At 38.2% G+C, this 57,671-nt stretch carries 45 protein-coding genes, 2 tRNA genes and 4 pseudogenes (1 of these 51 running past the window's edge); 37 read left to right on the top strand and 14 right to left on the bottom strand.

Annotation, left to right across the window (positions count from 1 at the left end; genetic code table 11):
- From ispG to FERRO_RS09025, 13 genes are all read left to right on the top strand, one after another.
- Positions 1–836: the 3' portion of a flavodoxin-dependent (E)-4-hydroxy-3-methylbut-2-enyl-diphosphate synthase gene (gene ispG / locus FERRO_RS09085; RefSeq protein WP_056930529.1), read on the top strand. Its footprint begins 382 nt before the window's first position; only the last 836 of its 1,218 coding nucleotides appear in the window; its start codon lies off the left edge, out of view; the stop codon is at positions 834–836.
- Positions 837–854: 18 nt separating this feature from the next.
- The gene (gene hisS, locus FERRO_RS09080) at positions 855–2,123 is read left to right on the top strand and encodes a histidine--tRNA ligase (RefSeq protein WP_056930528.1); all 1,269 of its coding nucleotides are present in this window, start codon (positions 855–857) and stop codon (positions 2,121–2,123) included.
- Between the two features lie 2 nt (positions 2,124–2,125).
- Entirely contained in the window at positions 2,126–2,764 is a 639-nt protein-coding gene (locus FERRO_RS09075; RefSeq protein WP_056930527.1) for a YfgM family protein, read from the top strand.
- Positions 2,764–3,912: an outer membrane protein assembly factor BamB gene (gene bamB, locus FERRO_RS09070; protein ID WP_056930526.1), complete on the top strand. Its 1,149-nt coding sequence runs from the start codon at positions 2,764–2,766 to the stop codon at positions 3,910–3,912. The genes FERRO_RS09075 and bamB overlap by 1 nt, the downstream gene beginning before the upstream one ends.
- An 18-nt stretch (positions 3,913–3,930) precedes the next feature.
- Positions 3,931–5,346, top strand: coding sequence for a ribosome biogenesis GTPase Der (gene der / locus FERRO_RS09065; RefSeq protein ID WP_056930525.1), 1,416 nt, complete (start codon positions 3,931–3,933; stop codon positions 5,344–5,346).
- A 117-nt stretch (positions 5,347–5,463) separates the two neighbouring features.
- Positions 5,464–5,703, top strand: a complete 240-nt coding sequence (gene hfq, locus FERRO_RS09060) for an RNA chaperone Hfq (RefSeq protein ID WP_056930524.1) — start codon at positions 5,464–5,466, stop codon at positions 5,701–5,703.
- A 6-nt stretch (positions 5,704–5,709) separates the two neighbouring features.
- Positions 5,710–6,975 carry a GTPase HflX gene (hflX, locus tag FERRO_RS09055; RefSeq protein WP_082601268.1) on the top strand — a complete coding sequence of 422 codons (1,266 nt, stop codon included), beginning with the start codon at positions 5,710–5,712 and terminating at the stop codon, positions 6,973–6,975.
- Entirely contained in the window at positions 6,938–8,188 is a 1,251-nt protein-coding gene (gene hflK, locus FERRO_RS09050) for an FtsH protease activity modulator HflK (protein WP_056930523.1), read from the top strand. The genes hflX and hflK overlap by 38 nt, the downstream gene beginning before the upstream one ends.
- Entirely contained in the window at positions 8,188–9,069 is an 882-nt protein-coding gene (gene hflC, locus FERRO_RS09045; RefSeq protein ID WP_056930522.1) for a protease modulator HflC, read from the top strand. The genes hflK and hflC overlap by 1 nt, the downstream gene beginning before the upstream one ends.
- Positions 9,056–9,256: a DUF2065 domain-containing protein gene (locus FERRO_RS10755; protein WP_446718619.1), complete on the top strand. Its 201-nt coding sequence runs from the start codon at positions 9,056–9,058 to the stop codon at positions 9,254–9,256. Before hflC ends, FERRO_RS10755 begins: the two co-directional genes overlap by 14 nt.
- Positions 9,253–10,215, top strand: a complete 963-nt coding sequence (locus FERRO_RS09035; protein ID WP_056930520.1) for an ATP phosphoribosyltransferase regulatory subunit — start codon at positions 9,253–9,255, stop codon at positions 10,213–10,215. The genes FERRO_RS10755 and FERRO_RS09035 overlap by 4 nt, the downstream gene beginning before the upstream one ends.
- A gap of 23 nt (positions 10,216–10,238) precedes the next feature.
- Complete coding sequence (locus tag FERRO_RS09030) at positions 10,239–11,531, top strand: adenylosuccinate synthase (RefSeq protein ID WP_056930519.1); 1,293 nt, start codon at positions 10,239–10,241, stop codon at positions 11,529–11,531.
- Between the two features lie 73 nt (positions 11,532–11,604).
- Complete coding sequence (locus FERRO_RS09025) at positions 11,605–12,261, top strand: beta-class carbonic anhydrase (RefSeq protein WP_056930518.1); 657 nt, start codon at positions 11,605–11,607, stop codon at positions 12,259–12,261.
- Between the two features lie 37 nt (positions 12,262–12,298).
- On the opposite strand, the gene FERRO_RS09020 is transcribed toward FERRO_RS09025, so the two are convergent.
- Positions 12,299–13,078 (bottom strand): GGDEF domain-containing protein, encoded by a 780-nt coding sequence (locus tag FERRO_RS09020; RefSeq protein WP_160318135.1) that lies wholly within the window; start codon positions 13,076–13,078, stop codon positions 12,299–12,301.
- A gap of 599 nt (positions 13,079–13,677) precedes the next feature.
- On the opposite strand from FERRO_RS09020, the gene FERRO_RS09015 reads away from it, so the two are divergent.
- The 3 genes from FERRO_RS09015 (at position 13,678) to FERRO_RS09005 (ending at position 20,494) form a co-directional block, all read left to right on the top strand.
- Positions 13,678–15,924 carry an EAL domain-containing protein gene (locus FERRO_RS09015; protein WP_082601267.1) on the top strand — a complete coding sequence of 749 codons (2,247 nt, stop codon included), beginning with the start codon at positions 13,678–13,680 and terminating at the stop codon, positions 15,922–15,924.
- Positions 15,925–16,044: 120 nt separating this feature from the next.
- On the top strand, positions 16,045–17,379 hold the full coding sequence (locus FERRO_RS09010) for a tetratricopeptide repeat protein (RefSeq protein ID WP_152975736.1): 1,335 nt from the start codon (positions 16,045–16,047) through the stop codon (positions 17,377–17,379).
- Positions 17,380–17,500: 121 nt separating this feature from the next.
- Positions 17,501–20,494 (top strand): beta strand repeat-containing protein, encoded by a 2,994-nt coding sequence (locus FERRO_RS09005; protein WP_056930514.1) that lies wholly within the window; start codon positions 17,501–17,503, stop codon positions 20,492–20,494.
- Between the two features lie 5 nt (positions 20,495–20,499).
- Here the strand turns inward: FERRO_RS09005 and FERRO_RS09000 are convergent, their stop codons facing one another.
- From FERRO_RS09000 to FERRO_RS08960, 10 genes and pseudogenes are all read right to left on the bottom strand, one after another.
- On the bottom strand, positions 20,500–21,240 hold the full coding sequence (locus tag FERRO_RS09000; RefSeq protein WP_056930513.1) for an ATP-dependent Clp protease proteolytic subunit: 741 nt from the start codon (positions 21,238–21,240) through the stop codon (positions 20,500–20,502).
- On the bottom strand, positions 21,224–23,059 hold the full coding sequence (locus FERRO_RS08995; RefSeq protein WP_056930512.1) for a hypothetical protein: 1,836 nt from the start codon (positions 23,057–23,059) through the stop codon (positions 21,224–21,226). The genes FERRO_RS09000 and FERRO_RS08995 overlap by 17 nt, the downstream gene beginning before the upstream one ends.
- Positions 23,060–23,064: 5 nt before the next feature.
- On the bottom strand, positions 23,065–24,633 hold the full coding sequence (locus FERRO_RS08990; RefSeq protein ID WP_056930511.1) for a response regulator transcription factor: 1,569 nt from the start codon (positions 24,631–24,633) through the stop codon (positions 23,065–23,067).
- Between the two features lie 4 nt (positions 24,634–24,637).
- Complete coding sequence (locus FERRO_RS08985; RefSeq protein WP_056930510.1) at positions 24,638–25,636, bottom strand: HlyD family efflux transporter periplasmic adaptor subunit; 999 nt, start codon at positions 25,634–25,636, stop codon at positions 24,638–24,640.
- 4 nt (positions 25,637–25,640) lie between these two features.
- On the bottom strand, positions 25,641–29,495 hold the full coding sequence (locus FERRO_RS08980) for a peptidase domain-containing ABC transporter (RefSeq protein WP_056930509.1): 3,855 nt from the start codon (positions 29,493–29,495) through the stop codon (positions 25,641–25,643).
- A complete protein-coding gene (locus tag FERRO_RS08975; RefSeq protein ID WP_056930508.1) occupies positions 29,492–30,919 on the bottom strand; it encodes an efflux transporter outer membrane subunit in 1,428 nt (475 codons plus the stop codon). The genes FERRO_RS08980 and FERRO_RS08975 overlap by 4 nt, the downstream gene beginning before the upstream one ends.
- A gap of 283 nt (positions 30,920–31,202) precedes the next feature.
- On the bottom strand, positions 31,203–32,306 hold the full coding sequence (locus FERRO_RS08970; protein WP_056929312.1) for an IS5/IS1182 family transposase: 1,104 nt from the start codon (positions 32,304–32,306) through the stop codon (positions 31,203–31,205).
- 576 nt (positions 32,307–32,882) lie between these two features.
- Positions 32,883–33,080 (bottom strand): annotated as a pseudogene (locus tag FERRO_RS10750) (integrase core domain-containing protein); the annotation flags it as partial.
- A 457-nt stretch (positions 33,081–33,537) separates the two neighbouring features.
- The gene (locus FERRO_RS10745; RefSeq protein WP_160318134.1) at positions 33,538–33,783 is read right to left on the bottom strand and encodes a transposase; all 246 of its coding nucleotides are present in this window, start codon (positions 33,781–33,783) and stop codon (positions 33,538–33,540) included.
- A gap of 173 nt (positions 33,784–33,956) precedes the next feature.
- Positions 33,957–36,674 carry a diguanylate cyclase domain-containing protein gene (locus FERRO_RS08960; protein WP_056930507.1) on the bottom strand — a complete coding sequence of 906 codons (2,718 nt, stop codon included), beginning with the start codon at positions 36,672–36,674 and terminating at the stop codon, positions 33,957–33,959.
- Positions 36,675–37,161: 487 nt separating this feature from the next.
- Here FERRO_RS08960 and FERRO_RS08955 point away from each other — a divergent pair, with 487 nt between their 5' ends.
- The 3 genes from FERRO_RS08955 (at position 37,162) to FERRO_RS08950 (ending at position 38,671) form a co-directional block, all read left to right on the top strand.
- Entirely contained in the window at positions 37,162–37,530 is a 369-nt protein-coding gene (locus tag FERRO_RS08955; RefSeq protein WP_056930506.1) for a hypothetical protein, read from the top strand.
- Positions 37,531–37,681: 151 nt separating this feature from the next.
- Positions 37,682–37,774 (top strand): integrase core domain-containing protein, encoded by a 93-nt coding sequence (locus tag FERRO_RS10740; RefSeq protein ID WP_160318133.1) that lies wholly within the window; start codon positions 37,682–37,684, stop codon positions 37,772–37,774.
- Between the two features lie 516 nt (positions 37,775–38,290).
- Complete coding sequence (locus FERRO_RS08950) at positions 38,291–38,671, top strand: hypothetical protein (RefSeq protein ID WP_056930505.1); 381 nt, start codon at positions 38,291–38,293, stop codon at positions 38,669–38,671.
- A gap of 88 nt (positions 38,672–38,759) precedes the next feature.
- On the opposite strand, the gene FERRO_RS08945 is transcribed toward FERRO_RS08950, so the two are convergent.
- Positions 38,760–38,846: transfer RNA gene (locus tag FERRO_RS08945), tRNA-Leu, on the bottom strand.
- Between the two features lie 83 nt (positions 38,847–38,929).
- Between FERRO_RS08945 and rnr the strand changes: the two genes are divergently transcribed.
- Positions 38,930–41,128, top strand: a complete 2,199-nt coding sequence (gene rnr / locus FERRO_RS08940) for a ribonuclease R (protein ID WP_056930504.1) — start codon at positions 38,930–38,932, stop codon at positions 41,126–41,128.
- Positions 41,125–41,871 (top strand): 23S rRNA (guanosine(2251)-2'-O)-methyltransferase RlmB, encoded by a 747-nt coding sequence (rlmB, locus tag FERRO_RS08935; RefSeq protein WP_056930503.1) that lies wholly within the window; start codon positions 41,125–41,127, stop codon positions 41,869–41,871. The genes rnr and rlmB overlap by 4 nt, the downstream gene beginning before the upstream one ends.
- Positions 41,872–41,943: 72 nt before the next feature.
- Here the strand turns inward: rlmB and FERRO_RS08930 are convergent, their stop codons facing one another.
- Positions 41,944–43,230, bottom strand: coding sequence for an ISNCY family transposase (locus FERRO_RS08930; RefSeq protein ID WP_152975674.1), 1,287 nt, complete (start codon positions 43,228–43,230; stop codon positions 41,944–41,946).
- Positions 43,231–43,469: 239 nt separating this feature from the next.
- Here FERRO_RS08930 and rpsF point away from each other — a divergent pair, with 239 nt between their 5' ends.
- Genes rpsF through radA form a run of 6 tightly spaced genes read left to right on the top strand, consistent with a single transcriptional unit; the run spans position 43,470 to position 47,659 of the window.
- Positions 43,470–43,853 carry a 30S ribosomal protein S6 gene (rpsF, locus tag FERRO_RS08925; protein ID WP_056930502.1) on the top strand — a complete coding sequence of 128 codons (384 nt, stop codon included), beginning with the start codon at positions 43,470–43,472 and terminating at the stop codon, positions 43,851–43,853.
- A gap of 2 nt (positions 43,854–43,855) precedes the next feature.
- A complete protein-coding gene (locus FERRO_RS08920; RefSeq protein ID WP_056930501.1) occupies positions 43,856–44,155 on the top strand; it encodes a hypothetical protein in 300 nt (99 codons plus the stop codon).
- A gap of 1 nt (position 44,156) precedes the next feature.
- Positions 44,157–44,429, top strand: coding sequence for a 30S ribosomal protein S18 (gene rpsR, locus FERRO_RS08915; protein WP_239683504.1), 273 nt, complete (start codon positions 44,157–44,159; stop codon positions 44,427–44,429).
- Between the two features lie 10 nt (positions 44,430–44,439).
- Entirely contained in the window at positions 44,440–44,889 is a 450-nt protein-coding gene (gene rplI / locus FERRO_RS08910) for a 50S ribosomal protein L9 (RefSeq protein WP_056930499.1), read from the top strand.
- A gap of 11 nt (positions 44,890–44,900) precedes the next feature.
- Positions 44,901–46,283, top strand: a complete 1,383-nt coding sequence (dnaB, locus tag FERRO_RS08905; RefSeq protein ID WP_056930498.1) for a replicative DNA helicase — start codon at positions 44,901–44,903, stop codon at positions 46,281–46,283.
- Positions 46,284–46,288: 5 nt separating this feature from the next.
- Positions 46,289–47,659, top strand: a complete 1,371-nt coding sequence (radA, locus tag FERRO_RS08900; RefSeq protein WP_056930497.1) for a DNA repair protein RadA — start codon at positions 46,289–46,291, stop codon at positions 47,657–47,659.
- Here radA and FERRO_RS08895 read toward each other — a convergent pair.
- The gene (locus tag FERRO_RS08895) at positions 47,641–48,390 is read right to left on the bottom strand and encodes an SDR family NAD(P)-dependent oxidoreductase (protein WP_056930496.1); all 750 of its coding nucleotides are present in this window, start codon (positions 48,388–48,390) and stop codon (positions 47,641–47,643) included. The genes radA and FERRO_RS08895 overlap by 19 nt on opposite strands.
- 38 nt (positions 48,391–48,428) lie before the next feature.
- On the opposite strand from FERRO_RS08895, the gene FERRO_RS08890 reads away from it, so the two are divergent.
- From FERRO_RS08890 to FERRO_RS08855, 10 genes and pseudogenes are all read left to right on the top strand, one after another.
- Positions 48,429–48,513: transfer RNA gene (locus FERRO_RS08890), tRNA-Leu, on the top strand.
- A 353-nt stretch (positions 48,514–48,866) separates the two neighbouring features.
- Positions 48,867–49,959 (top strand): annotated as a pseudogene (locus tag FERRO_RS10035) (IS3 family transposase).
- A gap of 467 nt (positions 49,960–50,426) precedes the next feature.
- Positions 50,427–50,963 (top strand): PAS domain-containing protein, encoded by a 537-nt coding sequence (locus FERRO_RS08885; RefSeq protein ID WP_056930495.1) that lies wholly within the window; start codon positions 50,427–50,429, stop codon positions 50,961–50,963.
- 58 nt (positions 50,964–51,021) lie between these two features.
- Entirely contained in the window at positions 51,022–52,998 is a 1,977-nt protein-coding gene (locus tag FERRO_RS08880; RefSeq protein ID WP_056930494.1) for a bifunctional diguanylate cyclase/phosphodiesterase, read from the top strand.
- Between the two features lie 108 nt (positions 52,999–53,106).
- Positions 53,107–53,349 (top strand): annotated as a pseudogene (locus tag FERRO_RS10735) (transposase); the annotation flags it as partial.
- 307 nt (positions 53,350–53,656) lie between these two features.
- Positions 53,657–54,770: pseudogene (locus FERRO_RS08875) on the top strand (IS3 family transposase).
- 182 nt (positions 54,771–54,952) lie between these two features.
- Positions 54,953–55,279 (top strand): BufA1 family periplasmic bufferin-type metallophore, encoded by a 327-nt coding sequence (locus FERRO_RS08870; RefSeq protein WP_056930493.1) that lies wholly within the window; start codon positions 54,953–54,955, stop codon positions 55,277–55,279.
- A gap of 38 nt (positions 55,280–55,317) precedes the next feature.
- Positions 55,318–56,193 (top strand): DUF692 domain-containing protein, encoded by an 876-nt coding sequence (locus FERRO_RS08865; protein ID WP_160318131.1) that lies wholly within the window; start codon positions 55,318–55,320, stop codon positions 56,191–56,193.
- Entirely contained in the window at positions 56,186–56,944 is a 759-nt protein-coding gene (locus tag FERRO_RS08860; RefSeq protein ID WP_056930491.1) for an HvfC/BufC family peptide modification chaperone, read from the top strand. The genes FERRO_RS08865 and FERRO_RS08860 overlap by 8 nt, the downstream gene beginning before the upstream one ends.
- A gap of 2 nt (positions 56,945–56,946) precedes the next feature.
- Positions 56,947–57,399, top strand: coding sequence for a DoxX family protein (locus tag FERRO_RS08855; protein WP_056930490.1), 453 nt, complete (start codon positions 56,947–56,949; stop codon positions 57,397–57,399).
- Positions 57,400–57,671: the final 272 nt, after the last annotated feature.

Raw genomic sequence — 57,671 nt, 5'->3', positions numbered from 1 at the left:
TTGCTACGCTAATTGCCTTGGCTATTCAGTATGACAAGCCTATTCGTATCGGAGTGAATTGGGGTAGTTTAGATCAAGAAATGTTGGCACGTTTTATGGATGATAATGCTAAAAGTGTTAACCCATTACCCATCGAGGAGTTAACAAGGAAAGCCTTAATTGCATCAGCCCTTGAGAGCGCAAAAACAGCTCTTCAATTGGGTTTGGCGGAGGATAAAATTATCCTCTCTTGTAAGGTGAGCGGTGTTCAAGATTTGATTCACGTTTATCGAGATTTGGCTAAGCAGTGTGATTATCCGCTTCATTTGGGGTTGACGGAAGCTGGGATGGGCAGTAAAGGTATTGTAGCTTCCAGTGTTGCGATGGGGATTTTACTGCAGGAAGGGATTGGTGACACTATTCGAGTTTCTCTAACGCCTGAACCCAATGGTGACAGAACGCGGGAGGTGAGAGTCGCGCAAGAGTTACTGCAAACAATGGGACTACGAGCTTTTACCCCCATGGTGACAGCCTGTCCTGGTTGCGGCAGAACAACTAGTACTTATTTTCAAGAGCTTGCTGAGGATATTCAGTCTTTTTTAAGGGATTCCATGCCATTGTGGCGTACACAATATAAGGGTGTTGAAACCCTTCACGTGGCAGTAATGGGTTGTGTGGTGAACGGTCCTGGCGAGAGCAAGCTTGCTAACATTGGAATTAGTCTGCCAGGTTCAGGTGAGCGGCCCGTGGCCCCTGTTTATGTGGATGGTGAAAAAACCGTCACCTTGAAAGGGGATTTTATTGCCGAAGAGTTTAAATCCATTGTTATCGAATATATCCAAAAAAAGTATCAATAATTAAAGGGTCGTAGGGTTATGGGGCAACAGAAGCTTCAAGGTATTAGAGGAATGAATGATATCCTCCCACAAAATTCCGGTTTGTGGGCAGCCTTGGAAAAAGAACTAAGACAATGGTTGGTAGAGTATGGCTACCTTGAAATACGTACTCCAATTGTGGAGGATACAGCTCTTTTTGTGCGATCTATTGGGGAAGTGACCGATATTGTTGAAAAAGAAATGTATAGTTTCGAAGATCGTCTTAATCACGATAGTTTAACACTTCGCCCCGAGGGCACGGCCTCCTGTGTGCGCTCAGTCATTGAACATAATCTTCTTTATAACGGTGCGCAAAAGCTATGGTATCTAGGACCTATGTTTCGTCATGAGCGCCCCCAAAAAGGCCGTTATCGTCAGTTTCATCAGTGTGGAGTGGAGGCCTTGGGATTTACAGGTCCTGATACAGATGCTGAACTGATCATCATGACTCATCGCTTGTGGCAACGCTTAGGGTTAACACATGTGAATTTGGAAATAAATAGCATAGGGAGTCTTGAGACAAGGCATGCCTATCGCGCTCAATTAATCGATTATTTTAGTCAGCATCACGAAGTCTTAGATGAGGATTCGAAACGACGCTTACATACTAATCCCTTAAGAATTTTAGACAGTAAAAACCCTGATCTTCTCGAATTAATACAAGAGGCTCCCAAATTATTGGATGTGTTAGATGAGTATTCGCGCAATCATTTCACACGTTTACGAGAGCTATTAGATTCGGCAGGAATTAGCTATATCATTAATCCTAGGCTGGTACGGGGATTAGATTACTACAATGCAACAGTTTTTGAATGGACGACCACCCTGCTTGGTGCACAAAGTACTATTTGTGGCGGTGGGCGTTATGATAGATTGGTTGAGCAGTTGGGCGGTAAACCAACTCCAGCCTGTGGTTTTGCCATGGGTATTGAGCGTTTGTTGGTACTTATCGAAGAGGAAGGTAATTTAGTAAGTATCCCCACGGAACCACAGGTTTATATTATTCATCAAGGGACAGGAACACTTGAGGCAGCTTTTAAAATCGCAGAGACATTAAGAGACTATCAGATTCGTGTATTAGTGTATTCTGGGGAAGGCGGATTTAAGAATCAGATGAAGCGGGCAGATCAGTCACAAGCTCATTTTGCTTTGATTATTGGTGAAAATGAATTGTCTAGTGGCCAATTTGCGCTTAAACCGCTTCGCGGACAAGGAGCGCAGCAACTATTATCGCAGTCTCAATTAATTGACTTTTTTAACGAGAAATAAATATGTACGATCATCAAGAACAAGAGCAGATAGAGGACATTAAAGCCTGGTGGAAACTCTATGGAAAATACGTCATATTAGGAATGGGTCTGGTGGTAATCGGTTACATGCTATTTCAAGCCTACAGTTATTACCAAAGAACTCAAAATGAGAAGGCGGGAACAATGTTTAATGTGGTTCAAAATGCTTTCCGTCAACAGGATGAAAAACAGTTATTACAAGAAGCCAAACTGTTACAGGAAACTTTCTCCTCCAATCCTCTGGCCAGTCGATCTGCTTTTCTGTGTGCCTATTTAAGTCATAAAAATGGACATCTTAATGAGGCGATCAGCGAACTCACTTGGGTGGAGGCGCACACCCATGAAGCTATGTTATTGGATTTGGCTAGGCTACGACATGCGGGTATTTTAGCCGATGAAAAAAAATTCAACCAAGCCTTGGATTTACTGAATCAAAATAAAGACTCTGCGATGTTTGCCGCCACCATGGATTTAAAAGGGGATATCTACACTGTTATGGGAAAAACCAATGAGGCCCGTTTGAGTTATCAGCAAGTGGTGAATCAGCAGGGAAGTAAAAACAGTTTATTTAAACAATTGGATCAAGTGAAGCTTGATGCGTTGGGTGGGAGTGGCTCATAATGAAAAAAAAATGGTTAATCAATCCTCTCAAAACGTGGTTTTTGCTTGGCTTGATTGGTGTTTTGTCTGCATGCAGTTCAAGCTCTATTATTGTGTCAAAATTAAAACCTCTTAAAGCGAAACAAAACTTCACAATCAAGTGGTCTGATCACCCTGGCTCTAGTAAAAATCCTTTGCTGGAGCCCGTGGTAACCGAGGACATGATTTATGTGGCCACCAACCGAGGCAAAATAGTTGCCTATAAAATTGAAAATGGTAACGAAAATTGGAAAATTGATACGGATGTTCGTTTAACAAGTGGTATTGGTTATGGCGCTGGTGATATTTTTGTTGCGGATAATAAAGGTATCTTATATGCCTATGATCTTCAAGGGAAACTTCAATGGCATGTAAGTTTGGGTAGTGAAATGTCTTCTGCGCCGCAATCCTCTAATGACATAGTGGTGGTGACCACTGAAGAAGGCCACATCTATGGACTCTCCTCCGAGGATGGTTCACAAAAGTGGCTGCTTGCTAGAAATATGCCCTCTCTTGTACTTCGTAATGCTACCGGTATGACGGTAACCCGTGGAGCAGCCTTCGTGGGCGTTCCAGGCGGGCATTTACTTGCTATAGACGTTAACTCAGGAAATATTGGTTGGGAGGCTGCTGTTTCTATTCCAAGAGGCGCCACTGAACTGGAACGAATGAATGATGTGTTGGGGCATCCTAGTCTGGGTGAGGCAGATGTCTGCGCAGCCAGTTACCAAGGGAAGGTTGCCTGTCTTGATTTGCCAAGAGGAAATATTATTTGGTCTCATGATTTGAGTGCTGTGGGACCGATCACCGCATCCACTAATAAAGTTTATGCAGTGGATGAAAAGGGAATTCTCTATGCCTATTATCGTTCCAGCGGTGTTTTAGATTGGAAAAATGAAACCCTTAAAGATCGTTTTTTATCATCGCCTGTGGCAAGCTCTGACTATATTGTAGCGGGTGATATTAAAGGGGTTGTCCATATTTTTAGTCTTGTTGATGGCACTGAGATCTCAAGATTGGATACCGATGGGTCAGCGATTACCATGCAACCTGTCGCCATTAATAGCAATACTTTTTTCCTGCAAACCCAAGCGGGTCACGTTTACGTTATAACTGCTGAAAGCAAATAAAAGCAAAGGATGAATTCTATGATTCCAACGATTGTAATCGTTGGTCGACCCAACGTTGGTAAATCAACGTTATTTAACCGATTAACTAAAACACGGGATGCCCTCGTTGCAGACCTACCTGGACTGACGCGAGATCGTCATTATGGGCGAGCAAAATTTGAAGATTATCAATATTTTGTTGTAGATACAGGTGGCTTTGAGCCTGTGGCCAAGGATGGTATCTTATTAGAAATGGCGAAGCAGACTTTGCAGGCCATGGATGAGGCTGACCGTATTATCTTTCTTACCGATGGGCGTAATGGAGTAACCCCTGGTGACAGAAGAGTCGCTGAAGAATTACGCTTAAGAGGTAAGCATGTCACCCTTGCCGTCAATAAACTAGAGGGTATGCCAGTTGATATGGCTACTGCCGAGTTTTATGAGCTAGGCATGGGACACCCTTGGGCTATTTCTTCGGCTCATGGAGAGGGGATTCATGATTTGTTAGAGCAGGTATTTGATGGTTTGTCTGGTGAACCTGAATTGGTTGAAGAGTTAGACATTGATCATAGTATTCCCAGAATTGCCATTGTGGGTCGTCCAAATGTGGGCAAGTCAACCTTAATCAATCAACTACTCGGAGAAGAGAGAGTGATTGCCTTTGATCAGCCAGGCACGACTCGAGACACTATTGAAGTTGAATTTGAACGGCAAGGAAGAAAATACTTATTGATTGATACCGCAGGTTTAAGGCGTCGAGGTAAGGTATTTGAGGCCATAGAAAAGTTTTCAGTAATAAAAACTATGCAGGCTGTGGAAAGCGCTAATGTGGTTGTCATGACACTGGATGCTCAGCAAGATATCTCAGAACAAGATGCGCATATTGCAGGCTATGTAGTGAGTACTGGCAGGGCAGTTGTGGTGGCTGTTAATAAATGGGACGGCTTAGATAATTACCAAAAAGATAAAGTAAAAAACGAAGTGGCTAGGAAATTATTTTTCTTGGACTTTGCCCAGTACCACTTTATTTCAGCATTGAAAGGGAGCGGTGTAAATGGCCTTTTGCCCTCTATTGATAAAGCCTATGCGGCGGCCATGGTGAAACTTTCAACCCCTAAACTTACCCGTGTACTTCACGATGCAGTGACTCAGCATCAGCCCGCCAAGGCGGGTCCTTTTAGACCCAAGTTACGATATGCGCACCAAGGTGGACAAAATCCACCCATTGTGATTATTCATGGCAGTGCTGTGAATCACATTGCTGACTCTTATAAAAGATATTTGGAAAATACTTTTCAGCGGGCTTTTGACCTCAAGGGGACACCCCTAAGGGTTGAATTTAGGCAGGGACACAATCCCTTTGCTGACCGCAAACCCAAACCTCTCACCGAGTCTGAGGAAAATCGTTTAAGAAAGAAAAGAAGGCGCGGCCGAAAATTATTTGGAAAGTTTTGATTTACGATTATTTTCTCGAATAATTTTTTAGATTAGTAGTAAAAAGTCAGAAAATCAAGTACATTATTGAAAGGTGAGAGAGATAAAAAAACCAATCGATTTTCGGGAGATCACGAAATGAGTACTAAAGGGCAACTTTTACAGGACCCGTTTTTAAACGCTTTAAGAAAAGAACATATACCTGTATCCATTTATTTAGTGAATGGTATTAAGCTTCAAGGACAAGTTGAGTCATTTGATCAGTATGTTGTTTTATTGAAAAATACCACTACTCAAATGGTTTACAAACATGCGATTTCCACAGTTGTACCCGCTAGATCCATCACAATGCCTACAGAGCATTCTAACGAGGACTAACATCTGATGTCGGACAATGGTCCGCTAGTTGGTCGTGGTCGTAAATCTTCTAATACGCACTTAGCGCAAGAAAGTGGTTCTTTAGAGCAAGAGGATGTGTATCTTGGTCGATTGGATCACGCGCTCTTAGTGCATATACAGATAGATAGTGAACGCAGTAAAAATAATCCTCAAGAACTTACTCTTCTGTCACAGACTGCTGGACTACACGTTGATGAATTGATAACTGGTAAACGTCCCAAGCCTGATCCTGCAACTTTTATTGGCAGTGGAAAGATTGAGGAAATTCGACAAAAATTAAGGCACCATGAGGCAGGGTTGGTGGTCTTTGATCACGAGATCACGCCAATTCAAGAGCGTAATTTGGCGCATGCACTTAAAGCGCGCGTTATTGATCGGACAGGTTTGATATTGGATATTTTCGCTCAACGTGCACGCAGTCATGAAGGACAGTTGCAAGTTGAGTTAGCTCAACTAGAGCGTTTGTCTACACGTCTTGTTAGAGGATGGACTCACTTGGAGAGACAAAAGGGTGGGATTGGTTTAAGAGGGCCTGGAGAAACACAGCTAGAGACAGATCGACGTTTGCTGAGTAAGCGTGTGAAATTACTTAAAGACCGTCTCGATAAAGTAAGAAAGAGTCACAGAGTGCAGCGTCAATCAAGAAGCCGTGCCGGTTTATTGCGAGTGTCGTTTGTGGGTTATACCAATGCCGGAAAATCTACCTTGTTTAATCGATTAACTCATGCAAAAGCCTATGTGGCTGATCAATTGTTTGCAACCCTAGATACGACTACAAGGCGAGTTTATATTGATGGGATCGGGCAAATGGTTCTGTCAGACACCGTGGGTTTTATTCAGCATCTTCCTCATACCTTGGTGGCTGCGTTTAAGGCGACCTTAGATGAAACCATAGAGTCTGACCTGTTGTTACACGTGGTTGACGCCGCGGATAAGAATCGTGACCTTCATCAAGAATCTGTTAATCAAGTATTAAAAGATATTGGTGCAGATCATATTCCTCAAGTATTAGTATTAAACAAGATAGATCAACTGGTGGATTGGCAAGCAGGATTAATCCGAGATCCCTATGGTACAATCGAAGAAGTACATCTAAGTGCTATGAACGGCCAAGGTATGGAATTTATCCGACAAGCCTTTGTCGAACGTATCAATGATTTAATGCAAAAAGAAGATACTTCTATAACTTTGGACAAAGATTTAATACTTAATTATGGCAATCAAGATACCAAGTTGGATCGTACAGCTTAAAGACGGTCCTCCCGATTTAGATGAAGTATGGCGAAATTTTTTGAGAAAATTTAAAAACTCTAAAAATAGCTCTTCACCCAATGATAATCACTTCAACCAACCAGTTGGCCTGCCTAGTGGCAAAAACTTTGTTCTACTAGCGCTAGGTTCTATTATATTTTTTTGGTTAGTGTCTGGCTTTTACATTATTGATGCAGGTCGCGTTGGAGTGATACTCCGTTTTGGCAAATTTCAAGAAGTCACGGGTCCTGGCCCACATTGGCATTTTCCTTATCCCGTTGAAGCACAAGCTTCAGGAAGTCCTGTTAATGTGTCTCAGGTTCGTACGGTTGAATTGGGTTATAGGAATACTATTAAAGCGAAAGTGTTACATGAATCATTGATGTTAACTGATGATGAAAATATTATTGATAACCAATATGCCATCCAATACACCATCAAAGATCCTATTGATTTCTTATTTACTAACAAAGATCCTGATACCACGGTAATGCAGGTTGCAGAGACTGCTATTAGAGAGGTAGTGGGCCGTCATAAGATGGATTTTGTTCTATATGAAGGTCGCTCACAGATTGCAGATGAAGCTCAACATCTCATGCAAAAAATTCTAGATCGCTATAAGACAGGTATTTTAATCAATAAGGTTAATATGCAAAACGCTCAGCCCCCTGAGCAAGTTCAAGCAGCTTTTGATGATGCGGTAAAAGCGGGACAAGACCGCGAAAGACAAAATAATGAAGGGCAAGCTTACGCCAATGACGTGGTCCCTCGTGCGAAGGGTACGGCGTCAGCTTTGATTGAAGAGGCAAAAGCTTATGAGCAAAAAGTGGAGGCAAGGGCTGTCGGTGATGCCAGTCGATTTAAGCAAATTCTTGTGGAATACAACAAAGCCCCTGAAGTGACTCGTCAAAGACTCTATCAGGACATGATGCAGCAGGTATTGAGTAATACCTCAAAAGTTGTTGCTGAGGGGAAAAATGGCTCAAATCTCTTATACCTCCCCCTGGGAAAGTTGATGAATCAAAACAATACCGTTACGCCTGACAATGGCAACAAAAACGAACAGGCCAATAATATTATTGAACCACCAACCAGGGATCAACATACATCGCCGAGTTCTACCCTTAACAATAATTCCTCAATGGAGCAACAGGGGACGGATAGTGATCGTTCTCGAGATGCTCTGAAAGAGCGTGAGCGTGAGGGCAGATGATGAAAAATTTAAGTATTTATGTAGCGACTTTAGTATTGCTTTTGATTATTGGTTCTATGGGTGTATTTGTCATTTCGCAAACACAAAACGCCTTGGTTTTTGAACTAGGTAAAATCGTTGCAGTGGACACCCAACCCGGGTTATACCTAAAGATGCCTTTTATCGAAAATGTTCGTTTGTTTGATACTCGGATTCAGACTTTAGATAACAATGAACCTCAGAGATTTATCACTTCTGAGAAAAAACCACTATTGGTTGATTATTTTGTTAAGTGGCAAATCACTGATGTCAAACAATATTATGTCAGCGTAGGCGGTGATTCAAAAAGAGCGGAAATACGGTTGGCACAAACGGTTAACGATGAGTTAAGAGCAGAATTTGCGAAGAGAACTGTTCATGAAGCAGTCTCGGGTGAGCGTGAATCAATTATGGCTAATATGCGTGCTCGTACCGATCAGGATGCTAAAGAAATTGGAATTAGGGTCTTGGATGTAAGGATTCGACGTGTTGAATTGACGCCTGAGGTCAGTGATTCTGTTTACCGGCGTATGCAGGCAGAGCGTAAACGTGTAGCCAATGAACTGAGATCAACGGGAGCTGGTGAAGCTGAGAAAATCCGGGCTGATGCTAACCGTGAAAGAGAAGTAATCTTAGCTGACGCTTTTAGGCAAGCTCAAGAGATTAAAGGTAAGGGAGATGCCAAGGCGGCCGCAATCTATGCTGAGGCCTATAAACGTAATCCTGAATTTTATGCGTTCTATCGGAGTCTACAGACATATCAGGAAGGACTAAATAATAAATCAGATATACTGGTTTTAGATCCTAATTCCCCATTTTTTAAGTATCTCAAACCCCCTCCTGGATCTCTTGGGGGTAAATAATTTGAGAGGCACTATTATTGTAGCAATTGGTATGCTGTTGATACTTGAAGGTATAATGCCTGTAATTGCACCACGACAGTGGCGAAATACCTTGTTAAAATTAACACAACTCTCCGACGTGCAAGTTCGTTGGGTAGGGGTGATAGCAATGATTTTAGGAATTGTAATTTTACAAATTAATCGATGACATACAGTTGGCTACTTCCTGAATATTGTGAAGATATTCTTCCTGACAACGCCTGGGCACTTGAAGAGGCTCGGCGTAAACTTCTTGATCTCTTTAAAAAGCGGGGATTTAATTTAGTTATTCCGCCTTTAATAGAATATGTGGAATCTCTTTTGACTGGTACAAGTCATGATATGGACCTACAAACATTTAAATTGGTGGATCAATTGAGTGGTCGGTTACTTGGGGTGAGGCCAGATATCACTCCTCAAGTGGCAAGAATTGATGCGCACAGCATGAATCATACTGCCGTGAATAGATTATGTTACGCAGGTACCGTATTACATACCAAACCTGATGTGTTAAGTCAATCCAGAGAACCTTACCAGGTTGGAGCGGAAATATTTGGTTTGAGTGACGTATCGGGCGACATAGAAATACAATCCTTGATGCTTGATGCCTTATCACTGCTAAACTTTAAAGAGGTAGTTTTGGATGTAGGGCATGTGGGTATTTTTAGGGGTTTAATAACTACGCTTAAACTCGATGAAAAAACTGAGAATGATTGGTTTAAGTTGCTACAAAATAAAGATATTCCTTCCTTGAAAATCGCCACCGAAGGAATTGATTCTCAGATAAGAAATGCATTATTGAGCCTCCCAACACTCAATGGCGAAGCTGCTATTTTGGAAAAGGCCAGGTTAATTTTACCTACTTCATTACAAATCACTGCCGCTTTGGATCAGCTTGATGCTGTAAAAAGGCGCTTTGCTGGTCAGGTTAAGCTTTCCTTTGATTTATGTGAGTTAAGGGGATATCACTACCATAATGGTTTGGTTTTCCAAGTTTATAGCACTGATTATAAGGGAGCTCTTGCTCGAGGTGGACGCTATGACGAGGTGGGTAGCGCCTTTGGTCGCTCTCGTCCAGCAACGGGCTTTAGTTTGGATTTACGTCAGTTAATTACATTTAAGAGATAATCAGTTATTGGGAGACTGCCTTTATGGCAAAGAATGTTGTAGTGATCGGGACTCAGTGGGGTGATGAGGGAAAAGGGAAGTTAGTTGACTGGTTAACAGACCGGGCACAGGGTGTAGTTCGTTTTCAGGGCGGACATAACGCTGGTCACACGCTGGTGATCGGTGGTAAAAAAACTGTTTTAAGTTTAATTCCAGCAGGAATCTTAAGAGAGCATGTGCAATGTTATATTGGTAATGGAGTGGTGCTTGCTCCCGACGCTTTATTGCGTGAAATCGATATGTTGGAAAGTTCAAATGTAAACGTTTCCAAACGACTTGTTATCAGTGAAGCTTGTCCACTTATCATGCCCTACCATGTGGCCATAGATAAAGCACGAGAAATTAAAAAGGGAAACAATAAAATCGGTACCACGGGAAGAGGGATAGGCCCTGCTTATGAAGATAAGGTGGCACGACGTGCAATTCGTTTACAAGATTTATTTTACCCGGATCGTTTCAAAAATAAGTTAGAAGAGATTCTTGATTACCATAATTTTGTTTTAACACAATATTTTCATGGTGCAGCAGTTGATTTAAACCAAATCTTTGATGACACCATGGCCTTAGCTAAACGAGTGTTACCTATGGTGGGTGATGTGTCACGTTTGTTAAATAACGCCTCAAAACAAGGTCAGAAACTACTTTTTGAAGGTGCTCAAGGGACATTACTTGATATTGATCACGGGACTTATCCTTTTGTAACTTCAAGCAATTGCGTAGCAGGTGCAGCATCGCCTGGCAGTGGAGTGGGGCCTCAACTACTGGAATATGTTTTGGGTATCACCAAAGCCTACACCACACGAGTGGGTTCTGGGCCTTTTCCTACGGAACTTGATGATGCGGTGGGTCAGCAATTGGCAACTCGTGGTCATGAGTTTGGTGCTGTGACAGGACGTCCTAGAAGAACAGGTTGGTTTGATGCTGCAGCATTGAAACGTTCAATTCAAATTAACGGCGTCACCGGATTATGTGTCACTAAGCTTGATGTCATGGATGGTATTGAAACCATTAAAATAGGAGTGGGTTATAAAACAGAAAATGGTGTCACAGATATCCTCCCATTTGGTGCAGAAGTTATTGAATTATGCCAACCGATCTATGAGGAAATGCCAGGTTGGACCGAGAGTACTGTGGGTATCGAGCATTATGAACAATTGCCGCTCAACGCTAGACGATATTTAGAACGTTTAGCGCAATTATGTGAGGTTCCCATTGATGTGGTTTCAACAGGACCTGATCGACGTGAAACTATTGTCCTCAGACATCCATTTGAATAATTAATGAGTAAATATGAACTCTAATTAATAATTATTGCCATAGTCTTTTTTGAATTATAACCAAGGAAATACTATGGATAATGATATTTTTTATACACTAGTTAACAACAACGAACATTACGCTCAAGGTAAAGCACTCCATAATTCAGCCTACCCCGGGCCTCAGCCTATTAAACCTGCAAAAAAGACTGCGGTGATAGCCTGCATGGATGCCAGAATGGATGTTGAAGACATACTGGGTCTACAAACCGGTGATGCACATATCATACGAAATGCAGGTGGAACTGTCACAGATGATGTGATCCGTTGTTTAATTATTTCTCATCATCTATTAGATACTCAGGATGTAATGGTTATTCATCATACTCGGTGTGGGATGTTATCTTTTAACGATGAGCTGCTTAGAATGGGTTTGGAGGGTGATTCAACTGCTATAGAGGTTTTAAAATCGGCCACTGGTCGTGAGTTTGTTCCCTGTGGCTGTGCAAGCCACTCTCCTGCGGCGTTTCATGCTTTTAGAGGCCAAGTAGAACCATTGGATGCTCCTGTTACCGACAAACAGATTGAAAGACTTGAGTGGGATGTTCGCAAAAGCATGTCAATGATATTAAATCATCCGTGGTTACCAACAAAAGGAGCCGATAAAATTAACGTGCGTGGTTTTATTTATGATGTTGACACAGGAAAATTGCAAGAGGTGATTTATCCGGGTGTAATGGGTAAGTTTTAAATAAGGGATGGTGAATAGTCGCCATCAGTTTAATAAGTTAAACGAGTAATAAATCATAATTTATTACTCTGTTTCTGCCCTTTCTTTTCGCTTCCATAAGAGCACTGTCAGCTCGTTCCAAAAAGTATTCGAGCGCAGAATGTTGAGTCTGTTTTTCCCCGTAAACACCAATGCTAGCAGTCATTTTTATGGAGTTATTGTTTTTATCATTAAAGTTTAACGATTCCAGATCTTTTCGAAAACGTTCAGCAACAACTAAGGCCATTTCCGGTGGAGTGTCAAACATTAAGACGGCAAACTCTTCGCCACCTAAGCGTGTTATAAAATCAGATTTACGCATAGTCTGTGTCAGTAAGTTAGCAAAGACTATCAGAGCATTGTCACCGGTCGTATGACCGTAAGAATCATTGATATTTTTAAAAAAATCAATATCAATATATAAGAGTGAGAGAGAACTTTTTTTTCGAGTTTGTAAAGAGAAAACTTTTTCGGCAACATTAAAAAATGCTTGTCTATTTAATAAACCTGTTAAGTAGTCGGTATTGGCTTGTGTGATTAATTTTACATCTGTAATGGCTTTTGAAAATAATACAAAACCAAAATAAATAATAATATTCCATATCAAAAATAATACGAGAAAGAGTAAATCTACCTTATTTGAGTCCTCTAATATGGAATAGTTGGGATTATTAAGTCCTTTTATCAACTTTAACACTGAGAAAATACCATTAAAAAAAAACGTTAATTTAAAAAAATTTAATAAATAAGACTTGGTATTTTTATATGTAACTAAATCATAAGAGACAATCATTGTCATAATGAGTAGAAATAAACTGAAGATAACGACACGTAGTCCAGGCTTGATGTTCAGAATAAACACTAGCGACCAAAAAGAAAAAGCTGTTAGGAAGGTAATTGTGTGTGAATAAATAATAATAGACGGTTTATTTATAATGGATTTGAATGCATTGACAGCCAATAGAGTGGCCATAAATAGAAAAGAGTTTGACAATATAAGAAAAAAGTCATATTCGTAAATTGATGAAACATGGTTAAGAAAAAAATGTCGTAGGGTTAGCGTTAATAAGGCTAATCCTCCTGTAATTTTGGAGTTGGCTACATTCAAAAGAGGGGGATTGCTTTGAAGGCTATCGTGTAGGTATAAATAAAGTATAATGGAAAAAAAGACATCCATAACGCCAAACACTAAAAAAATAAAGAAAACTGTATTCATAAGTAAATTACGAAAAATTATAAAATTGCCCCTGGCTAAGCTGAAAGAAATATTCCTAGCGATTAGAGTATGTATTTTATAACGAAAAACTATTTCTTGTTTTAGGTTCTGTGAAAGTTATTAAGGCTATAAAAGGTCATATTTTTTAATTCGGAGTCCTGTCATAAAGATTTTATAAATATATGAAAAAAACAATAAAGATATTGCCCTGGAATAATATGTTTTTGTTGGATATTCCAGTTATAGATATCCAGCATCGAAAACTCTTTGAATTAATAAATGAATTTGTTTATGAACTAACATTTGATGATGTGGATGATACAGAATCTTTGCTAGGTTTATTGGATAACTTGTATGAATACTGTAATTATCACTTTATAACGGAAGAAAAGGTTTGGGCTCAAAAGAATATAAATAAAGAATTAATTGATGAGCATCATCATGAACATAATCTGTTGTTTGGGAAAGTGAGCCAATATAAGGAAAAATTAGCCACCTTAGAAACCGGATTTATTACAAGTAAATACATCTACAATGAAATCATTCCTTTTTTGGTGAAGTGGTTATCTTTTCATATTTTAGAAAAAGACCGATTTTTAGCTGTTATTGCAAAGAATTTAGAGTTAAAAAAAGAGCCTGATGATGCCTTTCAAAGAGCACAAAAAACTTTAGAAAATAAAGCATTTTATTTAAGTTTGTATGTGGAGCTATATGTTAGTTGTTTCAAAAGCTTAGCCAAAATTAGTCACCTAATTGAAAACAAAGGTGTTATTAAAGAAATATCCAATCATAAAGATGATTATTTCAAACATATTATTAATAACGCGGTTGATCCCATATGGACAGTTAACGTTATAGACTATCAATTAGTTGAACACAATATATCTCTAGTGAAATTTTGTGAAGAACACTTGGGTTCAGCTACGTCATATATTGATTATGCTTTACGCTTTAAGATTTATTATGAACAACTTAATAATAAAGAAAAAAATTTAATTGTTGATTTTTACGATGACAAAATTGATAGGTATTTGCTGATTTCATTTAGTTATTTAGAAAAAGATCAGTTTTTTGCGAGTGATGAAATTTGCGTATTCGTTAGAGACGTGACAGATAATAAAAAAAATATTGAGATCTCTAATCATTTATTCTTTTATGACTCACTAACAAATCTACCTAACAGAAAGTTCTTACTGGAAAGATTGCGTCTTGTCTATGAGAATAGCAAAATTAGTGACAAATATTCCGCATTAATTATTTTTGATATTGATAACTTTCATCTTATAAATGATAAATTTGGTAGCGCAACTGCAGATGACATTTTATTCGAACTAAGAAATAGATTACTGGACTTATTGAAAAATCTCGACAATGTTGCACGTATTGGCGCCGATTCCTTTAGTGTGCTGCAAATTGATATATCTAAAGATAAAAATCGAGCATTAGCAAACACTATTGAATTATCAGAACAAATCAATTCAATATTGAATATTCCATTTGAATTAAAGGAAAATAGGTTTCGTATCAGTATTTCTATTGGTGCAATACTATTTAATGGCAAAGATAATTTTGATTTTATGCAACTGCTTGGCTTCGGGGAAGCTGCACAAATTCATTCAAAAAAAGAAGGGTTAAATCGATTAAATTTTTATCAACATGAATTACAACAAATTGCAATTAATAATTTACTAATTGAAAATGAATTAAAATTTGCTATCCCTAATCAACTAAAGATTTATTATCAGGTACAACATGGTCCTAATAATCAAAATGTAGGTTGTGAAGCCTTAATCAGGTGGGATCATCCGACTAAGGGAGTAATTTCTCCTGATCACTTCATCACGATTGCCGAGGATTGTGGTTTAATTTTATCTATTGGATATTGGTTATTCGATCAGGTATTTTATCAGTTGTCACTTTGGAATAAACATCCAAACCCTATGTACAATGTTCCTGTATCATTAAATCTAAGTGTTAAGCAATTTAATGATCCAAATTTAGTAAGTCATTTACATGATTTGTTAAAAAAATACCAAATTTCTGCTTCGTTGATTACACTTGAAATAACAGAAACCATTATGATGGAGAATTTTGAGTGTTTTAAAAAGATTTTTAAAATTTTAAAATCTTTCGGTTATATGCTTTCATTAGACGACTTTGGAATTGGATATTCTTCTTTATCTGTTATTTCTGAAATTGACTTTGATGAGATAAAAATTGATAAATCGTTTATTAATAATATTGTTAGCAGTTCCAAGTCACAAACCATTGTTAAATTGATTGTAGCGCTTGCAGAAGAGCTCTCTGTTCGTATAGTTGCCGAGGGAGTAGAGGATGAAAAGCAATATGAGATATTAAAAAGTTATGGTGTAGGATGTTTTCAAGGATTTTTATTTTCTTTACCAAGACCAGCTGAAGACTTTAAGTAGTTTTTTATTGATCATATAGAGGAGTTAATGAGAGGAAGTTAGGAGACTGATAGGTGGTGGCATAGATAACTTACTATGTTTATATTTTCTAACGTCTAAAAAATTAATTCTTTATTAAACATGTATCGTTATTCTCAATTCTCCCTTCTTTTAGTAGGACTGTTTTTTTTATCTTTTTCCAATTGGGTGTTTGCGGATCCCATTGAAAATTTACAATCTCTCATTGCACAAAAACGTTTTAGTGAAGCCTTTGATTTGGGTTTGCGCTATCCACAATTAAGCGGAAATTCTCGTTTCGATTATTATTATTCTATTGCCGCTATTGATAGTGGACATGCAGCAATAGGTATTACTAATCTTGAACGTTTGATTTCTATTGAACCTGACAACGTTTCTGCAAGACTTGAATTAGCTAGAGCTTACTTTTTATTTGGTGATTATGAAAGTGCAAAATCTAACTTTAATATTGTACTTAATAAAAATAATTTACCAGCAGATATAAAAAAATCAGTTTATAGTTATTTGGATGCAATAAGACAAAACGACCCCCTGGAGAAAACTGTAAAAAGTGGTTATGCCAATTTTACTATCGGTTTAAATAGTAACGTGGTCTCAAGTTCTCTTCTAACCCAAACATCTTGGTATTACCAGATTTTAGATCCTTTTTATTTAAAAACTAATTATGGTCAGCAATCTAGTTTTTCACAAACTGATTTAGGGTATTCTGTTTCAGGTCAGCTTGTATCATCATTGCGCTATCTTGTGGATGTTGGTGGAGATTATCGTAAATATTCTTTACTTTCATCCTTTGATCAGCGTACTACATCTACCGGTTTTGGTCTTGAATATTCTAAGAACGATAATAACTATACTGTTATTACTCATCTTGAGGAGGATGGGCTCAACGGTGGTGATTTAAGATCTGTATACAGTATTAAGGCGCAATGGGATAAAAATCTAAACCGTAATACGACGTTGAGTTCTAATCTTACTTATTCTCTACTTAGATATAACAATTTATTTTCTCCAATTTATGACTCAAACATGACAACATTTACTGTTGGCGCTCAACAGTGGGTTGGGGGACATTATGGGGTAAAACTTGATATGGAATTAGTTGGCGCACAGCAAAATAATATTCGTACACAAAATGACTTGTCTAGGGATATTATTGGTGGCAGATTTGGCATAAATTCATTATGGACCAGTAATTTATCCACTAAAATGATACTCGGATACTTTAAGAGTAACTATTGGGCAAGTCAACCATCTACTTTGTCCACTAATAATCCCTTACAAGACAGATTTTTAACAGTAGATTTTCATTTACGTTTAAAATTAGATAAGTCTTTAAGCCTTATAGGTTCTATTTCTAAATTTGTTAATAATTCTACTTATACGTATTCCGATTTCAGTCAACAGGAATATTCTGCAGGTTTAAATTACGAGTGGTAATAAACTTACTATGTAAAATGTGAAAACCAGTACAAAAGTTATAGTTTTTTTATTTAAATTTTGTTCTATCTTTCTTAGTCTTACAATTAAACTTAAATAATCTTAAATTTTAGGAAATTGTATGGCTGACGTCACCAGTATAGATTCCAACGAAGGCGCATCGCAAATTAATTCAGATGCTTTGCATCTGGATCAATTAACCTCCTTACAACAAACGCTACCGACCAATCCAGTTAGTGCAACGAGTACTACCCAAGGCACATTACATGAGTCAGCTGAGACGGTAAGGGTTACGCCGGATAATCCCAGTGTTGTCAATCAACCAAGTGAAAATACGGTATTAAAATCCACGGTACAGGCTGCATTTAAAAATACAGAGTTGGCACAAAATAACTCAGCTCAAAATACTGATACTCAAAATACAAAGCTACAATTAAACTTTAATGTCAATGATGGTTCAGGAAATAACAACCCGGCTTTTTCAAATGCGAATTTTCAAGCTAATTTACTGAACAATTCACCAGGCATACATACTACTGATCATGTCCATTCTACAGAGAGATTGGCCTCTGGTGTTACGCCGCCTCATGTGGGCACAGGTTCGTCAAAAAGTATTACCGTAAATATTGCTACTCAAACAACTGTTGAATCGCAAGGTTCCCCTAGTTCATCTGGTAATGTTTCATCCACGAATTCATCTAATGTACCATCTAGCATTAATACCGTTTCATCAATAATTACTTCACCTACTTCATCTACTTTCAATACCAACGCTTTCGGTTCCACAAGCACTACAGGATTAACTACTTCAAATATTGCGGTCAATTTTACTTCTGGATTTATAGGCAAAGCGGATCATACGCATGCGCAGGATGGAGGCGGTGCGGCCAGCGGGACGATCAATTTGGCCACGACGAGCGGCGAGACGTTGAGTGTGGTGACGGGCTCTGGCACGGCCGAGACGCTGACGGGCAGTTATGGCACGTTGACGCTGAATGCGAATGGCAGCTACAGCTACAGTGTGAACGAAAGTGCGATGGAGGGAGTGCAGCACAACACCACGGTGAACGATACGTTTACCTATACCGTTCAGGACAGTCATGGCAATACGTCGACGCAGACGTTGACGATGAATGTGTCGCCGGACAATGACACGACGGGCTTTACGGCGGTGGCGACGACGACGCATGCGCAGGATGGAGGCGGTGCGGTCAGCGGGACGATCAATTTGGCCACGACGGAGAGCGGCGAGACGTTGAGTGTGGTGACGGGCTCTGGCACGGCCGAGACGCTGACGGGCAGTTATGGCACGTTGACGCTGAATGCGAATGGCAGCTACAGCTACAGTGTGAACGAAAGTGCGATGGAGGGAGTGCAGCACAACACCACGGTGAACGATACGTTTACCTATACCGTTCAGGACAGTCATGGCAATACGTCGACGCAGACGTTGACGATGAATGTGTCGCCGGACAATGACAATCAAGATTATATTTCTAAGAAAATCACTAATTCAGATTACGGCGATGGAAGTAATGGTAGTTATAACTTATCGGTTACAGAAAATAACTATAATAGCAATACAATTGATTTGGGTAATGGTTCAGATTCTTTTAATGTGAATATTTCCAATAATGGTTATTTGAATATTAATACTGGCTCTGGAAACGATTCGTTTAACGTTTCTATGAATAATCAGGGTGGTGATATCAATATTCAAGCAGGTGATGGATCAGACACATATAATGTGAATGATTCTTCAGCTGGTAATGCAAATATCACTACTGGTGATGGAAATGACTCGTTTAATGTCACTACGGATAACCAGGCTGGTGATATCAATATTCAAGCAGGTAATGGATCAGACACATACAATGTGAATGATTCTTCAGCTGGTAATGCAAATATCACTACTGGTGATGGAAATGACTCGTTTAATGTCACTACGGATAACCAGGCTGGTGATATCAATATTCAAGCAGGTAATGGATCAGACACATACAATGTGAATGACTCTTCATCTGGTAATGCAAATATCACTACTGGTGATGGAAATGACTCGTTTAACGTCACTACAGATAACCAAGCTGGTGATATCAATATTCAGGCTGGTAATGGATCAGACACATTTAATCTGAAAGATTCTGGGTCTGGTAATGTAAATATTATTACCGGTGATGGAAATGACTTGTTTAACGTCACTACAGATAATCAGGCTGGAGATATCAATATTCAGGCAGGTAATGGATCAGACACATATAATGTGAATGATTCTTCATCTGGTAATGTCAATATAAATACAGGTAATGGCTCAGATATATTCAATCTAAATACATCTGGATCGCTTAATGAAAATATTTCTGTTGGTACTGGCAATAATACATTCAACCTTGATAACTCTGGGGATACAACTGTTAATCTTAACGTAGGTGACGGTGTTCAACATTATAATTTATCTGATAGCAATAATAACCAACAAACTGTTAATTTAAATATTACTGATAATTTAAATAATGATTCTGAAGTGTTTAATTTTACTTCCGGGAATACTATTTTAAATGAAACAACTCATTCATTTAATAACTTATCACAAACGTTTAATGTTGATTCTGGAAATGTAACAATCAACGCTGCAGATTCTAATTCAATATTTGACTTTACAAACTATACAAGTACTGATGGACAAGGAAAGTCTGATGTTAATTTAGCTCATGACCATCAAGGAGTTAATATATTTGATTTATCTGTTCACGACTTGGTCTCTATTACTAACTTTTCTTCCAATAATCATCAAGACCAGCTTTCATTGTCAGAAATTTTTGGAAACAACCAAATTAATAGTACTAATCTCACCAATTGGATAGATATTACGTCTGCTACCGATCATGGCAGTAATTATTTTAATGTTTCTGTTGATACATCCGGATCTGGTGGTCAAAATGGATGGGTGGAAGTGGCCAATATTTCTGTCGATAACAGCACTGCCGGATCTCATAACAATAATGCGAACTTTTACTATGACACGGTCAATCACACCATACATTATGAATCAAGTTCTGCCATAAATTCGCATGACGTTATGTTGCAGCATGTAAATAAACATGGAGATAGTTGAAAGTTTTACTTTTCTAAAAGTGTGGAGTAGCATCTAAGAAATGTATTATTAGTCACTTTACTATTAATACATTCAGATGCAATGAAGTTTAATTTAAATAAATAATGTTCAACATTAATATTTTTTTGATTTTTAATACTTGTTGATTTACTAGTTATATAGTGGGGATCATAGCCGATTAGATTAAATTTTTTTGCTCTTTCTCTAGATAGTTTATCTATACTCTCGGAAGGAGTTTTCTCCATTTCGTAAAATAAGCTTTTATTAACACCCATTATGTCTAAATAATTTTTAATTTTGTTGGCTGTGATTATGCTGTAATGGGAAGAGAGTACGGAAAGATTAGCAGCCAGTTCTTTTTTATTATTATTAATGTTAATTGTAAATCGATGAATGCCAAGGCTTAGTTCTTGTGCGTCACGAATTACTCCTCCAGCAAAAACAAGAATACAAGCGCTATCACATCTATTTGTAACAAAAACTTGAGCATTTTTTGATCTAAGCAATTTTCCGATCTTCATTGCGGAGTATACATCTCCACCTGGGCTATTAATTAATACAATTAGTCCGGCAGGGTAAGTGGAGAGCGTATTATTTAAATCTAAAAGTAATAATTTCTTATACATCTTTTCATCAATAGTACCTTTAATGGTTAATGTTTTTACGTTTTCCGCTTTACAACAGAAAGTAAAAAGTGAGTATATACAAAGAATAAAGATAAGAAGTTTATTACTTGTTTGAATCATTTTTTGAGTTAATTAAGCTCATAAATAAATATGCTAAATTTTTTACATCACCATTAATTACCTTATCCTTAAGTTTTGTTTTAACCTCTTCATGATAATTGGTATCAAAATCAGAATAAATATCAATTAATTTGATTGCAGATTTAATGTACTCATCTATGGTTTTACATACAGTCCATTTGGGATATCCAAGTCTTGTAAATAAACCTTCATCGATGTGTTCATGTACTTCATCACCAGTTTTACATATACCTATTTTATTTACAATTACACAGTCGATAATTCCATTAGTATTTCCAAACGGAAAAGGATTGAGGAAAATATTGTTATCATTTAGGCATTGTAAATAATTATCATAAAGTCTAGATGAATAAACGGTGCAATCAGATTCAATTATTGATTTGATACTACTTTCAATGTAATTATGAGTTAAGTTACGAGCATTACCAATTAAAAAATTAAAATGAATTTTCTTTTTCGAGTGTCTACTGATTTTATTAAGTGTACTTAAAAAAACATAATTTAATTTCATACTAGTTGAACATACAGCAATTGCTACTTCGGAGGATTTTTTAAAAGAATTAGTATTGGATAAATAATCATTAGTATGTGAAGGGTATCTATATGGCATCCCGTTACTTTTTAACTGAAGGATTTTTTCTGAAAACAAGTTTGGATTTCCTATAAAATCTTCTTCCACAACTACATAGTCAATATATTCAGAGAAAGTGGTAGCGGGATGACCTAATGCAATTATTTGATAAATACAACTACGAGTATTAGATAACCAAATTGTTAATGGAGACATTCCGATACTAGGCATATAAAGGATTGAAATTTGTTCTTGTTTTATTATCTCTTTTATAAATTGAACTTGTTTTGCTAAAGATAGTTTAGGTATTGATATAAATTTATTAAAAGACTGAATTGTCACTTTATCTATCTTATTAGAAAAGCCAGCACCAATTACTTCAAAATGATCTTTTAGGCCTTCTAAACTTTTAGAATGAGTTCGATATATAGAGTGTGCGGAAGTAAACCATTCAACTACTACTAGTATTTTGTGTGGTTTCTTTAATGGTACTGGTGTGGTACCGGAGATGTTATTATATTGTAAATAAGTTTGTATAATTTTGTTAATCAGTTTTTTTACTTCATGTTTTAATGGAGTGAATGCATAACTACAATGCATATATACATCATGAAGTATCCCCTCAGGGATTAGTTTGACGTTTATTTTTATATCTTCCATAGATATTTTTGCAAGAAACTCTAATATTTTCTCTCTTTTTGTACAAGCTTCTTCTGTAATTAAATGTCTGTTACTTAATATCGCAAAACACCAACAAAGAGTTATTTCTTTATTTATAAGCCATATTTGATCTATAGGAATATTAAATTGAGAGTCAGGAAAATATAATAGAAGTATTAAAATAATTTTATTTTTTTTAAATTCTATCTGTTGTGGTGTGTTTTTTATAAGAAAAAGATTAATTAAATGATCTGCATTTTTTAATACACTAACACCAAAAATTAACGCCAACCAACGCTGATGAGTAAATAATTGAACTACTAAATAAGGCTCTATTTGGCTATCAGTTGAAGTAAATAAAAAAGAGACAGAAGTAATTATGCGGTTTAGTAAATAATTGACTCTCTTTTCAACATTGAGTCGCGGTGGTAAATTAAAAAACTCCATATGAGGTAAATCACCACTGTGAGTATTCATATGGTCTAACAAAGCAATCAAATCCTTATATGCTTGCCCCTGCTTATCAAGGCAATCTCTTTCAAATTGAGTTAAATTAAACTTAAACATCTGATTTACGGTATTTTCGGATTGAAAATAATTTCTTTTAATACCTCTTTATATTTATTATTCTTTAGAACTAATTTTTTTTCTTTAATCATAACAAGATTTGTGTTTAATAACTCATTTATAGAATCTGTAATATTCTGTAAATAAATCACTTTATTGTCCGCCAGTCTACTTAATATTTCCAACGATTTTGAATTTAGGTTGTAGAGTATAGTGGATAATTCATTATGGTAATGACTAACATGTTTATTGTATTGATATTTGGTAATAAACATTGTTTTTATAGCGCTTTCGTTTTGTTCTTTATTTGTAAATGGTATAAATTTAATTTTTATTTTATTATTTATTGATTTTTTGATTTCTGAAGTGATGATGCAGATATTCCTATTGTTATCATTTGTATCGAATAATTTAATGATATTGTTTAACTCAAACTCAGAGTTAAACCCAACTAGATTAAATGTTAATTTTTGTTTGTCACTGATTTCTTTGATTATTTTTTTTAGTTTTTCAAAGGTAGTTAATTTTTTATTTTTTAAAAAATTTGCATACAAATTAATTTGCACTAAATTTTTATTCAATATCATTTGCCCAAGTATATTTTGATAAAAGTTTTCCTCATCTTTTAAATTAGATAGGGAAACTCTAATACTTAATAAGTTATCCGTAAGCATTTTATTGTGTAGCAAGTCTTGTATTAATACCATTTCAGTGAAATCTGAATTAATTATTTTTAAGACTAGTAATTTATGTTTTTTTATAATATCAATTAATTCGATTACATTATTAAAATAGCAATGATTTTCATACTTTGGCATTTCATTTGTCAAAATTCTATAAACAGTGCTTTTATCGTCTTCAGTTTTATTGGGTTCTGAATAATAAAAAAGTGATTTTGTAAATTGAAAAGTAATTTCATTAACAAGTACACAAAATTCTTTTGATAATTTTCCAAGTTTAGAAGCCAATTCAAACGACTCTGCTTTAAATACAATATTTGAATCAAGTTGATAAATTTCTGGAAGTGTAGCAATCCCACATTTTATAGAAATAGTTAAGTTATTCCTCACCCACTCTAGAATATATTTTGCGGCAATGACAGATCGGTGGCAATCATCTGCGTGAGACTCTGGGAAACCAAATAACAGTATTATTCCAATACCAGGAATAATAAATAACTTTCCATCTAGAATATTGCAAATAATTTCCATTTCATTTTTTAACAAATTCATTTGTTGATTAAAGTCTAGGATTACTGCTGTATTATTTTTAGATTGGTCTATTGATGGAATAATGGATAGAGTCGATATGAGCTTCCATATGTACTTTTGATTTGTTTTTGGGGTGTTCTTTTTACTTATGGAACTGGGCAGTTGAACGTTGTTTTTTTTGATTTTTTGAAATTTTAATAATGCTTGGGTTCTATTTTTTACCTCTAGTTTTTTATAAAGTTGATATAAATGTTGTTTAACTGTTCCTTCTGTTACTTTAAGTAAATGGCTTATATCATTATTAGATTTTCCTTCCTCTAATAATGATAGTATTTGATTTTGTCTTTTAGAAAGCTTCACCATAGTATTATCGTTCTTTCATACCTTCTTTAAAAGCAATATATAGTGGTCTTAAGATATACTCCAAAATAGATTGATTATCCGTAACTATATCAGCTTGTAAGGTCATACCAGGCTGAACAGGTAGATCTTTCCCATTTTTACCTAGAAACCTTTTAGGGACAGTGGTGTAACAAAGGAAATAGGGTAAATTTGTTTTATCATCCATGCTGCTGTAAGCAGACACGATTGATATTTTTCCATTAATTACTCCATAACGCATAAAATCGTAAGTATCTAATTTCAATCTAACATTTTGTCCTACTTTGATATGGCCAATATCATTTGTTGAAACATGTAACTCTGCCCGAATTTCATCATTGGAAGGAACTACGTTCATTACCGTAGCGCCTGGTGGAATAATCCCACCGATAGTTCGATATTTTAAATCTTGGACAATTCCATTAGCTGGAGATGTGATTTCCGTTCTTGATAATCGATCTTTTAATTTATTGATTTCAAAGACAGTACTTTCATAGTCCCCTTCCGTTTGAGCTAAGGATTTCTCTGCATCTAATGAACTTGTTTTAGGTACTAGCTTTTGTTTCGCTAGATCTGACCTGATTTTCGCTAATTCGGTCAGATAATCCACTTCACTTTTTAGTTTGTTACTCTTTGCCATTAATGACTGCAAATCTGATTTGGCTTCTGTATCATCAATTTGGATTAACATATCTCCTTTTTTTACACGACTTCCTTCATCCACAAATATTTTTTTTATACGCCCACCATCTTGATGCTGAATAATTTGAACTGAGTCACTGGGTACTATTTTCCCGGTTGCTTTTGCCACCACGTCCAATCTTGCAAAAATTGACCAAATTATAAAAGCAAATAGAACAATAGCAATAAAAAAAACTGTACCTTTTAAGTAAAGAGGAGATATGGCTTCTTCTAGTAAAATAGTTTTTGCTAAATAATTATCTGAATTATTACCGAACAATGTTTTTTTTATATTTTTTTTCATGATATTAGGCTGCTGGTTTTATTTTTAATAACTTTTCCGGTGAGCCTGCAGCTCGAATATAGCCTTGCTGCATGATAATTAAGGTATCTGCAAGTCGCATATGACTTGGTCTGTGTGTAATAAATAAGACGGTTTTTTTACCTTTAAAATAATTTATCATTTCAATAAATTTTTTATCTCCAATATCATCAAGTCCAGCACTTGGCTCATCAAAAAGCATTATAGGGGCATCGGTAATATAGGCTCTTGCCAAGACTAGTTTTTGTCTTAAGCTTGCAGGGAGTTGTTCAGATGCATTGTCACCGATTCTATAGTCTAGTCCATTGGGTAATTTATTGATTTGCTCCAATGCTCCAGCCCATTCTAATACTTGTCTTATTTCTTCAATTGTTGCCTCAGGTTTTGCTAGTCTTAAATTTTGTATTATTGTGGCTCTAAAAAACTGTGTTTCTTGCGGCGCGTAGCCAAATAGTCGTCTTAATTCCAGAGGATCTAATTGTCTTATATCTACTCCATCAATTAAAATTGATCCTGCCTGTGGTTGATACATTCCAAGTAATAATTTAAGGATGGTGGATTTTCCTCCGCCATTTGCTCCTGTAATAGCAATAACCTCTCCAGGATTGATGGTGAAATCCGCACCAATCAATGCTGGGTCTACAGTAAGTGAATAACGAAATGACACTCTAGAAAAATGAATTTGAGCGTTCAAACCTCTTTGAATTGGAGAGGTACTGGTTTCAAATCGCTCACTTTGTATATTCATTAGAGCCTCAAGCTGTCGGCTCGCTGTTTTGATCCGATCAATTCTTGGCATATTTGTAAAGAAAATTTGTAATGGTGAGAGAATTCTCCACATAAAAAACATAGATGCGACTAACACACCAGGACCTAAGGTTTTATTTAACGTCATTGGGACTGTGATTGTAATGATGCCAAGTCCCGAAGCCATCATAATAAAATAAGACACTCCCACTAAAGTAGCAGACAGTTTTTCAGTTTTATAGGCTGACATTGTGGCTTCTGAGGAAATTTCTTTAAAACGTTTTAACCATATCAAATCTCCACCTGACTCTCTGATAGCTCTCATTTTTGTTATCATTTCAATAGTAAATTGATTTCTTTTTGTAGAGGCAAGACCATTTTCAATCACTAGCTTTGTGCTTATTGGTTCTAATACCCAATAGAGGAAGAAATACAATAAAACTGTAATTGTTAGCACCAATAGGGCATAGTGGTTGATTAAGCCTAGCGCAACAGTCACTACAATTGTGGCAGGTAACTCTAAAATTGTACTGGCAAGCGGTCCCGTAAAAAGATCGCGGATTGCTTCAAAGCCGCTGATTCTAGCTAATTGTGCACCCACAGATGAGCGCTCACTTAATATGGGTGGTAAGCTAAAAATATGCTTGACTATAGCCGTTCCAAATAAGAATTCTATTCTTGCAGCAATATAAGAGAGCATTTTGCCACGATGGATAATTAAAATTGTAGATAGAATTATTGCCATACCAACACCAATTGCTAAGTGAAATAGTATAGTGGTTGATCCCGATGGAATAATATTGTTGTATACACCCATCATAAACAGAGAGCTTAATATCAATATAATTCCCGATAAAATAGAAGAGATGCCAGAATAAGCCACCAATGACCTAAATCGAAGTGTTGAAGTCTTTACCCAGGAAACAAAATTTTTGTTTTGTTGTGTTTTGTTTTTTGTGAAGAAAAAGACAGTTCCACTAATATCTGAATCGTTAGTGAGGAATTCAAAATCTGTGTTAATGCTCCTTTTGATTTTAATATAATTGTTTGTGACTTCGTACACCACAAAGCTTTCTGTGTCAGATGTAAACAGACAAGGAGTTAATCGTTGATCAATATCATGAATACCACAATCAATTTTATGTGGCATAAATCCCAACTGTACAATTGTATTTTCAAAAGCTGGAAGTTCTAAGGATTCTTGGAAATAAGGAAGAGCCTCAACCAAATCTCTTGGGGATATCCGCCAACCTAAGGCCTTAAGCAACTCTGGTAAACAAGAGGACAATTCGTTAGATTGTTTAAAAACAGACTTTACCGATAGGTCTATTCGTTTCCAGTCGTCAACAAAAATACTTTGGTGTGTTATGTCAGAAACGTTATTTTTCGCCGGAATAAGGGGGGCACGAACGTTTGGTTGCTCAATTATTCCTGGCAAGAGCTCTCCATTAATCAGCGTGTAGTGTGTATCTGCAATATTTTGTATAGAGGGGCGTTGAGTAACGATAACTAAGGTTTTTACATTTTTAACTGAGTACAGATAGTCGATTATTAGTTTCTCACCCTCTAAATCTATTGAAGATGTCGCATCATCAAACAAAATAATGTGAGGGTCGTAGGTTAGTCCCTTTACTAACGAGATTCTTTGACGATAACCTGGGGGCATACTCTCCACAGCACCGTCGCCCACAGGAGAGTCCCATCCCTTAGGTAATTTAGCAACAAAATCGCTAATTTTAAGAATTTTGGATTGTTCAAGTGCTTGAGTAATTTTTTTCTCATCAAAAAGACTTATATTTTCAATTAAAGTCCCTTCAAATAAGTTTGTTCTTTGCGGTAAATAACTTAAGATTTTTTTTAAATTTGTGGAACCGATTTTATCCAAGGGTAAGTTATTAAAAACTACTTCACCATGAGATGGTTTGACTAAACCTGCTAATATTTGCAAAAGTGTTGTTCTTCCGCTTCCTGTAACACCATGGATACATATGGCTTCTCCTTGTTTTATTTCTAAGGATATATCTTTGAAAATTGGAAGCTTTGCTTTGGGGAATGTGTATGTAATATTCCTTAATGCAATAACACCCGTGTCAAATTCCGGTTTTATGTATTCGTTTTCATTGGGTAGAGGTGAATTTTTTAAGACATTATTTAAATCATCCTGCATGATATTTTCTTGTTTCTGTCTCGTCCATATACTTCCTAATTTTTGTATAGGTGAAATGGATCGACCACTCAGTAGGAGACAAGCAGCAAGATCACCCGTAGTCATTTCTCCTTTGATAACAAAATACGCTCCTAATGTAACAACGAGCATACTTATCATAGGTGAAAAAACAGTGCCGATATTAAGTGCTATATCCATGGCAAAAGAGACTTGTTGCATACTTTTAGCACTGGTTTCCTGAAGCTTTTCGTAACGACGTAACATGAGCGTTTCCATACCCATTGACTTTAAGGTATGAATGTTTCCTAATGTCTCAACTAAAAAGTTAGTCCGGCGTAAATCAATTTGATTTTTTTGTTTAATAATATCTTCATAGTGGCGATTGCTCTTCCAAATAGTAATGAAAAAAATGACATATCCTAGGCAGACAACAATCCCTATTAATGGATTAATTAATACCATGACTAGCATGTAGATTAAAGTGAATGGAATATCCATTAGATTTTGAAAGGTCTGACCAGAATAATAGGACTTCAAGGATTGAATTGCTTTGAAATGTTCATTGTGATAGCCCGCTCCAGCAGTTTCAAATTCATGTAGCTGTAAAGCTAAGAGACGCGATGCGATTTCATTCATGGCACGATACTCGAAGCGAGCAGCAATCCATGAGGATAAATGGGAGCGAATGATTTTTACAAGTGATTCAAAGAATACAGCTAGTATTGTCCCACCCATAATGACTTTTAATGTTTCAATGGAACCCTTAGCAAGAATTCGGTCATACACTTGAAGCATTATCAATGGTGTAGCTAGAGCGAGAAGTGATATCACAAAGCTCGATAAAATTATCCAATGCAGGTCTTCTCTGAGAGGTGATAGACTGTCTAGTAAGCTTTCACCTACTTTTTTAATTATTTTTTTTGTCATTTTAGCTGTTTAGTCACGATGTTAATAGGGTGATGATTGTCACAAGGGTTAGAATCTTGTTCGCTACCCCCAATGGCTTTATACAAACTCACCACTGACCTCAATTGATCGAATCTTGATTTGGCCTCTGCATCTTGTGAGTTAAATACATCTCTCTGAACTACTTGGAGAGACACATAATCCATAGCCCCTGATTGATAAACCAGAGTGCTAAGTTTTAATAAGTTTTTAGTTTTGTTTAAAGCATGGGACAGTTCTTCATGTTCAATGGTAGTGATTCTTACCGCCGCGAGTGCATCTTGAACATCTCTCAAGGAGTTAATAATCGTGTTGGAATATTGATAAACCAACTCCTTGTTTTTAGCCTTGGCGAGACTTAATTGATTTTTTAGTTTTCCACCATCAAAAATAGTAGCAAAGACGTTTGCAGATAAAGAATATAATAAGCTATAAGGGGAGAGTATATTGCTTAAATTGCTGGATGCTTGGCCGTATTCATCCGTCAGATTAAAGGTGGGTAGTAAGTTTGCTCTTGCCGCTTTCACATCAGCGTTACTTGACTCAAGTTGGTATTCAATGAGGCGTATATCTGGACGTCTACATAGGAGATCGGAGGGGATTCCTGGGTATACCTTTGGCGGAGAAATACCTCCTAAGCTACTGTTTTTAAGTGAAATATTATTGACAGAGGTACCTAACAAGATGGCTAAGTGATCTAGGGCCGTTTGCTTTTGTAACTCTAGTGATGCTATGGCATTTTCTACAAGAACCAGCGTTACCTCCTGTTGTTGCAGTTCTAACTCAGTTGCCTCCCCTGACGTCATACGAATCGTAATGGCTTTTTTAACGTCATTGGCAATTAATAAATTCTTATTCGCTATTTTTATCCTCTCATTGAGAGATAATATTTCAAAATAGGTATTGACTACGTCTGCTATTAGACTCAATGCTACTGTATCACGGTTTTCTTGAGAAGCTTTTAACAAAGATAGCGCTGAATCTCGTTGATAATGGAGTTTATGCCACAGATCAACCTCATAGGTTGCTCTAAAACCAAATTCATACAAGTTTTGGTTAAAATAATTTGCTTGTGAAGTGGCTGTACCTGGTCCTAGGGCCGGACCACTTGTGGTTTCTCCTGCAAATATACCAATGGTAGGCATAAGAAAGGATCTTGCAATGTTAGCGTTTCTATCAGCCTGTTCAATGCGTGTAATAGCAACACGTAAATCATAATTATTGATAATAGCCGTTTCTACCAAATCATTGAGTTCCAGTGTTTTGAAAGACCTCCACCATTTATCTTTTATTTTTGGAAAAACGGGAGCATCTTGGATGATTTCCTGATTTCTAGTTGGGTTAACTGATAGCTTTGTCGTTTCATCTAGATCTTGTTTTTTGTATTCACGTGGTATCCAAGCCACGTAAGTCTCCTCTTTATCTGAATTGTTTGCGACAACAGAGATAGGATAATTGTTACTGCATCCGTAAAATAGGGATACTATAAGAGCTTCTTGCAAAATAGCTGAACGCAATGGTTTCAGCGGGGAAAGTCTCACCTTTGGGTGAGTTTTTTCACTTTTCAAGCGATGTTTTTCGCTTTACCCGTCCGAAATCATCGATTCTGCTCCGTTATGCCCATAGGCTACCGCGCCGACTTTCGCCAACGCCCCTTTTACTGTCTTTTACCTGTTAGTCTTGATGCGGCTACGTCAGTAATCGCATCAACTGCTCTGCCGTCAACGCCAGCATCCCGAACATCAGGTGCGACATGACCTTCGCATTCCCTCTGACCCGAACATACCGGCCGCCGTAATCATCCTTCAACCTGGCATTTATCCGCTCAGCCTGACTGCGTTCCTTGTATCGCTGCGCCTCGCTGGGCGTAAACTCGATCTTCTCGCCCTTGCGCGGATTGTGATCAATCAGCGGCACATGTCCCAGACTGCGACTGTGGTCCCGCAATACGCTGCTGCAATAGGCCGCATCCATCAAGTCATAACAATTCGTCACGCGCTCCGCTGTCATCAAAGACAGCGGCATCGCCGCCAGGCTGTCGTGCATCGAGGCGCTCGATAACAGCGCGCTCACCGGAATACCGCAGTCCGTTGTATCAATATGCAGCTTGTAGCCGTTCCAGCTATTCTTGTAACCCTGCGCGTTGCACTTGCTGCCCCGATCACACTCACGCGGCAATTCCTCAAGCAGTTCAGCCAGCGGTTTGCCGCGTTGCTGTTCAAGCTTTCCCAGCTTTGCTTCACGAATTTCGCCCTTGCATGGACGCCCGCGTTTCTTTGTCACTGCAGGTTCCGATACCTTGGCCCTTTTGGCCGGTTTCTCGCGGGACTCAATCGCCGTGCCATCACGGCTGATATGTCCGATCAACTGTTCGCCCAAGGTTTCTTTCACCAGAGCAGCATGCGTGCGCTCCGCTAGCCCCGCTTCGGCAAATTCTGCAAAGGCACGCGAGAAAGTCGCTTCGCTCGGCAATTTACGCCACATCGAGAAACCACAGATGCGCTTTAACGCGCGATCCATTGCCAAACGTTCAATCAGCCCGGCAGTTGTTGATATGCCCAATATCGCCTTGGCAACAAAGGCGTTCGCCAACATGCCCCGATCATGCTCAGGACGACCGTAGCCGCCCCAGCTCGAACTCACAAATTCCTCGATGCGCACCCATTCCAGAGTATGAACCACCTGCGCCAGTTTCGCTGTCAGCGCGCCTACCTCGTCCCGCAATTCCGGCATCAATTCGTGTTGAATGACATTCCATCGTTGCATAATTCCATTGCGTTGCGTAGTATTCATATCGGGCGTTGATCAAGTCTTCAGAACCTTAATCTTGCCAGCAATGGCCGCCCACTTCTACCTGTTTTTGCCATTTATCCGGCAATTAATTCCGCTCAGATAGGGTGTTTTGCAAGAGCCTCATAAGTAAAAAAATTAAATTGTGAAATTTTTTTTGCATCGCAGTATTAATGTTAATTTCATATTATTCAACGAATTATGCTACAAAAGTTATATTAAAGAAAGGCTTTTCATATTGAATGTTACAATATGATTAAAGTTTTCAATAAGTTGTAGTTTTTTTCCTACAACTGGTTGTGTTTAAAAGGTAAATCATGTCAAGCCTATTCTTTGCCAAACTAGGTGCTAACCATGGCACCTGACAATCGTACAAGTTCATATAACGCCGCAAACTGTCACCAAAAGGCCTACTATTGCTTAAAGATTATTTGTTTTGAAGAAAATAAGCGTTGAATCCATCACAACAATGATATGGATTACTATACTATAACTATTTGTTTAATAGGCAATTTAGGACAGGCACTGCTAATTTGAGTTCAATACAGTGATATTTTTTAACCCTCCTGTAATGCTTCCCTAAGTTTGTATGTAATATCCCCTTTTAAGTAGACACTCCTGAAGAGAAAAACTTGCTTGTTGTTGATAATATACAGGCGATAACGTTCCTAGTGCTGTTGGAGGATGATCATCGTTGTAAATCTTGATCCATTTTTCTATAATTTCACGTACCTCCTTGAGGTTTTCAAATAAATACGCATTGAGCACTTCATGACGGTAAGTATGGTTAGCTCATTCAATAAAGACGTTTTGTTGCGGTTTTCCAGGTGGGATACCTTTCAGTTTAATGCCCTTAGATTCACCACAACCCATAAAAGTAGGAGGCCGACGTTCACTTCAGTTATCAAGACGTATTGCTTTGGGCAGACGCTTTCTAATTCCTCTAAGTAAGTTCAAGCCCATCTTCTTATAATTAGGCCAAACCCGCTTAGACTCCAGGGGGCAAGAAGATACGTAAATAAGTAAATAAGTAAATAAGTAAAAGATAAACCAAAGCCACAACGATCATTCTTATCAACTACTTGATTGAGCTACATCCATCACACGAGATCTTATTCTTTTTATGTAAACAGCAGACTTCTTGTAATAGGAGGCGCGCGATAGACCCACTGCCAAGCAGGTAATGCTAATCAGGATATAGTCTTCGCCAACTAAGTAAACAACTGCTTTTCTTTTACTCATTGACACTAGAGTTTTTTTTAACCAGGTTCTTAAGCGCTCGGTTATCACTCGTTAGTTCAGCAACGATTGTTTTATATTCCGATAGTTGCGGCTCTAAGTCCTTCATACGTTTGAGCTCAGAGGCTTCAGGACCTCTGTATTTGGAGCGCCATTTATAGAAAGTATCTTGGCTAACCCTATGTGTTCTAAAAATATTTGCGACGGGGATACCACCTTCAGATTCTTTCAATATGTCCACAATTTAGCTCTTGCGAAACTTGGATTCTTCATAAAACCTTCTGTTATTAATATGTGACAAATAACAGAAAATTTAGTCCTCCAAAATATTTAACCTTTTAGAGAGTATTACACTCCTACCAAGGCTAATTCGACGTTGATATTAGGCTTTATAATGGGGTTGAGTAAAATATCTCATTTTCTTAATAAAGTAGTATAGTCGCCTTGAATTATATTACAGTGATAAGATTTAAGAGTATCAGCTTCATTTGAAGTATTCACGTTAGAAACAATAATGTTAGTACTTATTAAATGAGCAAGTTGAATAATAAGTGGAATAATGGTTTTATTGGTCTGTTCCATTTCATTTATGTAATTAATAAAATTATCTGCCATCTTGATTGCTAATAAAGGCAAATCATTGATAAGCTTGACAGAAATTAAGCCTTGTCCAAATTTATCTAGTATTATTTTAAATCCTTCATTATTAAGAATGTTTATAACACGTGATAAATCCTCAAACTTCTCATGAAGTTCATCGTTACTAATTAAAAAAGCCAGTTTTGATTTGTCAATAACATGATTGAGCGATAACTCTTCTAAATATTCTAAAAACTTAGGATGAAGTAGAGACCTTGAGGAGATCATGATGGCGTAAAGATGAGGTTTGTTTTTGTCATCTCTTAAATTGTTAGAAAGAAGTGTAAAGGTCTCCTTTAGTAACCATTTTTGAATTTCGTATATTGACCCTGTTTGAACTGCTATATCATAAAAATCTTTAAAGTAAAGATGCACTGAAGGCTGCCGCTGCCAAATTAAACCGATCTCAAAGAGATAAATTGAGTTATTTAAAGTATCAACAGCTGGCTGAATAATAATATTAAATTTGTTTTTAGAAATTGCGTTTTGGAGATCTAACTCAAACTCAGAGATTTTTTTGACAGCCTTTTGCATCGATACATCATAAAATCTGAATTCGTTTCTACCAAGACTTTTAGATTCGTACATTGCAAAATCCGCTTCTTTAATAATTTCCTCTGTATTTGTTTTATCCTTTGAAAAGACAGTTATACCAATACTACAAGTACTAAAAATTTCTTTTCCATCAATTATAAAAACTTCATTAAATGAGGATTTAATATGTTCTGCAATGATTTTTGTGTTGTTTGTAGAGTCAATAATAGTCTTTCCTACGTTCTCAATGAGAATGATAAATTCATCACCACCAATTCTTGCGATAGTATCCACAGATCTCACTGAGCTTTTTAATCGATTGCTAACTTTAATTAATAGTTCATCACCGGCATCATGTCCTAGGATATCGTTTGTATCCTTAAATCTGTCTAAATCTATAAACATTAATGTACTGTAACAATTTAAACGAGTGTTGATAGCAATACATCGTTTGAGTCGTTCATTAAGCATTCTTCTATTAGGAAGACCTGTTAATGAATCTGTTAGTGCCATATTTTTAATTTTTTCTTCTGCGTTTTTTCTAAAATCATCGTTCCATAGAACTCCATATATTGCTATAGCTTTTCCCTTATCATTTTCTAAGACTTTTCCGTGTGAGGAGATATGATGAATAGAATTATCTTTACCTAAAATACGATATTCAATAAAAAACTTAGTTTTAAAGTCTTTCGATTGCTTTATTACTTTAATCAGATTACTTTTATCTTCTGGATGAACATTAGATAACACTTCAGCTTCAGTACCTTTAAACGTATTTTTATCGAGACCTAATAATTTTAAAGTCGTGTCGTCATAAGTTCTAATTTTGGTATCAAGATCAATTTTCCATGTACCCATTTGTCCAGAATCTAATGCAAGTTTCAGTTCGAACTCTGATTTTTGTAGGAATAGATTGATTTTATTTTTTTTCTCGATGTAAAAAACCAAGAGGAAACCAAATAAAATAATTAGTATATAAATTAGATAAAAAGCATATTGTTGACTTTCTAACAATGTACCAGAGACAGCAGTGAAGGTGAAAAGCCATTTTCTATTCCCCAATTCCATGGTTTTTTCTATTTTATAAACTGAGTGATTATTTAAATCAGATACATTGTGGTGACTGAGAGCTGTATTGCTCGATTTAAAAAGTACCTCTTTTTCTGAGGGATTGGATACATCATAAATAGTCAAAAAAATGGGAGTAAAAGAGTTTTTACTTAGAGCTCTGTTAACTAAGTCCCCCATTCTCAGCACAACTAAGGAAAATCCTATTAATTGATCTTCTTGAGTACGTGAAGCGGTTTCTTCATGAGTAAAAATTGGATTAAAAATCAATACACCCCTTTGGCCATCAGTTTCTTGAACTAATTTAATACTTTCAGTGGCAATTATTGTTTTATTTTTTTCTGCAAGATGTAATGCTAAACTTCTTTTAGGATCTGAGTCTAAATTAAAACCTAAGGCACATTCGTTGCCAACGTAGGGTTCTACATAATAAACAGGATAGTAAACGGAACGCTGTATGTCGGGTAATATTCCCTTATCTTTTTTTTGAGTGATGTTGAAATTTAAAAAATACTTTTTCCCTTCATTTTCTATTTTTTGCCTATTAAATTTTGTAACTTTAGGAATCCACTCTAAGGCCTGAATCTCGGGCGTGTGAGATATAATACGTGTAGCGTAATTTTTAAATTCATTTCTAGTCAGATTGGGTTGAGATTCGATGACGCTACCTAATAGATCTAAATCTACCAAACTCTTATCTAAATTATTTTTAATGAGATAGTATTGATTATTTGATAGATTTATGAAACGGTAACCCTCATCTTTTCTGAAGTCGTTTTTATTTTTTTCATATACTATGAATAAAAGACATACCGTACAAAAGATAACAACTCTACTAAATGTACTAAGTGAAGTGATACTTTTAAAAAAATGGGGGGGGTTCTTATTCATAACCTAACTTTGTTTATTAACAAGCTTAGAATATTTATATTGAGCTTTTAAACAATAATATTCGTAAGTTGTTTTTCGAAATTTTTTTTGCGCTACCAATGTATAATTGAAAATTGATTTAAACTCATGATTTAACTACAATTAAAATTATATCATAATAACAATTCTTTTTTTTAATAGTTAATTAATTGCTAAAGTCCCTATATACTTGTTGTGTGAATTCCATTGGTCAGTATCTAGTATTTCCCAAGATCCGTATATTTAAGAAGTTGAGTTTTCTGTTATATGAGGTAATATTTATAACTGGAGAATTAATTGGAAGAAGTCACGATTTACAGTGATCCAAATCGTTGGAATTTTGAAAGAGGCTGACGACGTTATTGCGATGGCAGACATATTACGCAAGCATGCCATTAGCAGTACTCTCTTTTACAAATAGCGCTCTAACTAAACTGGCCTTGTAATTTTTGAACTTAAACGAGTCAAAATGCTAGAGCAGCAGCTACCGGAACATAATACGATGGTGGTAGAACTGACTCACGATAACCGAGCGCTAAATCACTTATTTAAAAAAACTCTAGCGCTAACCGGTAAAAAAGATGCAGTCATTTACCTGGTTAATGAAGAAAAGGTAGCCATTACAAGGGCTTGCGCTCATCTGTGGCTGGCCAAATCATCGTATTACGTACGCCTAAGCAGTAGAACCAAGGGTGTTGAGCCCGTCTTAAAGCCCTTAATCAAGCTGTTACTAAAAATAGTCGCTGGGATTGTAGATTATGTTTTGATTGGATGCGCAATCAGGATAATGAGTGGAATCTCAATTGGGTATAGAGAATTTACAGGGCAAAGGGCTTGACTTTAGCCAGAAGAACTAAGAAGTGCAGCCCAAGATATCTAGGGTTCCGCTAGAAGACATCGATGGTTTACCTTGGGCGATACGACTGGACAACGGGAGTGAACTGCTGTCTGCCGTCTTTATGGATGGTTATAAATATTAAGGAATAAAAGTGACATTTACCCAACCGGGCACACCGCAACAAAATGTATTTATAGAGCGCTTTAATAAAACCTTCCATCATGAACACTCCATGTTTATTTGAAAATCTCAGGGAGTTACGTGATAGTACAGAAAACTGAATCATGATTTATAACGAAAAAAGACCATACAGTGCCTTTGGCAGAATACTGCTTAGGGACTACAAAGCACAGGCTGTAGACAACACTTTAGGCCTGTCGGGTTGAAGGAGGAGAGTACTAATACCTAATGATTTATTTCTTGAAGATTAATCAAAAATAACGATATTAATTATCTGAAAAGCGAGGAGATAGCACGCTTCTAAAACCTGTTTGGCCTCATAATTATATTTTGAGTTAATTTTTTTTCTAGGTTGTTTTTTCAGTTAATACAATAAATTATAAGAACTACTTTAACTTAACTTTACATTTTCATCTCAAACCAATTTTCTTTCATACAATCTCACTACTATATGTGTTACTTTTATATGTCTTACTTTAAGTTTTGTAATATGAATTTCATTAGGATTATTTTTGGTATTTAATGTAACTTTATTTTAAAATTTAAGTTAATTCGATTTTTCAATAAGAAAAGGTTCAATATGAAAAAATTTCTTCCCGTCGTTGTCTATGTTGCAGCATTACTCTTTAATACCTCTGTCTATGCGGATGGGTGGCGGGGTGGTGAAGGCTGGGGTGGTGAGGGTTGGCGAGGGGAGGGTGATGGCGGATTTGAGGGTGGCATTGGTTTGGGTGCTGCAATAATAGGGGGAGTGGTTGGGGGGATGCTAGGTCAGCAACCCGTTTATGCTCCAGCGGTAGCCCCAGCTCCTGTCTATGGCCCCCCTCCTGGTTATACCTATCCTGCACCACCTGGATATGTTCAACAACCTACTTATGCTTATCCAGCTCAACCTGCTTATGTACAACCTGTTTATCCGGCACCAGTTTATCAAGGCGGCTACTATGGTGATGACGATTAATGTAAAGTTAACTAACTTCCAAATCATAAGCTCATTTATTCATAAAACAAGAATATTCTATTAAAGTCATGAGTTAGTTAACAAATGATGGTGCCGAGAAGAGGACTCGAACCTCCACAGTGTTGCCACCGCCAGGACCTGAACCTGGTGCGTCTACCAATTCCGCCATCTCGGCTTATTTATTATTTTTTCACATAATTGTGAGATAATTTTTATAAATAAACAAATAATCTTTCAATTTTAGAAGGTCTCAAAATTTTGTCAACCAGTAAATCATCCTTAAGATCACAAGATCCTTTCCTTGATCGTGAAAAAAGCCTCTATGAATCACCTTTACCAAGTAGAGAGTTTGTACTGCAAGTTCTTGAAAAAGAAGGAGTACCTGTTACGGTTGAAAAAATTGAACGCATGCTATCTATTAAAGCACAAGAGCGAGATTTGTTTGGTAAACGCTTAAGGGCCATGGAGCGAGACGGGCAGCTAATGAGGAATCGTAAAAATGCTCTTTGTCTGCCTGAGAAGATAGATTTAATCCCGGCTCGTATTGAAGGTCACCCAGAGGGGTTCGGCTTTGCAATCCGTGATGATGGCGGTGGTGACATTTTTCTTGGTGCTAGAGAGATGCATAAAGTTTTACATGGCGATAGGGTCATGGTGAGAACAATTGGTATTGATAACCGTGGTCGGCCAGAGGGTTCTGTTGTAGAGGTGCTGCAACATGTGAATTCCAAGCTTGTTGCCAGATTACATGAAACCCAGGGAGTATTATTTGCAGTAGCTGAAAATAAACGTATTAACCAAGATTTATTGGTGGCTCCAGGACAAACTCACGGCGCCTCCCCTGGGCAAGTTGTCATGATAGAAATTATGTCTCAACCCAGTCGACATTCCGAACCGATAGCTAAGGTGGTAGAGATTATTGGTAACTATCTAGACCCTGGTATGGAAGTGGAAATTGCCTTAAGAAAACATGAGCTTCCTCATGTTTTTCCAGAGGAAGTGATGCAACAAACAGAGTTAATACCTGACAACTTGGTGCCTGAGGATTATTCCGGGAGAGAGGATATTCGTCATTTACCCTTGGTGACTATTGATGGAGAGACCGCTAAGGATTTTGATGATGCTGTTTATGCAGAAAAAATGGCCAGTGGGGAGTTAAGGCTACTTGTGGCTATTGCTGACGTATCACACTATGTTACTGAGGGTGGCGCGCTAGATAAAGAAGCTTTTGAGCGAGGTAATAGTGTCTATTTCCCTAGACGAGTTATCCCCATGCTTCCTGAGAAGCTTAGCAATGGTTTGTGCTCTCTTAATCCACAAGTGGATAGGTTATGTATGGTTTGTGATATGAACTTATCTTCTGATGGAACCATTAACTCTTATCGTTTTTATCCTGCTGTCATGCACTCTAAAGCGCGTTTAACCTATACGGAAGTTGCTCAAGCGCTGTTAACTCCAGAGCGCGCCGATAAGAAAATACAACCTCTTTTACCCCAACTACACAATTTAGAGCAGGTTTATCGCTTATTTCTTGCTCTAAGGCAAGAGAGGGGTGCCATTGATTTTTCCAGTTCTGAAACGCGCATGATATTTGATGATCGTGGAAAGATTGAAACTATTCAGCCGGTGGAAAGAAATGAAGCGCATCGTATTATTGAGGAATGTATGTTGGCGGCCAATGTGTGTGCGGCAAGTTACTTGCTGCTACATAAGCAACCCTCTCTGTATAGGATACATCCGCCACCTACCGTTGAGAGATTAAAAGCCTTACGTGATTTTTTGGGTGAATTTGGACTACATTTGGCTGGAGGGGATAAGCCTAAAGCTAAAGATTACGCGGAAATATTAAAGAAAATCCAACAAAGACCTGATCAAAACTTACTTGAAACTGTGTTATTAAGGTCATTACAACAGGCTCTATATAGTCCGGATAATGAGGGGCATTTTGGTTTAGCCTATGAGGCCTACACTCATTTTACCTCTCCTATCAGACGCTACCCGGATTTGCTGGTTCATCGGGCAATTCGGGCGACTTTGAGTGGCCTAACAAAAAAAATGGAGAATCTCACTGCCGTGGGAGAGCACTGTTCCTTAACAGAGCGACGAGCGGATGAGGCAACACGGGATGTGGAGTCTTGGCTCAAATGTTTTTACATGAAGGATCGTGTGGGTGAGGAATTTAATGGTACGGTTAGCTCAGTAACCAGTTTTGGGCTATTTGTGGCACTCGATGATGTTTTTGTGGAAGGATTAATTCACATTTCGGAATTAGGGGCTGATTACTATCGTTATGATGCTAATCGTCATCAGCTTCTTGGGGAGCGAACAGGGATGCGTTATCGCTTGGGTGATCGCGTACTTGTGCAGCTTGTTCGGGTTGATATGGAAAAAAATAAAATAGACTTTGCCATGAAAACCCATCGTTCCAAAAATTCAAAAAAGAAAAAAATATTATGAAAAAACCCGCAGTGATTTATGGTTTTCATGCCATTAAAAGTCGTTTAAAACATTTTCCTCAAACCCTTGAAGACGTTTACATTGATCAAGAAAGAAATGATCAGCGTATGCAGGAAATAAAGGCCCTGTTAGAAGAAAAAGGATTAAATGCCAAAAGGGTAGATGGGCAACGATTACAAGGCTTGACAGGCACGAGACGCCATCAAGGAATTGTTGCTTTAGCCAGCGCAGTTCCCATGATTCATGATCTTGATCATTTGGTAGAAACCTATCAGCAATCCTTACTATTACTGGTCTTAGATGGAATACAAGATCCCCATAATTTGGGAGCGTGTTTACGTGTTGCTGATGCCATGGGGGTTCATGCCATTATTGCACCAAAGGATCGATCCGTTGCCCTCTCTCCTACTGTGGCGAAAGTGGCTTCTGGTGCCATGGATGTTATACCCTATATCCCTGTGACTAATTTAGCCCGAACGCTACGTGATTTGAAAGATCAGAATATTTGGATAATAGGTACCGACGACCAAGCCAAAGAGGATTTATTCTCGGCGGAGTTTAGTCAGCCATTGGCCTGGGTGCTGGGTGCTGAAGGGGAGGGGTTACGCCGATTAACCCGGGAAACCTGCGATCAATTAGTGAGAATCCCCATGTTTGGCTCAGTGGAATCTTTAAATGTGTCTGTGGCAGCTGGTATCTGTTTGTATGAAACCAAGAGGCGGGAAAATACGGCTTTAGCATAGATTGTCAACGCTAAATAGAAATGTCCGCTTTCCTGCAAAGTAGAAATGTCCGCTTTTGCTGTTTCCCTTGCGCTACGGTGTTGCGCGCTGCCCGTCGTGGGCGGATTTGCCGACGGGCATTTTTCTCCAGGGGTGATTGGCTGCAGGCTTGTGTCCGGTGTTGCGCCGAGTCAGTGCCTTGTCGACTCGTGCATTGACCGATTTGCCATCGGCCACCGCCGACTGTCGTTCCGGTTTGTCCATCACGCTGTATGTCAATTCGCGTTTTCTCCAAAGCAGTTCACACGTGCCGTCAAAGTGCCGATGCACCGTCACTTTCGCGCCCCGTAGTCCCAGACCCGTGCCCGTCGTTTCGACCTGCAGCAACTGGTTTTCATGCTGGCAAGACAGGTTTTTTGAGAGCGTTTTCGTTACTTGAACCGACAGGGTGCGCATCAGGCTGGCGGGTGTTCCGGCATAGGCCAGGTGCGCGTCAGACGGGTCTTTGGGCGCGACCGCAAAGCGCCTGTTGAAGTCCTCGATATAGCCCGGCAACCACGCATTGGCCTCGTCCATGTTGTTGATGCCGGCCAGTCGCATTTCCTTGACCAGCCTGTCCTGCAAGGTCTGATTGGCGCGTTCCACGCGTCCTTTGGCCTGCGGGCTGTGCGCGTGGATGCATGCGATTCCCAGCTCGCGCGCCGCACGCGAGAATTGTGTTTCGGCCTCCGGATCGGACTCCTTGGCGTTGATGCGGAAGATGCTGTGGCGGTCAGAGTACAACGCCGCAGGTACGCCGTGCGCCAGAATATGATCGTGCAACACCTGCATATAGTCCAGCGTGGTTTCGCTCGGTGCAAAGCGCAGTTGCGTCAGCCGTCCGGTAGCATCGTCGATGAATACCAGCAGAGTGCAATATTCGCCGCGGTCTTCAAACCAGTCGTGGGGGCTGCCGTCGATCTGGATCATCTCGCCGAAGCGGGCGCGACGCTCGCGCATCGGGTGTGCGCATATGGAGCCGCCTTTCCTGGGGTGCCAGTGGCCCGCCTTGATCATTAGCTGGCGCGTGGTCTCGACAGACAGATTTACCTCATGCAGTTCGGCCAGCTTCTCGCAGGCCAGCGTCGGCCCGAAGTCGCTGTAATGCGCGCCAATGAGATCAATGGCCATCGTGCAGATGGCATCGTCCAGCCGCCGATTCGATGCCTTGCCGCGCTTCCTGCTGATCAGTCCGGACAGCCCCGCTGCCTGATAACGCCGGGTCAGGCGGCGCACCTGGCGGGTAGTGATACCCAGTCGCCGCGCGGCTTCCTGTTGGTCGATTTTGCCCTCTGTCAACAGATCCAGCATCTGGGCTCGCTTCACTTCTTTTTGACTCATGAGTTTGTCCATCTTCAAAATATCCGCCACTGTTTCTAACAGCGTGAGTTTAACTACCAGCGGACATTTCTATTTGGGAGAAACCGGACATTACTACTTTGCGCTAACACGGCTTTAGCATAGATTTGCTAACTGTTTGATTTTTAGTTAAAATAGAAGACTTTTTAAGACCTTGCTAACTTTACTTGCCAAAGATTAAGTTAGCTCTGCCAATTTTGGCTTAACCATAAGGAGATGTTATGCGGCATTATGAGATAGTATTTATTGTTCATCCTGATCAAAGCGAGCAAGTTGGCGCCATGGTCGAGCGTTATAAGAACATGGTGACACAAGGTGGTGGACAAATTCATCGTTTTGAAGACTGGGGTCGTCGTCAACTAGCCTATCCAATTCAAAAAATCCACAAAGCCCATTATGTTTTAATGAATATTGAATGCAGCAGTGAGATTTTGGCGGAAATTGAAAACGCATTCCGCTTTAATGATGCGGTTCTTCGTCATTTAACTATTCAGATGAAAGGTCCTGTGTCTGACATTTCACCTATGATGCGTGAAGAAAAACGTGCGCCCCGTGAGGACTTGATGGTCCGTGATGGTGATTCACCGGAGGCTGTTTCTGCTTAATAATGCGAAATGAGGTGGTGTTAGAAGGATTCGTTTCATCTCACAACTCCCTAAGATATACCCCATCAGGGATAGCAAATTTTGTGGGAATATTTTCCCATCAATTGAGCTTAAATGACGGTGAGACAACACAGACAACTCTTTCTATCACTATGACAGCGTTTGCAGAGGTGGCAGTTTTATTAAGTCAATTGTCTCATCCTGTGGGACTTATGATTAAGGGTCAATTGATAAAGAAACATGCTAACAGCAGAGAGCTGGTGATTAAAGTAAATCAATTTAAATTGAGTAATGGAGTTTAAAATGCCAAGAAAAGATAATAAAAAAGAACCACGTAACAATCAGGCTAAAAATGCCAGTATGTTTCGTCGTCGTAAATTCTGTCGTTTTACCGCAGAGAAAATTGAATGGGTGGATTACAAAGACGTTGATATTTTGAAAGACTTTATTAATGAAAACGGTAAAATTATTCCTGCCCGCATTACCGGTACAAAAGCGCGCTACCAGCGTCAATTAAGTGTTGCTGTGAAACGCGCTCGTTTCTTAGCACTCTTGCCCTATACAGATTTGCACTAAGGAGATAACCATGGAAGTGATCCTCATGGAAAAAGTAGTCAATCTAGGTCAACTAGGTGACATTGTAAAAGTTAAAGAAGGGTATGCGAGAAACTTTTTGATCCCTCAGGGAAAAGCAAAGCGTGCCACTGAAATTAACAAAAAAGAATTTGAAGCACGTCGTGTTGAGTTAGAAAGATTACAGACTGAAGAGTTGAATGTTGCTAAATCTCGCGCTGAACAATTAGCTGGCGTGAAGGTGATAGTTTCACAAAAAGCAGGTGTTGACGGAAGACTGTTTGGTTCTGTAACCAATCACGATATCGTTGACGCGTTGAAAGCTCAAGGATTAGAAGCTTCTAAATCTGAAATACGTCTACCCAATGGTCCATTGAAAACAATTGGTGATTACACCATTACTGTAGCTTTACATAGTGATGTGGTGACTGATATCAATGTATCAGTAGTCGCTGAGCAATAAATCCCACCCTTATGGCTGACGATTCTCGTTCTGCCAATTTAAGAGTTCCGCCTCACAACATAGAGGCGGAACAATCTGTTCTGGGCGGTTTACTTCTTGATAACCATGCTTGGGATAAAATCGCAGATTTAATTAATGAATCCGACTACTACCGAGAAGATCACCGAAAAATCTATCGTGCCATTCTCTCTTTAGTTGAAAAGGGTAAACCCGCAGATATTTTAACCCTGTGTGATGAGTTATCCTTAAGGGGAGAATTAGAGTCTATTGGTGGCTTGTCTTATATCGCATCCATTACTCAATCGGTTCCTAGTTCTGCCAATATCAGGCGCTATGCGGAGATTGTACGTGAGCGCTCTATTATGCGTTCTTTAGTACAAGTAGGCTCAGACATTACCGAGTCTGCCTTTAATCCCTCGGGGCGAGATGCAAGGGCGCTTCTAGATGAAGCGGAAGCTAAAGTCTTTAATATCGCAGAAAGCGGCGCTAAACACTCGCAAGGCTTTGTGGCGTTAAAGGTGCCTTTGGCGCAAGTGGTTGAGCAAGTGGATGAACTCTACCACGCGGGAAACCATGATCCGGTAACGGGTATCCCCACGGGATTTGTAGATTTAGATGAAAAAACCTCAGGCTTTCAAAAGGGCGACTTGATTATCGTCGCAGGACGTCCTTCCATGGGTAAAACAGCACTTGCCTTAAATATCGCAGGTCATGTAGGAATACAATCTAAACTTCCAGTGGCTGTATTTAGTATGGAAATGTCCTCCAACCAGCTTGCCATGAGGATTTTAAGTTTTCATGGTCGTCTTGATGCCCATCAATTACGAACTGGACGCTTAAAAGAAGAAGATTTTAGGCGTGTCTCCCGTGCCTTAGAAGAGCTCCATGAGGTACCTATTCATATTGATGAGACGCCAGCATTGAACCCACTTGATCTTCGAGCTCGCTCCCGCCGATTACATCGCCAATACGGTGGACTAGGTTTGATTGTGGTAGATTATTTACAATTAATGACCTCAAGCTCCTCCGGTGAAAATCGTGCTACTGAAATCTCGGAAATCTCACGTTCCCTGAAAGCGCTCGCAAAGGAGCTCAATGTTCCAGTAGTAGCCCTCTCTCAGCTTAACCGTGGACTTGAACAACGACCCAATAAGAGACCGGTGATGTCTGACTTACGAGAGTCAGGGGCTATTGAACAGGATGCAGATGTAATTTTGTTCATCTATCGTGATGAAGTCTACAACCCCGACTCCCCCGATAAAGGCATGGCTGAAATTATTATAGGTAAACAGCGTAATGGACCGATTGGTATGGTTCCTTTAACTTTCTTGGGGCACTATACGCGTTTTGAAAATTACGCCTCAGCCATCAATTATCAAGCCAATGACTATTAATTTACGTGGCTAAATTAAAAACCCTATATACTTGTACTGAGTGTGGCGGGCAGAGCCCTAAATGGCAAGGTCAGTGTCCCCATTGTCAGGTCTGGAACACCTTGGTAGAGACCATACAGGAAAATTCAGTTAGTCGCTTTAAACCTCTTAATGAAAGTCAAAAGCCCCAACGTTTAAGTTCGGTAAGTCAACAAGCCATTGATCGTATCTCATCGGGTATGACGGAATTAAACCGAGTTTTAGGTGGCGGTTTTGTGAGAGGAGGAGTGATTTTACTGGGTGGGGATCCGGGTATTGGTAAATCCACTTTACTCTTACAAACCTTAACCCAAGTAGGATTGCAGGGGTTAAAGGTCTTGTATGTTACGGGGGAGGAGTCCCCCGAACAGGTAGCAGGACGAGCAGAGAGACTCAAACTTGTTACGGGTGATGCGGAAATTCTCTCAGAGATTCAATTAGAAAAAATCGTCCGCGTTATTGAAGAGGCGCTGCCCAATTTAGTTGTTATTGACTCAATTCAGACTCTCTTTAGTGATGCACTGAACTCAGCTCCCGGTTCAGTGAGTCAAGTTCGTGAATGTGCGGCTCAACTTACCCGTGTTGCAAAATCTCTTGGTGTAATGATGGTATTAGTTGGCCATGTTACTAAAGAGGGAACCATCGCGGGTCCCCGTGTATTGGAGCACATTGTGGATACGGTACTCTATTTTGAGGGGGAGGGGAGTTCTAGTTTTAGATTAATACGAGCCATTAAAAACCGCTTTGGTGCGGTGAATGAACTTGGTATATTTGCCATGACAGAAATCGGGTTAAAGGAAGTGACTAATCCTTCTGCTTTATTTTTATCTCATTATGACCATCCAGTACCTGGTTCTTCTATCACAGTTACTTTGGAAGGAACGCGGCCCATGGCAGTGGAAATCCAGGCTCTTGTCGCCGAATCCCACCAGTCAGTACCAAGACGATTAACAGTTGGCTTGGAGCAAAATAGATTAGCCATGCTCTTAGCAGTATTAACCCGCCATGCAGGAATTTATTGTCATAATCAAGATGTATTTATTAATGCGGTGGCGGGTGTAAAAATTACCGAACCCGCAGCTGATCTTGCTATTGTTGCCGCAGCGGTGAGTAGTTTAAGAGGTATTCCTCTGCCGCCGCAATGGGTGATATTTGGTGAGATTGGTTTATCAGGAGAAATTCGCCCGGTACAAAAAGGGCAAGAGCGCCTTAAGGAGGCGGCGAAGCTGGGTTTTACTCATGCACTGATCCCCAAGGCAAATCGCTCTAAACAGCGTATTGAGGGCATTACTTTATACACCGTTGATCGTGTTGATGAGGCTCTGAAGTTGCTGCGTGATCATGCACTTCCCTCATAATCGGAGAGTACTACCGTTTGTCCTGTTTTGCCTATGCTCCGCTCACTCATCCAATCAATAAAGGGTTGAATTAATAACTCAGCCGCTCGTTGATCTTGATGAACCTCTCCCGGATGAGTTCTTATTCTCATGGGCGTCGCTATGGGCCCTGGGGCTATCAAATTAAAACGTAAATGAGGGTGATCCTTATATTCCCTAGCAAATAACTGCATTAAATTTAGGACGGTGTTTTGACTAAGACCAAATCCACCCCAGTAGGCTGGTAGAGTTAAACCATGATGCTCAATGGTAAACAAGACCGAAGCATCATGGGCTTTTTCTAGTAAAGGTATAAGTCCCTTAGTGAGAGCAAAAGCACCCATGACATTACAGTTAAAAACATTTTTCCATTGCTCCACGTGTTGGCTTATAAGAGGACCAAGAGGCGCAAAACGGCTGGCACAGTGTAATATTCCATTTAATTCACCCAATTCAGTCTCAATCATGAGGGCCAGTTCGTTGACTTGGTGCTCGGTGACTTTTTCTAAATCCAGAGGAAGTAGTATTGGAGACAGACATCCTGAGATCTCAATTTCGTCATAGATTTGTTCTAATTTACGGTTATTTCTCCCTAGCAAGAGAACTTGTGCGCCGGCCTTGGCATAGGCCAATGACATCACTTTACCTAGTCCCGAACCAGCACCTGTGACTAAAATTGTTTTTTTATTTAAAGCTAAAGTCATGGTTGTCATGGCGGATTTATCATAAGCTTGCTAGAATAACATCTTTAGCCGCGGTGGCGAAATTGGTAGACGCAGCAGGTTTAGGTCCTGCCGCCGAGAGGTGTGGGGGTTCGAGTCCCTTCCGCGGCACCATTCCCTTATTTTACCTGCATTCACTTTTTTACTAAAAAAAGAAAAAAGTATACTAACATAATAAAAAAACCCACTAAATTTATCATGTTCCAGTCGATAGTCAAATTGCCACTTTACTGTTTTAGTAAAATTTTTTCTCAAAATAAGAAAAAAAAGAAAAACTAATTTGCACACAAATTATACGCAAAATATATTAAAACCATATCTAAAGCTACTCTCTAAACTTATATAGTAATAAGATGAATCGACCCCGAAACACTAGACACCTTTCAGCCTAAGACTAGGCCTATAAAGGAGATGTCATAAGCAGAAAATGTTATCCAGAAGAATTCAAGATTAAAGCAGTCAAGTAAATAACCGATAAAAGCTAACGATCTCTGAAGCATTAAGTCGGCTGGGTGTGTCCCAGCACAGCTTTTTCAAATGGCTGAAGATCTGCGGTCTGCCAGAACCTGATCATCTTCAATCTCAGAGTCAGCAAGCTGAACTGCGTCGTCCCAAGGCCGAACTCAAGCGTGTTAGCGAGGAACGCGACATCCTAAAAAGGGCCGATGAGTATTCAATGGGTCAATGCAACACTTAAACTAATGCTACCAAGAAAAGGGGTGTTGAATGACTAATCAAAGTAGAAAGATATTTACCGATGAAGAGCGTCATCGTTGTTGGCAACTAGAGTGGAAACACCCCCTGTTACAGTCAAACATAAGGATGACGGAAATCTGACGGGTCTCACAAGCAATCCTTGTTGGAGACTGACGGCATGTAGGGTTACCGTAAGGTGACCGATAAGCTGCATGATCTGGATGAACGGTGCGGCAAGAACCATGTTTATCAACTAATGCACGCTGAAGGACTACGTTTGCAGATCGGCTTCCACCGACGACTAGGCAAACGCTATGGCCGCCCCTCGATAATTGCACCGAATCATCTGTAACAGTAGTTCTATGTCAACGAATCCAACAAGATATGGGTAACTGACATAACCTATATTCGCATGCATTAGGGCTGGCTATATCTGGCGGTTGTGATCGATCTTTATTCTCGTATCGTCATAGGCTGGTCGATGAATCCAACGATGGTGACGGAGCTTACCCTAGATGTATTGTTAATAGCCGTTAGGCGATGACAACCGAAAATCCGGTGATTATCCATTCGGATCAGGGCAGTCAGTTCAGCAGCGATGACTTTATACGCTGGTGCAAGGACAACTGACTCACCACAACCATGAGCCGCCGTGGAAATTGTTATGTCGATCATGCGGCTGTTGAATCATTCTTTAGCAACTTGAAGAGAGAACGTATTAAACGAAACATTTATGCAATAGGGGAGGAAGACAAATCGGATATATTTGATTACATCGAGGTGTTCTGCAATCGGAGCAGCAGACACAGCCACTTAAATCAGCTAAGCCCAATGGCACTCGAGATGCTACAAACGGGATGCTAAGAAATGTCTATGAAAACGGGTAAAGTCCAAATGTCTGATGGATAAAGGCGAGAATGGAGTCAGTACAAGAAGTCCGAATGCCTTTCCAATAAACCTGATGCCAACAAAAGCAACTAGAGCCCAACCTACTGAAGCCAACTCTTCAAATGAAGGTTGGTCCCTGCAATGACAAAGAGCAGCACGAAGAATTTTTCACCGCCATGACCAAACTCGATGTCCATGAGCTCATTACGGGTATCGAGATTGCGCGCCCTGATACCGAGCGCGAGTAAGGTGAGGAGATCTGAAGAACTGGAAAGCTTAGCGAGATCAATGGCGGAAATTATTAGCCCACAAGGTGAGAAAATTACATTTTAAACTTGAATCCGTGTAATATTATTCTTCACAAAAAAAAGAAATACTTTAATGATTGTTCTAAAAAAACAATGAATAAGAAAGCACTTATATAAATAATCTCTAAGGATATAATGACTTATAACTTGTTACTTAATGTCTTACCATTGGCGACAATCTTATGTGATGAATTAGGTACTATCAATTATGCTAATAAAGCTTTTAAAAGTTTATTTAATTATGATGAAAATTCAATAGTAAATATTAATAAGTTAGCCCAATCACTCTTTCCAGAATCCAACCCTCATAACACTCAATTCATCAACATTTTACAACAACAACTTCGATTATCAGAGAATCAGTATTTATCATTTGATGTGGATATGAGACTCAAAGACAATCTTATTCATAAGGTGCAAATTTGCGTAGCAACATTAGTCGACAATGAGTCTAAATTCAAGATAATCTTCTTTAACAATATTATAGACTACCAAATAACAAAATTTAAACTTGAAAAAATAACCAAGCTTTACAAAGCAATCAGTCATATCAATCAAGCGATTGTAAAAGTAGAAAGTGAAGAGAGTCTGTTTCCTCTTGTGTGTAAGATGGCTGTGGATTACGGCGGTATGACACTGGCTACTGTTAGAAAAAAAAAATCCCAACAATAATCGATTAGAAACTTTCACTAATTATGGTCAAGGTTCAGATTTTTTTAAACATGTAATTATGTCCATCGATGAAAATATCCCAGAAGGAAAAGGACCCGCAGGTATCGCTTGGCGTGAAAATAAAATGGTTATTGTTAAAGATTATCAAAACAGCCAGCTAACAAAACCTTGGCATAAACAAGCGAAGATATATGGATGGGGATGTAGCGGGACTTTTCCAATACAAAAATCTGGAAAGCCCTACGCGATTGTCGCTGTATACCATAAAGATAAAGATGCTTTTGATTCGGAAATTATCGAATTATTAAATGAGATGACGCGAGATATTTCTTTTGCTCTTGATAGTTATGATTACGAAATTAAAAGCAGAATCGCTGCAGTGGCTTTTGAATCGCAAGAGGCGATGATTGTTACTGACGCAAACAGAAATATTTTAAAGGTAAATAAAGCCTTCTCAGAGGTTACAGGCTACAGCAGTGAAGAAGTGTTAGGAAAAAATCTGAGTATATTAAGATCAGGACTACATGATAAAGACTTTTATGAAAATGTGTGGCAGAAGGTCTCTAATACTGATTCTTGGACTGGGGAGTTGTGGAATCGACGTAAAAATGGTGATATTTATGCAGCTCAACTCACTATTACAGCCGTTAAAGACACTGGTGATGTAGTATTAAATTATATTGGTAGTTTTTTAGATATTTCAGTTCGCAAACAAGCAGAAGAGCAAATTCAACGCCTAGCCTACTATGATTCCCTAACTGGTTTAGCGAATCGTCGTCTGTTTCAAGATCGACTTGAACAAGAAATGAAAAGAGCAGTACGTAATAAAACCACACTGGCTTTATTATTGATAGATCTAGATAAGTTTAAAGACGTTAATGATAGTTTGGGACATGCTAAAGGTGATCAATTATTAATTGAAACTACTCGACGAATAAAAGCATTAATCAGGGACTCGGACACCTTTGCTCGATTAGGTGGTGATGAATTTACCATTATTCTTCCTGGAAATGATTCACTCATTAATATTAATAGAGTTGTTGAGAATATACTAAAAGAGATTAATAAACCCTTTGATTTAAATGATGGCCATGTTGGCTATATCTCCTGTAGTATTGGAATAACACAGTATCCTAATGATGCAAAAACCGTTGATGATCTTCTAAAAAATGCAGATCAAGCTATGTATGCTGTTAAAGCAACGGGTAGAAACGGTTTTAGCTTCTTCACAAAGGAAATGCAACAAGCCGTTCAAAATAAAATAAGAATAACAAATGAATTACGCGAGGCTATAGGACAAAAACAATTAGAAATATATTATCAGCCTATTATTGACTTGGCCACTAATCAATTAGTGAAAGCGGAAGCCTTAATACGTTGGAATCATCCCAAAAAGGGTCTCATCTCTCCTGCTATGTTTATACCTATTGCTGAAGAAAGCGGTTTGATTATTGAAATCGGCGGTTGGGTATTTATAGAAGCCATTAAAATGGCACAGCGAATTCAACAAACTAGTAACAAGTTAATTCCTATCAGCGTTAATAAATCCGCCATTCAATTTAACAGACCAATAGATCGAAATTGGCTTGAATTTTTAGATTCGTCAGGCCTACCCAGAGGTGCAATCATAGTTGAAATTACAGAAAGCTCTTTAATTACTGATTCTGAGAATGTAAAAAATCAACTTATGCTTTTTAAAGAGTTAGGAATTGAAGTATCGATAGATGATTTTGGAACAGGCTTCTCCGCATTGTCTTATTTGAATAAATTTGATATTGACTATATTAAAATAGATCAATCATTCATAAGAAACATTAACGAAAACCAATCAAACAGAGCTCTAACAGAGGCCATCATTACAATGGCTCATAAGATCGGAATCAAAACCATCGCAGAAGGGGTTGAAACTGAAGAGCAACATCATTTACTCAAATCCTTTGATTGTGACTATGCCCAAGGATTCCTCTATTCTAAGGCTGTTACTGCAAATCAATTTGAACCTTTAGTAAATCATTCAAGTTATATTAATTTATAACCGAAATTTTAATACAAAGTACAACTTCATATTAAGAGATTGAGTAGCTTAGAATGGTTTACTATTAAAGTTTAATGACCTGGATAGTTAAGTTGCCATGACCTTTAACACCTCAGCCCATCATGTGAGCGTGGGACAAATGAGAATGCCAAAGGCTTAATCAGGCAATACTTTCCCAACCAACGAGACTTCTCTACCATCACTCAGGAAGAAATTAATATATAGATGGAGCGGCTAAACAACTGACCTCGAAAAATACTTGGTTATACAACACCTAATCAGCTATTCTTTAACTCAGACATTGCACTTCAAATTCGGATTGGGGTAATAATAAACCCTATATTTTTTTAGTGTTATTAGCATTCTAACTTCTTTAGTCCTGAATTGAGTTTTATTTGATAATTTATTAGATTGTTTAGGAGCATTAGCTCAGATCTTTACTACAACAACGAAAAAGTTATGTACAGTTATCTACCCTTCCAGAGTTACGAGGAAGGATAATGGCCATATATATATATGGGTGTATCACTTCATTAGTCGGTAATATCTTGTAGTGGTTTGATTTGCACGGACACCTCGATAGGTGGAAAATCCACTATCCGAGGAAATTTAAATGACATGAGAACGCAGAATTTTCGAAACCAGCTACAAGCTTGAAATGGTTCGCATGATAAAAGAACAGGAACTTATCGTCCCGCAGGTTAGCCAAACAATGAATATTGGGCAAAACGTCATTCGACGTTAGGTCATTCAGTATGAAGCAGAATTCAATGGCCATCGTGGCATTGGCAATCCGCTGACACCGGAGCAGCAGAGAATACGTCAGTTGGAAAATGAAAATAAGCAGTTACGTTCGGATGTTGATATATTAAAAAAGGCCTCGGCCTTCTTTGCCCGCGAGCTGAAGTGAGCTACCAGCTCATTGATTCGCTGCAAAAGGAGGCCATACCGGTTAATCAGAGTTGTCGTGTTTTGGGTGTGAGTCGTTCTGGTTTTTATGAAGCACGTCGCCAACGTTCCAAACCATTGTTTTGCTAGAACAGTGTTTATCTACGTGCTGCATTCTGTGCCAGCCACCAAAGTTATGGCAGCCGCCGTCTGGTAGTGGCATTGAAAGATAAGAGAATAACCATTGGTCGCTACAAGGTGCGCCAGATCATGCAAACAGCGAATCTGAAACCGGTATGGAAACGAAAATTTATGCATACCACCGACAGCAAATATGATTTGCCGATTGCAGAAAACATACTTGCCAGACAGTTCAGTTCTGTCGCACCGAATGTGGCTTATGTTTCAGACATTACCCACCTTCGGACTGGTGCTGGTTGGCTGTATTTAGCAATGGTAATAGACTTGTTCTCACGCAAGGTAGTGGGCTGGGCAATGGCACCCAATATGCCTGCTGATTTGTTCTGTGCAGCACTGAACATGTCAGTACGCTTTCGCAAACCGTCTCAGGGACTGATAGTCCACTCTGACCGTGGCAGTGTCAGTATGCAAGCGGTCAATATCAGGCGCTACTTGCCAAACAGGGTTTTATTTGTAGCATGAGTCGGGAAGGTAATTGCTGGGACAACGCTGTTGCCGAACGCTTCTTTTTAAATCTGAAAATGGAACGTGTTTGGCGGCGTGAGTAGGCTAACCATGATGAAGAAAAAATCGACATCACGGATTACATTGCTCGTTTTTATAATTGTGAACGTGTGCGTTCAATATTGGGCAATCTGCCGCTCGCTGTCTTTGAACAGAAAATGGCAGCAAAAGCTTATTGAAGTATCCGAAATTTCTTGACCACGACACCTCAAAAAAATCATACCATCAAGAAAAAAATAATTAATTAAGTCTTATGGTTAAAAATATTAATATTTATTCTGTAATAAAAATCGTCAAAGTACGACTACATTACAGTAACAATCAAAAACTTGATGTAATTTTTTTATTTTAGGAGATATAAATGAGTAAAAAAGCAATGATTCAAGCGGCATTATTATCAGTAGTATCCATTGCTGCGACAACTATTCCTACCCTTAGTCACGCAGATTCACTTGGTAAATGTTTTGGTATTGCTAAAGCTGGACAAAACGGATGTGCTGGAATAACAGGTAATCATACTTGTAAAGGTACTTCATCTGAGAGCTACAACCCAGGTGATTTTAAAGTTGTCTCTCAAGATGAATGTAAAAAAATGGGTGGGTTATCTAAGGAGGAGGCTATGGCTATTATTCATGATGCAACAAAAATAAAAGCTTTTGAAGAAATGATGGCTAAACGTAACTCTTAAATATAAAGGGCATGTATTTGCCCTTTTTTCTATTTTATATGAAAAACTTAATTAGTGGACTTGGTTTAAGACAACCTCATTACCTTGAGTTCTTGTCTTCACAACCTCAAGTTGATTACATAGAAGTACACTCTGAGAATTTTTTTAGTACAGATCCACTTAACTTAAAATATCTTCAACAAATTAGAAAACAGTATTCTATAAGTTTGCATGGGGTAGGATTGAGTATAGGTAGTGCAATTGGCATAGAAAGAGCTCATTTGTATGAATTAAGAACGCTTGCGGATACCATTCAACCTTTTATTTTATCAGACCATTTGTCTTATTCACGAGTGTCAAAAACATCAAACCGAATCTATGACTTACATGATTTGTTACCTATTGGATTAAATCAAGAATCTCTAAAGTTGATTTCAAAGCATGTAAACGAAGTACAACAATTTTTAGGAAGGAGACTATATTTAGAAAACATAAGCCAATATATATTTTTTAACAATGAACAGTTTACTGACGTCGAATTTGTATGTCAGCTAATAAAGTCTACAGGATGTGGCTTGTTACTTGATTTAAATAATCTTTATGTTAACTACATTAATTTAAAGACAAAAAATATTATTGATGCAGGTTATCAGTGGATAAATATACTATTAGATAGTCTACAGTCGACTTCACAAATCGGTGAAATACATTTAGCAGGGTGCTCAACACAGGTTGGATTAATTGTCGATGATCATGCGGCGCCACCCTCTTATGAAGTATGGCAATGGTATGAATATTTAATATCACAAGTCAGAACGTTTATTCCAACTACGATAGAATGGGATGAAAATATTCCTGAACTTGAGGTGTTAGTAAAGCTTACAGACAAAATAAAAAGTATCCAAAAAAATTTACTTGAGAGTAGTTATGTCTGAGTTATTACGCCAAATAGCCTTGTTTGATCTAATTAGTGTTGATCAAATTGATCAAGATATTTATAACGGTATAACTGTTTATCAAAGACATTTTCATCGTAATTTTTTGGATTTGTTAATCCAAAAATATCCTGTCCTCAATTGGTTAATTGGAACGAATAGTTTAACTAAGATTAACTATGACTATTTCTTTAAATATCCAACCCATTCAGGAAACATAACCACTTATGGAGATCAATTAGATAGTTATTTAGAATATATTTCATTAGACCAGTTCAATATGTCTTTTTTACTAGATCTGGTTAAATTTGAGAAGCAGTTATTTTATAGTTCTGTTGTGTCTGAATTTGATAGAGAGATCTTTGAACTTAGTATACTCAATGAATACGATCCTAGTTCTTTCACGTTTTTGTTTGTGGAGCATTTATCATTTTTTCAGACAGAATGGTCTCTAATTGATGTCTATAACGCTTATAAATCCAATGAAGCTAGTCAACCAGTTATTTCTTCGACGAATTATCGATACTCAATTGCCATATATTTTTTAAATACAAATTATGGATTTAAATTACAAATAGAACAAATTGAAGATGACTATATTCGGTTTCAACAGTATTTAAAAAACCATTCTCTTCTTGATGCGCTTGAGTTAATGAGTGATGAATTTGATTTCCACCAATGGTTAACATATGTAACGAGTAAAAATTGGATTACTGGTATTTTACTAATTGATAACTCCCCAAAGGATTGATCGTGATCAAAACACTCACTAATTTATATAAAATTGATTATTGGATTGAAAAGTCTCTTATTCCAGTAAAAGAACTCTTGTTGATAATGGCTAGATTATATGTTGCTTATTCATTTTTAAAGTCTGGATTGGATAGTATTAATGATTGGACAACTACTCAGTATCTTTACGAAAACGATTTTCATGTACCTTTATTACCGCCTCATGTTGCCGCAATTTTAGGAACTGGTGGTGAGTTACTTTTTCCGATCTTATTAATATTAGGTTTCTTAGGAAGGATATCTAGCCTGGGATTATTTTTTGTCAACTTTGTTGCTTATATTTCCTATGCTTATAGTCTACAAACAGCTGGAAAGATGTACCACTATATATGGGGTATATTATTACTAGTAATTATATTGTGGGGGCCAGGTAAAATGTCTTTAGATTATTTACTATCCAAGATTAAAAGATAGTTATACTAATTCAGATGAGTTAAATAATTAAGTTATTATTTTTTTTGACATCTATTTATAACACGGATAATTAAATTAGTAAGATTATTTGCCTACTTTGTATTAGCGAGCTTCCCAAGCATTGCTCTATAATCATTTACGATGTGATTAACTAAGATTCTAGTTACTTTTTCTTTACCTAAGTATTTCTGTGCAATCATCCCATATGCTGGTCCAACTTTATTTGACTCATGACATGATAAGCAGAGTAGGTATTTATTATTGATATAGGC

Source organism: Ferrovum sp. JA12 (genome assembly GCF_001431705.1).
GTDB lineage: Bacteria > Pseudomonadota > Gammaproteobacteria > Burkholderiales > Ferrovaceae > PN-J185.
Note: the sequence above shows the minus strand (reverse complement) of the source record. Positions and strands in the feature narration are given on the sequence as shown.

Coding starts and splice junctions, on each gene's coding strand:
- hisS (WP_056930528.1), top strand. CDS start 855: ATGGGGCAACAGAAGCTTCAAGGTATTAGAGGAATGAATGATATCCTC.
- FERRO_RS09075 (WP_056930527.1), top strand. CDS start 2,126: ATGTACGATCATCAAGAACAAGAGCAGATAGAGGACATTAAAGCCTGG.
- bamB (WP_056930526.1), top strand. CDS start 2,764: ATGAAAAAAAAATGGTTAATCAATCCTCTCAAAACGTGGTTTTTGCTT.
- der (WP_056930525.1), top strand. CDS start 3,931: ATGATTCCAACGATTGTAATCGTTGGTCGACCCAACGTTGGTAAATCA.
- hfq (WP_056930524.1), top strand. CDS start 5,464: ATGAGTACTAAAGGGCAACTTTTACAGGACCCGTTTTTAAACGCTTTA.
- hflX (WP_082601268.1), top strand. CDS start 5,710: ATGTCGGACAATGGTCCGCTAGTTGGTCGTGGTCGTAAATCTTCTAAT.
- hflK (WP_056930523.1), top strand. CDS start 6,938: ATGGCAATCAAGATACCAAGTTGGATCGTACAGCTTAAAGACGGTCCT.
- hflC (WP_056930522.1), top strand. CDS start 8,188: ATGAAAAATTTAAGTATTTATGTAGCGACTTTAGTATTGCTTTTGATT.
- FERRO_RS09035 (WP_056930520.1), top strand. CDS start 9,253: ATGACATACAGTTGGCTACTTCCTGAATATTGTGAAGATATTCTTCCT.
- FERRO_RS09030 (WP_056930519.1), top strand. CDS start 10,239: ATGGCAAAGAATGTTGTAGTGATCGGGACTCAGTGGGGTGATGAGGGA.
- FERRO_RS09025 (WP_056930518.1), top strand. CDS start 11,605: ATGGATAATGATATTTTTTATACACTAGTTAACAACAACGAACATTAC.
- FERRO_RS09020 (WP_160318135.1), bottom strand. CDS start 13,078: ATGACAATGATTGTCTCTTATGATTTAGTTACATATAAAAATACCAAG.
- FERRO_RS09015 (WP_082601267.1), top strand. CDS start 13,678: ATGAAAAAAACAATAAAGATATTGCCCTGGAATAATATGTTTTTGTTG.
- FERRO_RS09010 (WP_152975736.1), top strand. CDS start 16,045: ATGTATCGTTATTCTCAATTCTCCCTTCTTTTAGTAGGACTGTTTTTT.
- FERRO_RS09005 (WP_056930514.1), top strand. CDS start 17,501: ATGGCTGACGTCACCAGTATAGATTCCAACGAAGGCGCATCGCAAATT.
- FERRO_RS09000 (WP_056930513.1), bottom strand. CDS start 21,240: ATGATTCAAACAAGTAATAAACTTCTTATCTTTATTCTTTGTATATAC.
- FERRO_RS08995 (WP_056930512.1), bottom strand. CDS start 23,059: ATGTTTAAGTTTAATTTAACTCAATTTGAAAGAGATTGCCTTGATAAG.
- FERRO_RS08990 (WP_056930511.1), bottom strand. CDS start 24,633: ATGGTGAAGCTTTCTAAAAGACAAAATCAAATACTATCATTATTAGAG.
- FERRO_RS08985 (WP_056930510.1), bottom strand. CDS start 25,636: ATGAAAAAAAATATAAAAAAAACATTGTTCGGTAATAATTCAGATAAT.
- FERRO_RS08980 (WP_056930509.1), bottom strand. CDS start 29,495: ATGACAAAAAAAATAATTAAAAAAGTAGGTGAAAGCTTACTAGACAGT.
- FERRO_RS08970 (WP_056929312.1), bottom strand. CDS start 32,306: ATGAATACTACGCAACGCAATGGAATTATGCAACGATGGAATGTCATT.
- FERRO_RS08960 (WP_056930507.1), bottom strand. CDS start 36,674: ATGAATAAGAACCCCCCCCATTTTTTTAAAAGTATCACTTCACTTAGT.
- FERRO_RS08955 (WP_056930506.1), top strand. CDS start 37,162: ATGCTAGAGCAGCAGCTACCGGAACATAATACGATGGTGGTAGAACTG.
- FERRO_RS08950 (WP_056930505.1), top strand. CDS start 38,291: ATGAAAAAATTTCTTCCCGTCGTTGTCTATGTTGCAGCATTACTCTTT.
- rlmB (WP_056930503.1), top strand. CDS start 41,125: ATGAAAAAACCCGCAGTGATTTATGGTTTTCATGCCATTAAAAGTCGT.
- FERRO_RS08930 (WP_152975674.1), bottom strand. CDS start 43,230: ATGAGTCAAAAAGAAGTGAAGCGAGCCCAGATGCTGGATCTGTTGACA.
- rpsF (WP_056930502.1), top strand. CDS start 43,470: ATGCGGCATTATGAGATAGTATTTATTGTTCATCCTGATCAAAGCGAG.
- FERRO_RS08920 (WP_056930501.1), top strand. CDS start 43,856: ATGCGAAATGAGGTGGTGTTAGAAGGATTCGTTTCATCTCACAACTCC.
- rpsR (WP_239683504.1), top strand. CDS start 44,157: ATGCCAAGAAAAGATAATAAAAAAGAACCACGTAACAATCAGGCTAAA.
- rplI (WP_056930499.1), top strand. CDS start 44,440: ATGGAAGTGATCCTCATGGAAAAAGTAGTCAATCTAGGTCAACTAGGT.
- dnaB (WP_056930498.1), top strand. CDS start 44,901: ATGGCTGACGATTCTCGTTCTGCCAATTTAAGAGTTCCGCCTCACAAC.
- FERRO_RS08895 (WP_056930496.1), bottom strand. CDS start 48,390: ATGACAACCATGACTTTAGCTTTAAATAAAAAAACAATTTTAGTCACA.
- FERRO_RS08885 (WP_056930495.1), top strand. CDS start 50,427: ATGACTTATAACTTGTTACTTAATGTCTTACCATTGGCGACAATCTTA.
- FERRO_RS08880 (WP_056930494.1), top strand. CDS start 51,022: ATGTCCATCGATGAAAATATCCCAGAAGGAAAAGGACCCGCAGGTATC.
- FERRO_RS08870 (WP_056930493.1), top strand. CDS start 54,953: ATGAGTAAAAAAGCAATGATTCAAGCGGCATTATTATCAGTAGTATCC.
- FERRO_RS08865 (WP_160318131.1), top strand. CDS start 55,318: ATGAAAAACTTAATTAGTGGACTTGGTTTAAGACAACCTCATTACCTT.
- FERRO_RS08860 (WP_056930491.1), top strand. CDS start 56,186: ATGTCTGAGTTATTACGCCAAATAGCCTTGTTTGATCTAATTAGTGTT.